This is a genomic window from Proteus myxofaciens ATCC 19692 (assembly GCF_001654855.1).
Taxonomy (GTDB): Bacteria; Pseudomonadota; Gammaproteobacteria; order Enterobacterales; family Enterobacteriaceae; genus Proteus; species Proteus myxofaciens.
Window position 1 is genome coordinate 57,672 of record NZ_LXEN01000102.1, and the last position, 57,671, is coordinate 115,342.

General features: G+C 36.1%; 46 protein-coding genes, 1 other RNA gene and 1 other annotated feature (2 of these 48 cut by a window edge). Of the genes, 25 read left to right on the top strand and 22 right to left on the bottom strand.

Annotation, left to right across the window (positions count from 1 at the left end; all coding sequences use genetic code 11):
• The 3 genes from arcB to mtgA form a co-directional block, all read left to right on the top strand.
• On the top strand, positions 1-1,314 hold the 3' portion of the coding sequence (arcB, locus tag M983_RS11080; RefSeq protein ID WP_066750383.1) for an aerobic respiration two-component sensor histidine kinase ArcB. It extends 1,023 nt beyond the left edge of the window; the window shows 1,314 of its 2,337 coding nt (coding positions 1,024-2,337); its start codon lies beyond the left edge, outside the window; the stop codon is at positions 1,312-1,314.
• Between the two features lie 237 nt (positions 1,315-1,551).
• Complete coding sequence (elbB, locus tag M983_RS11085) at positions 1,552-2,202, top strand: isoprenoid biosynthesis glyoxalase ElbB (protein ID WP_066750386.1); 651 nt, start codon at positions 1,552-1,554, stop codon at positions 2,200-2,202.
• 19 nt (positions 2,203-2,221) lie between these two features.
• Positions 2,222-2,923, top strand: coding sequence for a monofunctional biosynthetic peptidoglycan transglycosylase (gene mtgA, locus M983_RS11090; RefSeq protein ID WP_066750398.1), 702 nt, complete (start codon positions 2,222-2,224; stop codon positions 2,921-2,923).
• A gap of 32 nt (positions 2,924-2,955) precedes the next feature.
• Here the strand turns inward: mtgA and M983_RS11095 are convergent, their stop codons facing one another.
• On the bottom strand, positions 2,956-3,816 hold the full coding sequence (locus M983_RS11095; protein ID WP_066750400.1) for a helix-turn-helix transcriptional regulator: 861 nt from the start codon (positions 3,814-3,816) through the stop codon (positions 2,956-2,958).
• 501 nt (positions 3,817-4,317) lie between these two features.
• On the opposite strand from M983_RS11095, the gene M983_RS11100 reads away from it, so the two are divergent.
• Genes M983_RS11100 through ureG form a run of 7 tightly spaced genes read left to right on the top strand, consistent with a single transcriptional unit; the run spans position 4,318 to position 9,332 of the window.
• Positions 4,318-5,163 carry an urease accessory protein UreD gene (locus tag M983_RS11100; RefSeq protein ID WP_066750401.1) on the top strand — a complete coding sequence of 282 codons (846 nt, stop codon included), beginning with the start codon at positions 4,318-4,320 and terminating at the stop codon, positions 5,161-5,163.
• A gap of 21 nt (positions 5,164-5,184) precedes the next feature.
• Positions 5,185-5,487 carry an urease subunit gamma gene (locus M983_RS11105; protein WP_066750403.1) on the top strand — a complete coding sequence of 101 codons (303 nt, stop codon included), beginning with the start codon at positions 5,185-5,187 and terminating at the stop codon, positions 5,485-5,487.
• Positions 5,488-5,495: 8 nt separating this feature from the next.
• Positions 5,496-5,822, top strand: a complete 327-nt coding sequence (locus tag M983_RS11110; RefSeq protein WP_066750405.1) for an urease subunit beta — start codon at positions 5,496-5,498, stop codon at positions 5,820-5,822.
• Positions 5,819-7,522, top strand: coding sequence for an urease subunit alpha (gene ureC, locus M983_RS11115; protein WP_066750412.1), 1,704 nt, complete (start codon positions 5,819-5,821; stop codon positions 7,520-7,522). The genes M983_RS11110 and ureC overlap by 4 nt, the downstream gene beginning before the upstream one ends.
• A 24-nt stretch (positions 7,523-7,546) precedes the next feature.
• Positions 7,547-8,017, top strand: a complete 471-nt coding sequence (ureE, locus tag M983_RS11120; protein ID WP_066750414.1) for an urease accessory protein UreE — start codon at positions 7,547-7,549, stop codon at positions 8,015-8,017.
• Between the two features lie 22 nt (positions 8,018-8,039).
• Positions 8,040-8,705 (top strand): urease accessory protein UreF, encoded by a 666-nt coding sequence (locus M983_RS11125; protein WP_066750416.1) that lies wholly within the window; start codon positions 8,040-8,042, stop codon positions 8,703-8,705.
• A 9-nt stretch (positions 8,706-8,714) separates the two neighbouring features.
• Positions 8,715-9,332: an urease accessory protein UreG gene (gene ureG / locus M983_RS11130; RefSeq protein ID WP_066750418.1), complete on the top strand. Its 618-nt coding sequence runs from the start codon at positions 8,715-8,717 to the stop codon at positions 9,330-9,332.
• Positions 9,333-9,397: 65 nt separating this feature from the next.
• Here the strand turns inward: ureG and dolP are convergent, their stop codons facing one another.
• The 4 genes from dolP to M983_RS11150 form a co-directional block, all read right to left on the bottom strand.
• On the bottom strand, positions 9,398-9,976 hold the full coding sequence (gene dolP, locus M983_RS11135) for a division/outer membrane stress-associated lipid-binding lipoprotein (protein WP_066750428.1): 579 nt from the start codon (positions 9,974-9,976) through the stop codon (positions 9,398-9,400).
• 9 nt (positions 9,977-9,985) lie between these two features.
• On the bottom strand, positions 9,986-10,576 hold the full coding sequence (gene diaA, locus M983_RS11140; RefSeq protein WP_066750431.1) for a DnaA initiator-associating protein DiaA: 591 nt from the start codon (positions 10,574-10,576) through the stop codon (positions 9,986-9,988).
• A gap of 22 nt (positions 10,577-10,598) precedes the next feature.
• Entirely contained in the window at positions 10,599-10,976 is a 378-nt protein-coding gene (locus M983_RS11145) for a YraN family protein (protein ID WP_066750434.1), read from the bottom strand.
• 90 nt (positions 10,977-11,066) lie between these two features.
• The gene (locus M983_RS11150) at positions 11,067-12,842 is read right to left on the bottom strand and encodes a penicillin-binding protein activator (RefSeq protein ID WP_066750436.1); all 1,776 of its coding nucleotides are present in this window, start codon (positions 12,840-12,842) and stop codon (positions 11,067-11,069) included.
• A gap of 61 nt (positions 12,843-12,903) precedes the next feature.
• On the opposite strand from M983_RS11150, the gene rsmI reads away from it, so the two are divergent.
• On the top strand, positions 12,904-13,782 hold the full coding sequence (rsmI, locus tag M983_RS11155; RefSeq protein WP_066750438.1) for a 16S rRNA (cytidine(1402)-2'-O)-methyltransferase: 879 nt from the start codon (positions 12,904-12,906) through the stop codon (positions 13,780-13,782).
• Between the two features lie 60 nt (positions 13,783-13,842).
• Positions 13,843-14,217, top strand: an RNA gene (gene rnpB / locus M983_RS11160) — RNase P RNA component class A.
• Between the two features lie 74 nt (positions 14,218-14,291).
• Here rnpB and M983_RS11165 read toward each other — a convergent pair.
• Positions 14,292-14,996 carry a pirin family protein gene (locus M983_RS11165; RefSeq protein WP_066750441.1) on the bottom strand — a complete coding sequence of 235 codons (705 nt, stop codon included), beginning with the start codon at positions 14,994-14,996 and terminating at the stop codon, positions 14,292-14,294.
• A gap of 113 nt (positions 14,997-15,109) precedes the next feature.
• Between M983_RS11165 and M983_RS11170 the strand changes: the two genes are divergently transcribed.
• Positions 15,110-16,012 carry a LysR family transcriptional regulator gene (locus tag M983_RS11170; protein WP_066750450.1) on the top strand — a complete coding sequence of 301 codons (903 nt, stop codon included), beginning with the start codon at positions 15,110-15,112 and terminating at the stop codon, positions 16,010-16,012.
• Between the two features lie 76 nt (positions 16,013-16,088).
• Here M983_RS11170 and M983_RS11175 read toward each other — a convergent pair whose 3' ends face one another.
• From M983_RS11175 to M983_RS11195, 5 genes are all read right to left on the bottom strand, one after another.
• A complete protein-coding gene (locus M983_RS11175; protein ID WP_066750453.1) occupies positions 16,089-16,481 on the bottom strand; it encodes a DoxX family protein in 393 nt (130 codons plus the stop codon).
• Between the two features lie 173 nt (positions 16,482-16,654).
• Entirely contained in the window at positions 16,655-16,960 is a 306-nt protein-coding gene (locus tag M983_RS11180) for a YqjK-like family protein (protein WP_066750456.1), read from the bottom strand.
• Entirely contained in the window at positions 16,941-17,351 is a 411-nt protein-coding gene (locus M983_RS11185) for a phage holin family protein (protein ID WP_066750458.1), read from the bottom strand. Before M983_RS11185 ends, M983_RS11180 begins: the two co-directional genes overlap by 20 nt.
• 6 nt (positions 17,352-17,357) lie before the next feature.
• Positions 17,358-17,663 (bottom strand): ElaB/YgaM/YqjD family protein, encoded by a 306-nt coding sequence (locus M983_RS11190; RefSeq protein ID WP_066750461.1) that lies wholly within the window; start codon positions 17,661-17,663, stop codon positions 17,358-17,360.
• Between the two features lie 241 nt (positions 17,664-17,904).
• Entirely contained in the window at positions 17,905-18,564 is a 660-nt protein-coding gene (locus M983_RS11195) for a DedA family protein (RefSeq protein ID WP_066750464.1), read from the bottom strand.
• Between the two features lie 724 nt (positions 18,565-19,288).
• On the opposite strand from M983_RS11195, the gene sstT reads away from it, so the two are divergent.
• Entirely contained in the window at positions 19,289-20,542 is a 1,254-nt protein-coding gene (sstT, locus tag M983_RS11200) for a serine/threonine transporter SstT (protein WP_066750466.1), read from the top strand.
• 96 nt (positions 20,543-20,638) lie between these two features.
• Here the strand turns inward: sstT and M983_RS11205 are convergent, their stop codons facing one another.
• Positions 20,639-22,660: an oxidoreductase gene (locus tag M983_RS11205; RefSeq protein WP_066750469.1), complete on the bottom strand. Its 2,022-nt coding sequence runs from the start codon at positions 22,658-22,660 to the stop codon at positions 20,639-20,641.
• 469 nt (positions 22,661-23,129) lie between these two features.
• Between M983_RS11205 and M983_RS11210 the strand changes: the two genes are divergently transcribed.
• The gene (locus M983_RS11210; RefSeq protein WP_066750471.1) at positions 23,130-23,546 is read left to right on the top strand and encodes a DoxX family protein; all 417 of its coding nucleotides are present in this window, start codon (positions 23,130-23,132) and stop codon (positions 23,544-23,546) included.
• A gap of 98 nt (positions 23,547-23,644) precedes the next feature.
• Here the strand turns inward: M983_RS11210 and M983_RS11215 are convergent, their stop codons facing one another.
• The 5 genes from M983_RS11215 to M983_RS11235 all read right to left on the bottom strand — a co-directional run bounded on the left by M983_RS11215 (position 23,645) and on the right by M983_RS11235 (position 32,611).
• The gene (locus M983_RS11215) at positions 23,645-26,443 is read right to left on the bottom strand and encodes a M16 family metallopeptidase (RefSeq protein WP_066750473.1); all 2,799 of its coding nucleotides are present in this window, start codon (positions 26,441-26,443) and stop codon (positions 23,645-23,647) included.
• A complete protein-coding gene (locus M983_RS11220) occupies positions 26,433-28,142 on the bottom strand; it encodes an ABC transporter ATP-binding protein/permease (protein WP_066750475.1) in 1,710 nt (569 codons plus the stop codon). Before M983_RS11220 ends, M983_RS11215 begins: the two co-directional genes overlap by 11 nt.
• Positions 28,143-28,205: 63 nt before the next feature.
• On the bottom strand, positions 28,206-30,956 hold the full coding sequence (locus M983_RS11225) for a TonB-dependent receptor (RefSeq protein ID WP_066750557.1): 2,751 nt from the start codon (positions 30,954-30,956) through the stop codon (positions 28,206-28,208).
• A gap of 103 nt (positions 30,957-31,059) precedes the next feature.
• The gene (locus M983_RS11230) at positions 31,060-32,073 is read right to left on the bottom strand and encodes a FecR family protein (RefSeq protein WP_066750478.1); all 1,014 of its coding nucleotides are present in this window, start codon (positions 32,071-32,073) and stop codon (positions 31,060-31,062) included.
• Positions 32,063-32,611: an RNA polymerase sigma factor gene (locus M983_RS11235; RefSeq protein WP_066750481.1), complete on the bottom strand. Its 549-nt coding sequence runs from the start codon at positions 32,609-32,611 to the stop codon at positions 32,063-32,065. The genes M983_RS11230 and M983_RS11235 overlap by 11 nt, the downstream gene beginning before the upstream one ends.
• A 171-nt stretch (positions 32,612-32,782) precedes the next feature.
• On the opposite strand from M983_RS11235, the gene M983_RS11240 reads away from it, so the two are divergent.
• Positions 32,783-33,580: a cell envelope integrity TolA family protein gene (locus M983_RS11240; RefSeq protein ID WP_066750484.1), complete on the top strand. Its 798-nt coding sequence runs from the start codon at positions 32,783-32,785 to the stop codon at positions 33,578-33,580.
• A gap of 854 nt (positions 33,581-34,434) precedes the next feature.
• Here the strand turns inward: M983_RS11240 and ettA are convergent.
• Complete coding sequence (gene ettA / locus M983_RS11250) at positions 34,435-36,102, bottom strand: energy-dependent translational throttle protein EttA (protein WP_066750494.1); 1,668 nt, start codon at positions 36,100-36,102, stop codon at positions 34,435-34,437.
• A gap of 339 nt (positions 36,103-36,441) precedes the next feature.
• Here ettA and sltY point away from each other — a divergent pair, with 339 nt between their 5' ends.
• The 3 genes from sltY to M983_RS11265 all read left to right on the top strand — a co-directional run bounded on the left by sltY (position 36,442) and on the right by M983_RS11265 (position 39,584).
• Positions 36,442-38,361, top strand: a complete 1,920-nt coding sequence (gene sltY, locus M983_RS11255; RefSeq protein ID WP_066750496.1) for a murein transglycosylase — start codon at positions 36,442-36,444, stop codon at positions 38,359-38,361.
• A 97-nt stretch (positions 38,362-38,458) separates the two neighbouring features.
• Positions 38,459-38,770, top strand: coding sequence for a trp operon repressor (gene trpR, locus M983_RS11260; RefSeq protein WP_066750499.1), 312 nt, complete (start codon positions 38,459-38,461; stop codon positions 38,768-38,770).
• A 196-nt stretch (positions 38,771-38,966) separates the two neighbouring features.
• Positions 38,967-39,584: a YagU family protein gene (locus M983_RS11265; RefSeq protein ID WP_066750502.1), complete on the top strand. Its 618-nt coding sequence runs from the start codon at positions 38,967-38,969 to the stop codon at positions 39,582-39,584.
• A 130-nt stretch (positions 39,585-39,714) separates the two neighbouring features.
• On the opposite strand, the gene yjjX is transcribed toward M983_RS11265, so the two are convergent.
• Positions 39,715-40,251 carry an inosine/xanthosine triphosphatase gene (yjjX, locus tag M983_RS11270; RefSeq protein ID WP_066750504.1) on the bottom strand — a complete coding sequence of 179 codons (537 nt, stop codon included), beginning with the start codon at positions 40,249-40,251 and terminating at the stop codon, positions 39,715-39,717.
• 51 nt (positions 40,252-40,302) lie between these two features.
• On the opposite strand from yjjX, the gene gpmB reads away from it, so the two are divergent.
• The gene (gpmB, locus tag M983_RS11275; protein ID WP_066750507.1) at positions 40,303-40,950 is read left to right on the top strand and encodes a 2,3-diphosphoglycerate-dependent phosphoglycerate mutase GpmB; all 648 of its coding nucleotides are present in this window, start codon (positions 40,303-40,305) and stop codon (positions 40,948-40,950) included.
• Positions 40,951-41,000: 50 nt separating this feature from the next.
• On the opposite strand, the gene robA is transcribed toward gpmB, so the two are convergent.
• Positions 41,001-41,912 carry an MDR efflux pump AcrAB transcriptional activator RobA gene (gene robA, locus M983_RS11280; protein WP_066750517.1) on the bottom strand — a complete coding sequence of 304 codons (912 nt, stop codon included), beginning with the start codon at positions 41,910-41,912 and terminating at the stop codon, positions 41,001-41,003.
• Positions 41,913-42,114: 202 nt separating this feature from the next.
• On the opposite strand from robA, the gene creA reads away from it, so the two are divergent.
• Positions 42,115-42,591, top strand: coding sequence for a protein CreA (creA, locus tag M983_RS11285; RefSeq protein WP_066750520.1), 477 nt, complete (start codon positions 42,115-42,117; stop codon positions 42,589-42,591).
• A gap of 84 nt (positions 42,592-42,675) precedes the next feature.
• Here creA and arcA read toward each other — a convergent pair whose 3' ends face one another.
• On the bottom strand, positions 42,676-43,392 hold the full coding sequence (arcA, locus tag M983_RS11290) for a two-component system response regulator ArcA (protein WP_066750522.1): 717 nt from the start codon (positions 43,390-43,392) through the stop codon (positions 42,676-42,678).
• A 670-nt stretch (positions 43,393-44,062) separates the two neighbouring features.
• Positions 44,063-44,189, top strand: a sequence feature (Thr leader region).
• Positions 44,190-44,209: 20 nt separating this feature from the next.
• On the opposite strand from arcA, the gene thrA reads away from it, so the two are divergent.
• From thrA to M983_RS11310, 4 genes are all read left to right on the top strand, one after another.
• A complete protein-coding gene (thrA, locus tag M983_RS11295) occupies positions 44,210-46,669 on the top strand; it encodes a bifunctional aspartate kinase/homoserine dehydrogenase I (RefSeq protein ID WP_066750525.1) in 2,460 nt (819 codons plus the stop codon).
• A complete protein-coding gene (thrB, locus tag M983_RS11300) occupies positions 46,651-47,601 on the top strand; it encodes a homoserine kinase (RefSeq protein WP_210433243.1) in 951 nt (316 codons plus the stop codon). Before thrA ends, thrB begins: the two co-directional genes overlap by 19 nt.
• A 3-nt stretch (positions 47,602-47,604) precedes the next feature.
• The gene (gene thrC, locus M983_RS11305) at positions 47,605-48,897 is read left to right on the top strand and encodes a threonine synthase (protein WP_066750531.1); all 1,293 of its coding nucleotides are present in this window, start codon (positions 47,605-47,607) and stop codon (positions 48,895-48,897) included.
• A 168-nt stretch (positions 48,898-49,065) separates the two neighbouring features.
• Positions 49,066-57,267, top strand: a complete 8,202-nt coding sequence (locus tag M983_RS11310; RefSeq protein ID WP_066750534.1) for a calcium-binding protein — start codon at positions 49,066-49,068, stop codon at positions 57,265-57,267.
• A gap of 65 nt (positions 57,268-57,332) precedes the next feature.
• On the opposite strand, the gene yaaA is transcribed toward M983_RS11310, so the two are convergent.
• Positions 57,333-57,671: the 3' end of a peroxide stress protein YaaA gene (gene yaaA, locus M983_RS11315; protein ID WP_066750545.1), read on the bottom strand. The gene runs 444 nt beyond the window's last position; the window shows 339 of its 783 coding nt (coding positions 445-783); its start codon lies beyond the right edge, outside the window; it ends in the stop codon at positions 57,333-57,335.

Consider the following 57,671-nt stretch of genomic DNA (forward strand, 5'->3'; position numbering starts at 1 on the left):
GATAAAATTGAGCGTAGAAAAATACAACTAGATAATCAGCCTATTGATTTTACAGAATTTGTTTCCGATCTCGAAAATCTTTCAGGATTATTAGTACAGCCTAAAGGATTAAAATTTACCTTAGAGGCTGAAAGAACCTTACCTCATAAAATAATGACTGATGGCACCCGCCTACGCCAAATTTTATGGAATTTAATCGGTAATGCAGTCAAATTCACACAACAAGGTGAAATCACCGTTCATATTTGGCAAGAAGAAACAGATAAGCTGTTATTTGAAGTGAAAGATAGTGGTATTGGTATTCCTAAAGAAGAGCTTGAGAAGATTTTTGCGATGTACTATCAAGTTACCGATAGTCAAGGTGGTCGCCCTGCAACAGGAACGGGTATTGGTCTTGCCGTTTCAAAACGCCTAGCACAGAATATGGGCGGTGATATCCATGTTGATAGTGAGTTAGGTAAGGGGTCTACCTTTACGCTGTCTGTCGTCGCTCCTGCGATTGAAGAGCAACAAGATATTGAAAATGATGATGAGCTTTTATTACCTGCGTTAAATATTCTTTTAGTCGAAGATATTGAGCTTAATGTTATCGTGGCATGCTCTGTTTTAGAAAAGTTGGGGAATACCGTTGATGTGGCAATGACAGGGCAAGAAGCATTAGCGATGTTTAAACCTGATGAATATGATCTAGTGCTATTAGATATTCAGCTACCTGATATGACGGGATTCGATATTTCAAGAAAATTACGTCAAGAATTTGATAGTAATGAACTCCCACCTCTAATCGCATTAACAGCAAATGTTTTGAAAGACAAAAAAGAATATTTAGATGCGGGAATGAATGATGTGCTTAGTAAGCCGCTTTCTGTTGATGCTCTAACCGCAATTATTAACAAGTTCTGGGGTGATGGTGCTGTTTATGTCCCATCTGATTCTCCATCGGAATTGTTGAATAAAAATGAAGAGTTACTAGATATTGATATGCTTAATCAATACATCGAACTTGTCGGACCTCAATTAATCACCGATGGACTAGATGTTTTTGAAAAGATGATGCCAAGTTATATGTCGGTGCTTATCTCTAACCTGACAGCTCGTGATCAGAAAGGAATTACTGAAGAAGGACATAAAATTAAAGGAGCTGCAGGTTCAATAGGTTTAAAACATTTACAGCAATTAGCGAAACAAATTCAATCATCAGAATTACCTGCTTGGTGGGACAATGTTCAAGAGTGGGTTGACGAGTTAGAAAGAGATTGGAGAAAAGAGGTAGAAAGTTTAAGAAACTGGTTATCAGACGCTAGAAAAAAATAACCCCAACCGAAGGTTGGGGTGCGCGAATTACTGCGCCAACACCAGGGAAACTTTTCTACTCGCTTTTTTGATTATCATTACATAGGCGAATAGGATGAAACTATTCCATACATCATACAAGCAACAAAATAGCAAATATAAGTTTTTTTGTTACAAGAAACATTTAAATATGTGATGGCGATTGGTGTTTACACCTATAAATGGGTAACTAGTAATCTACTACAAATGGAGAAAGATATGAAATCAATTGCAATAATTTTAAGTGGCTGTGGTGTATTTGATGGAAGCGAAATCCATGAGTCAGTACTTACAATGCTCGCTTTGAGTCAAAATAACGCTGAAGTTCATTATTTTTCACCTGATGATTTACAACCTTCTGTAATTAATCATATTACTGGAGAAGAAAAATCAGAAAAAAGGAATATGATGGAGGAGTCTTCACGTATTTCACGTGGAAAAATATCCCCTTTATCAGATGCAAAGGCCGAAATGTTCGATGCCGTCATTATTCCTGGTGGTTTTGGTGCGGCTAAGAATTTATGTACCTTTGCAACTGAAGGCGTTAACTGTGAAATAAATAAAGAATTATTAAATTTTGTTCAAGAAATGAATAAGCAGAAAAAGCCGTTGGGATTAATGTGTATTGCGCCTGTTATGTTACCTAAAATGCTTAATTCATCAGTTAAGTTAACCATTGGTAATGATCCACAGACTGCTAAAATGATTGAAGAGATGGGGGGAATACATATTAATTGCGCTGTTGATGATATTGTAGTTGATGAAGAGCAACGCGTTGTTACGACTCCAGCTTATATGCTTGCTGAATCAATAGCTCAAGCACAAGTAGGTATTAATAAACTCGTTAAAAAAGTTCTTGAAATGGCATAATAGAAAGGTGAAATAGTAGATGGCACTCGTAAAAAAACTAAAAAAAATATTAATTATATTAATTGCTTTTTGGCTATTAATGGTTATTTTCTTTTCTTTTTTACCGGTGCCTTTTTCGACTGTAATGATACAAAGGCAAGTTTCTGCATGGAGTGAGTTTGATTTTTCTTATGTATCTCACTCTATCTGGGTGAGTGAAAAAGAGATTGCTCCGAATATGTTTTTAGCAGTGATTGCTTCTGAAGATCAAAATTTTCCAAAACATTGGGGTTTTGATCTTGATGCCATAGAAAAAGTGTTCAAAAAAAGCCAAGATAGTAATAAATCAATGAGAGGCGCTTCGACTATTTCCCAACAAACGGTAAAAAATCTCTTTCTATGGGATGGTCGCAGTTGGTTAAGAAAAGGATTAGAAGCAGGAATGACCCCGGTTATTGAGCTGATTTGGTCAAAAAAACGTATTCTTACGGTGTATTTGAATATTGTTGAATTTGGTGATGGTATTTTTGGTGTAGAACAGGCCGCTCAACACTATTTTAAAAAATCAGCAAAGCAACTTACGGCAAATGAAGCTGCACTACTAGCGGCTGTTTTACCAAATCCGCATATTTATCTCGTCAATAAACCATCATCTTATTTGCTAAAGAGACAGCAATGGATTTTAAACCAGATGAGATTGATGGGAGGCACAACATTTCTAAAGACAAATAATTTGCAATAAAATAATACCTTTTGAAATGTGATATTTTCAAATCAATCTTTTTTTAAAGACATATTGGGTATCGTTGATAGATGATTTAACTGGCGAGATTGCGTTCTAAATTGTGACGGTGTCATTGAATATTTACGTTTAAATGCGTCACAGAAATAAGCATTACTGCCAAATCCACAGCGATGGCTTATTTGAAAAACAGAATAATTTGAAAAAGTAAGATAGTTCAATGCAATCCCCATTCTGACATCGAGTAATAATTGGCAGAATGAAACTCCTTCTTTATTTAAATGCCTACGCAATGTTGATGGTGTAGTAAATAGCGTTTTAGCGACATCATCTAGATGCCATTTACGTTGTGGATCTTGTGTTATTAGGTGAGTAATCGCCTGATTTTTAGGCTCATCATAGTTAAAGCGAAAGATATTTAGAATATCAACACCTTCATGATATACAGCCATTAAAATAAAAAAGAGACATTGTTGCATAAACATAGTTTCTTGCGATGGTGTGCCATGCGCTAAAGGTAAACACTGTTTTAGTAAACTAAAATTGGTTTTAACTATCTCTGGTGTTAATAAATGATAATCAGGTAGATGACGAGTAATAGGTGCTCCTGATTTTATTAATGGCTTTAATAATGAAAAAACAGATTGTAATTCTGTTTCACCTAATATCAAGGTATGTAATTCAATAGATTGATGTGTAAATTGGCTGACGAGATCACATGAAACTTGGCTATATTTAGGCACGATTAAAGTGAGATTAGTCGTTACATCAATAGATTTTCCATTAATATAAATTTCACCTTTTGCATTATTTATCATCGCTATCATTGGATTTTCAATGTAAAACGTTTTTAAAGAAATCTGATTAGAGGAAAGAATGTTTTTGTATTCCATAATCTTAAATATACCGCGAATAAACAGGCTATATGCGCTATTTAAGAAAAATAACGAAGCGAGCCAATGATGAATGATGTGGTTTATGCTATTTAGAAGAAATTAATAGTTATATTATTTCATAGTAAAGAGCCGTTACTATGCATGAAAAGCATAAGTGCGGTTCAGAATATATGCCTATGATGGCAAGATAACAATATAGATATTTGCTTATTTTTCTGTCTTTAAATAGGTTGTTATATTTTCTAAATAAATTGCTCTTTATTTAAAACGCACTTTTTTTAATAAGGTGTAAAATCGCGCGATAAAGAAAGTGAATAAGGTTTTCCTATCGCTTTTTATGCCAATATCACGCACTTTTAATCCCTTCTACTCTGCATTTATATACTTTTTTTATTTGATTTAAAGTGACATATTCTTATGGGGTAGTGCTGGATTTATTTTTGTGTTTTTCTAAAAACGGGTTTTTTGTTAAATAATATTAAGCAAGCAGGAGTAAGTATGTCTGACTTTTCAGAAAAAGGCTGGCTTGCTGAAATCTCGTTACGTTATGAAATAAAACGCGGGATAACACGCCTTACTGAGAAACGTCATATCGGCCCTTTAATGGTGCAACGCCCTTTCTATCCAGAGCAAAATGTCGCACATACGTATTTACTTCATCCACCAGGAGGTGTTGTGGGTGGAGATAAGCTATCTATTAATATTCATGTCGCACCTTATGCTCATGCACTATTAACTACGCCTGGTGCGACTAAGTTTTATCGTAGTGCTGGTGGTGTTGCTTATCAAATTCAAACATTAAAGGTGGATGCTGAAGGGTTTTTAGAGTGGTTACCACAAGAGAATATCTTTTTTCCCCAAGCTCAAGTCCGTTTAAAAACAGATGTTTATGTGGCAACGGGGGCAAAATTTATTGGTTGGGAAATTCAATGTTTTGGTCGTCCTGTTTTAGATGAATGGTTTGAAGATGGCAAGGTAAGAGGGCGCTTTAATTTTTATCTTGATGAGAAATTGCTATTAACAGAGTCAATTTTTGTTGAAGGATTACAAAAAAAAGCCGCCACAATGCGCGAATTTCCTATGCTAGGTTCTCTTTATATTTATCCTGCAGATGAAGAGTTAAAAACGTTTATTCAGCATCATCTAGAAGAATTGATATCAGCAAATACAAATAATCATCATGTCATTGAATATGGTTTAACTAATATTGATGGCATTTTAGTGTTGCGACTACTGGGTACGCAAACAGAACCTATGATGGCGTGTTTTGCACAAGTTTGGCAAATCACACGAGAATATTGGCTTGGTTATTGCCCCGAGCCACCTCGTATATGGGCGACATAATCGTTATTTTTAGGAGCGAAAATGGAATTAACACCAAGAGAGAAAGACAAACTACTGCTTTTTACTGCGGGGCTTGTTGCTGAAAGACGTCTTAATAAAGGGCTTAAGCTGAATTATCCAGAAGCTGTTGCATTAATCAGTTGTGCCATTATGGAAGGTGCTCGTGAAGGCAAAACCGTTGCTCAACTTATGAGTGAAGGTCGTACTATTCTCACCGCAGAACAAGTAATGGAGGGAATACCTGAAATGATAAAAGATATTCAGGTTGAGTGCACATTCCCTGATGGCACAAAATTGGTTTCTATCCATGATCCTATTGTATAGGTGAATTTATGATCCCTGGCGAAATTAAAGTAAATCAAGCATTAGGTGATATTGAACTTAATGCAGGCCGTGAGACAAAAACAATACAAGTTGCTAATCATGGCGATAGACCTGTCCAAGTTGGCTCTCACTATCACTTTTATGAAGTTAATGATGCTTTAAAATTTGAACGAGAAGGTACCTTGGGCTTTCGTTTAAATATCCCAGCGGGTATGGCTGTTCGCTTTGAACCAGGCCAAAGCCGTACTGTAGAGTTAGTCACTTTTGCAGGAAAACGTGAGATTTACGGCTTTCATGGCAAAGTTATGGGCAAATTACAGGAAGGGAAAAAATGAAAACAATATCACGTCAAGCATATGCAGATATGTTTGGTCCAACAACAGGTGATAGGCTACGTTTAGCGGATACCGAGCTTTTTCTTGAAATTGAAAAAGACTTTACAACTTATGGCGAAGAAGTGAAATTTGGTGGTGGTAAAGTTATTCGTGATGGAATGGGGCAAAGCCAAGTCGTTAGCGCAGAGTGTGTTGATGTCCTTATTACGAACGCTATCATTTTAGATAGCTGGGGTATTGTAAAAGCAGATGTTGGTATTAAAGACGGTCGCATTGTTGGTATTGGTAAAGCAGGTAATCCAGATGTGCAACCTAATATCGATATTGTTATTGGTCCTGGTACAGAAGTTGTTGCTGGCGAAGGCAAAATTGTCACCGCAGGTGGTATTGATTCACACATTCACTTTATCTGTCCCCAACAAGCTGAAGAAGGCTTAGTCTCAGGTATTACCACCTTTATTGGTGGTGGTACTGGCCCTGTTGCAGGAACGAATGCAACAACCGTCACCCCTGGTATTTGGAATATGTACCGCATGTTAGAAGCGGCAGACGAGCTACCTATCAATATCGGCTTATTTGGTAAAGGCTGTGTTAGCAAACCAGAAGCCATTCGCGAACAAGTTAAAGCGGGTGCCGTTGGCTTGAAAATTCACGAAGACTGGGGTGCAACACCTCAAGCCATTGATAACTGTTTAACTGTTGCTGATGAAATGGATGTACAAGTGGCTATCCATTCTGACACCTTAAATGAAGGTGGATTTTATGAAGAAACCGTAAAGGCAATAGCGGGTCGAGTCATTCACGTATTTCATACTGAAGGTGCTGGCGGTGGACATGCACCCGACGTTATCAAATCTGTAGGTGAACCTAACATTCTGCCTGCTTCAACTAATCCAACAATGCCTTATACGATTAATACAGTTGATGAACATCTCGATATGCTGATGGTGTGTCATCATCTTGATCCCTCAATTCCTGAAGATGTCGCCTTTGCTGAATCTCGTATTCGTCGTGAAACCATTGCAGCTGAAGATATTTTGCATGATATGGGTGCTATTTCGGTGATGTCATCTGACTCTCAAGCGATGGGGCGTGTGGGTGAAGTTATCCTACGCACTTGGCAATGCGCTCATAAAATGAAATTACAGCGCGGCATTTTAGAGGGTGACACACCTGATAATGATAATAACCGAATTAAGCGCTATGTAGCGAAATACACCATCAATCCAGCATTAGCACACGGTATTGCCCATGAAGTAGGTTCAATAGAAAAAGGTAAATTTGCTGATCTTGTATTATGGGATCCTGCTTTCTTTGGTATTAAACCGGCACTGATTATGAAAGGTGGAATGGTCGCTTATGCTCCAATGGGCGATATCAATGCCGCTATTCCAACACCACAACCTGTTCATTATCGTCCGATGTATGGTTGTTTAGGAAAAGCAAAATATAGCACTTCGATGATATTTATGTCGAAAGCAGGTATTGATGCAGGAGTACCTGAAAAACTCGGTTTAAAAAGTGTGATTGGGCGTGTTGAAGGATGTAGAAACGTGACTAAAGCCTCGATGATCCACAATAATTACGTGCCTAAAATAGAGCTTGATCCTCAAACATACATTGTAAAAGCCGATGGTATTCCGTTGGTTTGTGAGCCAGCAACTGAACTGCCAATGGCACAACGCTATTTCTTATTTTAATTAGCGAATTACTGAGAATAGAGCATGAAAAAATTTACCCAAATCCTTAATTATGAAAATGTCATTGATATACCTTCAGTCACACTGTGCTTAACGATGGATGAAAGAACAAAAAGCCGCTTAAAAGTGACGTTAAGTGATGGTGAAGAAGCCGGTCTCTTTCTTCCTCGTGGAACCATATTAAAAGAAGGTGATATTTTACAATCAGAAGAAGGCGATACGGTGGTTATTGAGGCCGCTAAAGAGCAAGTTTCCACAGTTTATAGTGATGATACGTTGCTATTAGCAAGAGTGTGCTATCACTTAGGTAATCGCCATGTCCCTTTACAGATTGAAGCTGGCTGGTGCCGTTATTTTCATGACCACGTTCTTGACGATATGGTGCTAGGTTTAGGTGCAAAGGTTGTCGTTGGATTAGAAAAATATCAACCAGAGCCTGGTGCTTATGGTGGAAAATCCGGTGGACATCACCACGATCACCATCACCATCATTAATAAACTGTAAGGAAGTCTTTCGATGCTAGCGACTTTACGCTTATATCAATTAGTCAGTCCTTCTCTTCCTGTTGGTGCGTTTACGTATTCACAAGGGCTAGAGTGGGCTATTGAAAAAGGTTGGGTATGTTCACCTGAAACCTTAGCCGATTGGCTGAGTGCTCAAATGGATGGAACATTAGCAACGCTCGAACTTCCTATCTTAAGACAATTGCAAAAAAGCCTTTCACTTAACGATAGAATTCAAGTGAAATATTGGTGTGATTTTATTGTCGCTAGTCGTGAAACAAAAGAATTAAGACAAGAAGAGCGCCAGCGTGGTATTGCATTTGCTCGTTTATTACCTCAACTCGAGATTGAGTTAGATGATGAGTTACTTGCTTGTGTAAAACAAACACAGCTAATGGCTTTCGCCCTTGCAGCACAGCGCTGGAATATCGATATTGAACAGCTTTGTGCTGCTTATGCATGGGGTTGGCTTGAAAATACCGTAATGTCTGGCGTAAAGCTAGTGCCATTAGGGCAAAGTGCAGGTCAAAAAATACTGTTTTCATTATCTGAACACATTCCTGCGATTGTTGAGCTGTCAGCACATTGGCCTGTCGATGATATCGGTAGTTTTACGCCAGCGCAGATAATCGCAAGTAGCCGTCATGAAACACAATACACTCGACTTTTTCGCTCATGAGAACTCAAAATGCAAGAATATAATCAACCACTCCGCATTGGTGTTGGCGGTCCTGTTGGATCAGGAAAAACAGCGCTGTTAGAAGTCCTTTGCAAAGCAATGCGCGATACCTATGAAATTGCGGTTGTGACTAATGATATCTACACACAAGAAGATGCCAAGATCTTAACTCGTGCACAAGCACTAGATACTGATCGTATTATCGGTGTGGAAACAGGAGGCTGCCCTCATACCGCTATTCGTGAAGATGCTTCGATGAATTTAGCCGCAGTAGAAGAGTTGGCCATTCGCCATAAAAATCTTGATATTGTATTTGTTGAAAGTGGTGGCGATAACTTAAGTGCGACGTTTAGTCCTGAATTGGCTGATTTAACTATCTATGTTATTGATGTTGCAGAAGGTGAGAAAATTCCTCGTAAAGGTGGGCCTGGTATTACTCATTCCGATCTACTCATCATCAATAAAATTGACCTTGCACCTTATGTTGGCGCTTCATTAGAGGTTATGGAAGCTGATACCGCGAGAATGCGCCCTGTAAAACCTTATGTGTTTACTAACTTAAAAGAAAAAATTGGGCTAGAAACAATCATTGATTTTATTGTTGATAAAGGTATGTTAAGACGTTGATAGTGTGCTAAAAGAGGTTATTAGTATCGGCCATCATAGACGATGACCGATACTGGAATAAGGGTTTAATTAAGATAAGTAAATGCAGTTGTTACTTTCACTACACCTTTGGTTTCACTTGCAATTTTTGCTACCGCATCACCTTCTTGATGTGTTAATACACCAAATAAAAAGACTTCACTATTTTCAGTAATGACTTTTACTGATGATGATTTAACTGAATCACTGCCTAAAATTTGTGAACGTACTTTTGTTGTTAACCAAGTATCAGACGACGCTGTACCTAGTGTGACAGGTTCTCCCTGACGAATTTCATTATAAACGTTGTTCACACCTTCTACTTTACTTGTCACTTGTTTTGCTAGCTCTGCAATGCTCATATCAGGTGATTGCCCTGTTAACAATATATTACCTTGATAAGCGGTTGCAACAATACGAGAATTACTATTTTTAATTTGCGTATTTTTATTTAAAGCACCTGAAACACGCGCTTCCAATGTGCCGTCATCAACTTGTTGCCCTAATGAACGAGGGTCTGTTGCTGTTTTTCCTGCAACAGCTGCGGTACCAACAACAGCAGCGCCAATACAGCCTTGTAATAATAGCGAAAAACAAATTATTGCTGTAATAGGAAGCAATTTCATAGTAACTCCTTAGTCATCCTGATGTGGGAATAATGTATTATCAATTAAATCGCATAGGCAATTGACAGTTAACATCTGAACTTCCTGTATTCTGACAGTACGTTGAGATGGAATTCTAATTTCAACATCTTGAGGTCCTAGTAATCCGGCAAGTTCACCGCCATCATAACCTGTTAGTGCAACTATGGTCATATCACGAGTGACGGCGGCTTCAACGGCTTTAATGATACTGCGAGTATTCCCATGGGTCGAAATCGCAAGGAGGACATCACCAGCTTGTCCTAATGCCCTTAATTGCTTGGCATAGATTTCATCGTGTTGCTGATTTCCCATAATTGCTGTCATAACAACACTATCTGTATTTAATGACAACGCAGGCAAGCTTGGGCGTTCTGTTTCGAAACGATCTATCATACTCGCTGCAAATCGTTGAGCCGTCGCTGCTGAACTACCGTTTCCACAGCTTAATATTTTATGTCCGTTTAGCAAAGATTGAACCATCATCATGGCTGCTCTTGAAATAGCATCAGGTAACGCTTCTGCAGCGGCAATTTGAGTTTGAATACTTTCTGTAAAGCAGACTTTTATTCTATCAAGCACATTAAGACCTATATAATCTAATTTAACGAATAAATTCCGTATAATCGAGAACGTTTTTCAACCATATTAACTGGCGTTGATTAAATGCACAAATATCAAATCGGCAGTCTGAAGTCTCGATGCTTTCTTGGCGCTGAGCTAACCAGTAATTTGCTGTTCGCCATAAACGACGCCGTTTAGGATATGTCACTGAGCTTATTGCATCACCAAATAACGCATTGCGTCTAAAACGAACCTCCACAAACACCCATGTCTTTTTTTCTTGCATGATAAGATCAATTTCACCACAAGAATATCGGACATTGGTATCAATCAATACTAATCCTTGCTTACGCAGATATTTTAACGCTTTTTTTTCATAGTACAGCCCTAAAAAATAGGGATTTTTAGGAAATATCATCCATGATTTCCTTATGTTGTTTTTATGCAATAAACCGCCGTAAAAGGCGGTCTATCTCATACATTATTCAGTATTCCTGACTTTATACTATTACTGCATAACAGGCTCTATTTTGCCTTGCTTAAATTGCATCCAAGGAAGTTGGCGATAAATAGTACAATTATCCTCAACACGTAATGAACCTGAAATACCATTGAAATGTAATGACCCATTAGTGAGATCATTGTAATTGTTTGCTAATGACCATGCATCAATTCCCATTGCATAAAGACGCATTAATGAGTAATCGTTCGCAAATTGTTGAGAGGCTTTTTGCATTAACGGCAAATTAGCACCTGTCATTAATGGAATATCACTAAATTGAATACCTTCCATTTCCATACGAAAATCAGGACCTATACCACCTTGGTTACTTCGTGAGCTTACATAAATAGGTGGACGTTTTTGAGTACTGATAGCCATATCAATCATTGGCTTAATTAAGGTTAGTTCATCACTTGTTGCAATAATATAGACAGAATCAACGGTGCTTGATGAGATTGGTTCTACAGGCATAGATTGAGCATCAATAGCTACTGGTGAATTATCGGTCGGTATAATTGGTGTGCCTGTCATACGGATACCAACACCACGATTGATGTCTGTTTTTAAACTATCAAGAGAACCGAAGCTTTGTTTTAAAACAGTACCACCGCCAGTACGTTGCCATTCATCAGCAAAAGTTTGCGCCATTCTCTGACCAAATTTATTATCAGGAACAATAAGTAAAGGTGTGGTTTTTTGTTGTTGGCGTAAATGTTGCGCTGCATTACGTGTTTCATCTTCTGGTGACAGTGAGAAAAAACAAATAGACGTTGCAGTTGGCAAATTATCTAATTCGTTTAAAGCAAGCACAGGTAAAGTACTTTGTAGCTCAATCGTTTTTAGTACTTCTGGTTTTAATAAAGGACCCACAATTAAGTTAGCACCATCTTGCTGTGCTTTTTTTAACAGTACATCAATTGGTTGATTATTTGTATCGTACACAATGACTTGGCGACTATTTTGAGCAATAGGATCAAGGTTTAGTGTTGTATTACGAGACATGACGGCTTGAGTATCTTGAGCTGTCACACTATTTTGTTCAGTATTATCCGTATTTCCAGCGCTGTTTTCTGTTGTAGATGAATTTGTTATTCCTAATTCTTCTAAAATAGAGCTTAGGCTATCATCTTGATTTGAAGACGGTGGTTGAATTGCTGAGGTTTCTTCTGTTGCTTGAGGCTGAGGTAATCCACTTTGTGCATCTAAAAAGCCTTGTCTAATTGCTTCACCAAAAACTTTAGCTTGACCTGATAAAGGTAATAATAAAGCGATTTGGCTATTTGCACCAACGGCAGGCTGAGATTGGCGTAATAAAGTTGATGGCAACGTTAAAGCAGCAGGATTGCGAGGATAACGGGTTTGCCATTCTCTTACAGCTTGCGATAATTTTGTGGCGTCATCTTTGTTATATTCATAGGTATTAAGTAAGTCTAACCAACCTTGTAGAATATTTTCATCTGACTTAATAACAATACCATTGCGTTGCTCCGGCGTCAGTTTAGTGAGTGTTAGCCAGGTATCATCAATATTTTTTTGATGTAATGCGGGATCTTTTATTAGTTTCTCTAAGCCAATATAAGCTCTAATCACATCTAAAGAAGCGTGTCCCTGAGCATCGTCGATCACTTTCTGAAATTGTTTCATCTCTATTTCTGCTTTAGCCGCAGGAGTGAGAGGTTGTTCTTGTTGCCCCGTAAGGGTACAACCTGACATAATCAAGGCAGAAAGTATCGCAGTATAGGATAAACCTGTTTTAAAACGCACAAAAATTGAGGAAAGCATACTGTACCCAGTGATGTTTTATGATAATGCTCAATTTTAAATCGGTCATTCGGAATAAACAATGAATCAACCTAATCGAGCAGCGGTAACGACACCCACACTGTACATAGTACCCACACCTATTGGTAATTTGGGTGATATTACCCAACGGGCACTTGATGTGCTGTCTCATGTCGATTTAATTGCTGCAGAAGATACCCGTCATACAGGACTTCTGTTACAGCACTTTGCCATTAACGCACGTCTGTTTGCGTTACATGATCATAATGAACAACAAAAAGCAGATCAATTAATTAGCAAATTACAGCAGGGGCTTAGTATCGCATTAGTCTCTGATGCAGGTACACCATTAATTAATGATCCTGGCTATCATTTAGTCAATCAATGCCGAAAACAAGATATAAAAGTTGTGCCATTACCCGGTGCTTGTGCAGCTATTACTGCATTATCCGCTTCTGGCCTTCCTTCTGATCGTTTTTGTTATGAGGGGTTTCTGCCTGCAAAAACAAAAAGCCGTCAAGATTGTTTACGCGCATTAGAAGAAGAATCTCGCACATTAATTTTTTATGAATCTACTCATCGATTATTAGACAGTTTAGCGGATATGGTAACAGTATGGGGTGAAAATCGTCATGTTGTATTAGCGAGAGAACTCACAAAAACGTGGGAAACTATTCAAGGTATGCCTGTTGGTGAATTATTAAAATGGGTACTTGAAGATGAAAATCGCCGTAAAGGGGAAATGGTTCTCATCGTTGAAGGTTATCAAAAAAAGCAAGATGACCAATTTGCGCCTGATGTGTTACGCACACTCGCTATTTTGCAAAAAGAGCTCCCTTTGAAAAAGGCAGCCGTAATCACTGCAGAAATTTATGATGTAAAGAAAAATGCACTGTATAAATATGTCATTGAACAAAATGATAAACCGCTAGATAAGTAATACGATTTTTTAGCTTCTTTTGCTATACATTATCGAGGAAAGTCCTTATAATCCGCCCCCTGAGTTGACTAGACAACCGCTGCTTTATCGTTGTCCTTTAGAGGAGAACGATAGAGGGGAGGAAAGTCCGGGCTCCACAGGGCAGGGTGCCAGATAACGTCTGGGAGGCGCGAGCCTACGACAAGTGCAGCAGAGAGTAAACCGCCGATGGCCTGTTTACAGGATCAGGTAAGGGTGAAAGGGTGCGGTAAGAGCGCACCGCACAGCTGGTAACAGTTTGTGGCAAGGTAAACTCCACCCGGAGCAAGACCAAATAGGGGTTCTTATGGTGCGGCCCGCATTGAACCCGGGTAGGTTGCTGGAGCCAGCGCGCAAGTTCTGGCCTAGATGAATGGTTGTCCACGACAGAACCCGGCTTAACGGTCAACTCACCTCATAAAAAACCCTCGTTGCACATTGTGTATCGAGGGTTTTCTCTTTTTAGCGGATGAGAAATTAACAGATAGATATTAAGAAATAATATCAATAAATAAGCCACGAAAAGGCTGTTGGCAACGAAGTGTTATGGTGTCGATATCTTGAATAAATGCACCATCACCACATTGTATTTTTCCCATTTCTTTCGCTGATGTTTGTAGCTGAGTGCCACCTTTTATAGACTGCAAATAGCCTTTTTGCCCTTTAACAGGCAACGCAATCTCATCATCTGATGATAAATTTATATGATAAAGCAGAATATTTTGCCTTAACATTAATGAGCCGTTTTGTCCTGTAGGTGATGCTAATAACTGGCATTTTGCTGTTTCATCTAACGTTAATTTTTGTGAAGCCAAGCTTTCTTGTTGAGGACAAGCATTCAACCAAAGCTGAATACGTGTCAGTGGCATATCAGGATGGCTATTCTTCTCAATGTATGTTTCGGTGTTATGGGGCGAAATAAGTAAGCACTCATTTTCTTTTACAGTCTCGCTTCTTCCCATATTATCTAGATAAGTTGCTTCTCCTCTAAGAATAAGATTAACCACATCAACATGAGGATAGGTTTTTGCTTTAAACTCAGAGTTGGGTGCAAGCACTTCTTGGTTAAGGACTCGTAGCGTGCCATAGTCTAAAAAGTGAGGATCAAAGTAGTGACCAAAGGAAAATGTGTAGCGAGCTTGTAGCCAGCCATAGTCCGCTTTGCCACACTGTTGTGCTGTTCTGTATTTTATCATAGCGGTACTTTTCTGTTATAGAATGAATATTATCATCATAGAGATATGGACTGTATATTGTTAGCAAGTTAATCTGGTGTCCATAATCAAATTATTTGATAGAGATGAGTGTAATGAGTAAAGACAAAGCAATTACGTTGGAATCTCTACGTGTAATGGATGCCATTGATCGTAGAGGGAGTTTTGCAGCAGCTGCCGATGAGCTAAACAGAGTTCCATCAGCACTCAGTTATACCATGCAAAAATTAGAAGAAGATTTAGACGTTGTACTTTTTGACAGATCAGGTCACCGTACTAAATTTACTAATGTCGGTAGAATGCTACTTGAAAGAGGGCGCATTCTTCTTGAAGCCGCTGATAAACTCACTACAGATGCTGAGGCATTAGCCAGAGGTTGGGAGCCACATATAACCATTGTATGTGAAGCATTAACTCCAGCTTCTCGATTATTTCCTCTGATTGAGAAGCTTGCTGAAAAGTCAAATACTCAGCTTTCATTAATTACAGAAGTCCTTGCAGGAGCTTGGGAAAGTTTAGAAAGCGGTAAATGCGATATTGTGATTGCACCTGATATGCACTTTCGCACATCATCAGAAATTAATTCGCGAGCTTTGTATAGTACAACAAGTGTTTATGTTGCAAGTCCAAATCATCCTATTCACAGCGAACCTGAGCCACTAGCAGAAGAAACTCGTTTAAAATACCGAGGTATTGCCATTGCCGATACAGCAAGAGAACGCCCTGTTTTAACCGTCCTTTTATTAGATAAGCAACGACGTTTAACGGTGAGTTCGATAGAAGATAAACGTCGTGCCTTAATTGCAGGTTTAGGTGTGGCAACCATGCCTATCGATTTAATCAAAGATGATTTAAAAGAAGGTCGTTTACGTGTTGTTGGACCGGAATATCATCATGAAAATAATATTATTATGGCATGGCGTAGAGACAGTATGGGGGAAGCTAAATCCTGGTGTTTGCGCGAAATTCCTAAATTATTTGCTTCAGATAAAAAGTGATGAAACTTTTATCAGATAATCTTTATATTATTATTTATTACAAAAAGATCCCCGAAGGGATCTTTTTAAATATCTGTTACCATTTTTTATTTAATAAACGATCTAAGCTGAATTTACCAGGACCTGTGATGACAAGTAATAAATAACCGCCAGCAATAGTCATATTTTTCATAAACATTAATTGGTTCATGCCTTCAGCAAAGTTACTGTGAAACAGTAATGCAGTTAAAAGAGTAAACACGCTAGTAAAGATTGCCGTTGTACGAGTTAAGAAACCAAATAATATCGCTAAACCACCGCCAAGCTCTAATAAGATGGTTAAAGGTAATAAGAACCCAGGAACTCCCATTGCTTGCATATATTGTTGAGTATCAGCATAAGAGGTCACTTTCCCATAACCTGCACTAATAAATAAAATTGGCATTAAAATACGCGCGATCAACAAAGCTATATTTTCAAAATTCTTCATGTTCATTTATTCCTAATAAAGTCTTAAATATTTTTAAATTCATTATATTTTATTTGGTTATTTACTTTTTTTTAGGGTAAATAACCATCGCTTGGCATGAGATATACAATAAAGAAAAAATCGAACAGGAGATATTAAGAAGAATTAACATTCTTAAACAAAAAAATTGATGATTAAGGCGTGGTTTTTTTGAATGATTTTTGTAATGTACGCACTAAACCAAAGGTTCCAATGGCGCGTTTCGCCCAACGCATCAATTTTTTAGGATGTTTAATGCTATAAAGAGAGGCAAGACTTGCACCTACAAGTATCAATGGTTTTAAAGAAACAAAGATACGCCAAGCTTTATCATAAGGCTCAGTGACATCTAGCCACTCTTGGGTACAGTACCCTAAATCGATACGCTGTTGTTGAATTTCACTCAACAACAGCCTTTTTCGTCTTGCTATAACTTCTTTTCTACTTGGTTTTTTCATCATGATGTTGCTCCAAAAAACGTTTATCTAATTCAAGTTGCCGGCGTGTATCACCTAACAAGGTCGAATTTTTGGCTTTTTTCAATGTCATGATGGCACCAATGAGTGCACAAAGAAGTAGTACCGCCGTGGTTATTCCTAAAGCGTAAATACGATATTCAGGAGAAATTACCCAAAAGACAAGAATCAACAAGCTCATTAAACCAAAAGCGGTTAATAAAAGCGTGATCCCAGTCATTAGTATCAACTGAACTAGTGTTGTTTTCTCTTCTTCTAGCTCGATAGCAATCAAACGTAAACGTGTTTCTACCATGTTGACAATGATAGTACCGATGCGAGTAAAAGAGTTCAGAACCCCGGATGCGGGGCCCTGTGGTCTTTGTGATTCATTCATTGTGAATTAACGTTTGGCAAGAAGAACACCAAGAATAACGCCGACAGTTGCACCAATACCGATACCAGTCCACGGATTTTCACGAACATAGTTATCCGCTTTACCAGCCATTTCTTTGGTATTGTCAACAATTTCACGACCTGCATCACTGAGTTTTGCACGAGAGCCTTTTAGTGCAGACTCTGCTTTGCTACGCAGGCTTTGCAGTTCTTCTTTAGACTTATCAGCAGAGGAGTTTAGTAATTCTTCTAGCGTATCAGCAAGAGATTCTAATTCAGTACGCAGTTCTTGGTTTGAACGTTGGTTTGACATGTATAACTCCTTTATAGAGAAGAGATATGAAGTGATACCTATAACAATAGACTAAAATTTACCTTAAATAAAAGAAAATAATATCTTATTTTGCAAAAAAAGAGAAAAGTCTTAATTAGATAGGTGTATGAATGGTATCTTGATAAAAGATTTACTGCAAATAGAAGTAAAAAAAGCCTGCTCAACATATTGAACAGGCTTTTTAAATAATTTTATAACCTTTATTCATCAAAAAAGAATATTAACTCTGTTTTTTCTTTTTCTTAAAAACGACGACAAGGCTACCAATAAGACCAATAACTAATAAGAAAACGGGAAGTAGTAAGAGAATATTCATCAAATGGTGTTCATATTGACGAAACAGGGGGCTATTACCTAATAAATAACCTAATCCTGTTAATATTCCTACCCATAATAAGCCACTTAGCCAATTAAATAGCTGAAAGCGTGAATTTTTTAACCCAGCAAGCCCTGCTATTGTTGGTAATAAAGTCCGTACAAAAGCTAAAAAACGACCAATAAGAAGTGCTGCTAAACCATGACGATGAAAAAGGCCATGAGCACGTTGATGATAATGATCTGGTAAATGTGATAGCCAACTACGTACGAGTTTTGTATTTCCAAGCCATCGTCCTTGTAAATAGCCTAGCCAACAACCTAGGCTTGCTCCTGCTGTGAGTATAAGTAAGGTCAATGGAAAATCCATTGTGCCTTTAGCAATCAACACACCCACTAAAATTAATAAGCTATCTCCTGGTAAGAAAGCCGCGGGTAATACTCCGTTTTCTAGGAATAGTATGGTGAATAATAAAATGTAGATAATCCAGAGTAGTGAAGGATTAGCTAGGGTTTCGTAATCTTGATGCCAAAGCGCCAAGAACAGCTCTCTTACGATTTCCATATAAAAGGCTTCCTAAAACTGAGTCATTAGGGGGTAAATATAAAATCAATTGGTGTTGTCATCGATTTACCCGTTTTTAACATTGTAGGGTTTATTTTTCATTGTTTAAAACAGCAACACTCTAACAAAATCAGTAAAAACAGGATAGAAAATTTTTACTTATCATCATGGTAGTGCTATGTATTGATGTGTTTTAATTTCTTAAAAGCAAATATGTCATCTTTTTTCAAATTGAGAATACGGATATTTAAATAAAAAACATTAAGAAAATATAATTTAGTGATATTGAAATAATATTATTGTTTATATAAAAAGGGAATTTTTGTATTCAATAATAATAAACTATTCATCTTTATCTTTAAGATTAAATCTTTTTTTTGCATCAAAAATAGACAATTTTCTCTGTCGGATTGTTAGTGAATATGTTAATGAAAAGAGGGGTTGGCGACGAGGTATTGATAAATCAAGTTGACTAAAAGAGAAAAGGAAGTAAAAAGTTAATTTGGTAACTTACTGATAATAATAATTTCTTTCATCAAGTGTTGGTATCTTAAAAAGAACAAAATTCTATTATGAATGTCTTTTTGTTATTTAATTGTTAAGTTTGGCAGTGAATGCTGTATATTTTGCATAATAAGCTTTTCAGCGAGATTCATTTCTTTATACTGATGGTAGCAAACATACAAATTGCCTTTTTTAAATATTATTAAGTAACGGAATAACTATGGATAAACAACAATCCAGAGTCTTCAGTCTGTTTTTTCAGGGAAGTCTCGTTAAACAAATTATTATTGGTTTAGTTGCAGGGATCTTACTGGCTTGGCTAGCACCTGATATTGCCAAAATGATGGGAGTACTTGGTAGCTTATTTATAAGTGCATTAAAAGCCGTAGCACCTATTTTAGTTTGGGTACTGGTGATGGCTTCTATCGCCAATCACCGTAAAGGACAAAAAACCAGTATTCGCCCGATATTAATCCTTTACTTATTAGCAACCTTTTTTGCAGCCCTGACTGCGGTTGTCGCCAGTTTCCTATTTCCTTCTGTATTAACACTGGCAGTTAATGAATCTAAATTAGTACCACCAGAAAATATTGTGCAAGTTATCAATGGACTACTTGTTAATGTTGTTGTGAATCCGGTTGATGCGCTGATTAATAGTAACTATATTGGAATATTAGCGTGGTCTATTGGATTAGGCCTTGTACTTCGTCATGCTAAAGAGACAACTAAATCTGTTATTCAAGATTTTGCTGATGGAGTCACTAATTTAGTACGTGGTGTTATTCGACTAGCCCCTTTTGGTATTTTTGGCTTAGTTTCATCCACTATCGCAACAACGGGTTTTGAAGTTTTAGCCGGATATGTACACGTTTTATTTGTTTTAATTGGTTGTATGCTTTTCGTTGCATTAGTCGTAAATCCAATTATTGTTTTTTGGAAAATGCGTTCTAATCCTTATCCTTTGGTATTTGCCTGTTTACGTGAAAGTGGTGTAACGGCTTTCTTTACTCGTAGCTCTGCCGCTAATATTCCTGTGAATATGGCAATGTGCCGTCGCATGAACTTAGATGAAGATACATACACTTTATCTATTCCATTAGGTGCAAATATTAATATGGGTGGGGCTGCAATCACGATAACCATCCTGACTCTTGCAACGGTAAATACGCTTGGGATGCCTGTTGATATTCCTACTGCATTATTGCTTAGTCTTGTTGCTGCTGTGTGTGCTTGTGGTGCATCAGGGGTTGCTGGTGGCTCACTGCTATTAATTCCACTTGCTTGTAATATGTTTGGTATTAGTAATGATATCGCGATGCAAGTTGTGGCTGTTGGCGTCATGATTGGCGTTTTACAAGATTCTGCTGAAACCGCGTTAAACTCTTCAACAGATGTTCTCTTTACTGCGGCAACCTGTATTGCTGAGGATAATCGTTTAACAAATAACCCATTAACTGAAAAAAATAATGGATAAAATCTAACGTTATTATCTCGTTTTTATAAGGTCGGTACAAAATAATGTACCGACCTTATTATTTTGTTATTACGCTAAAAACACGTAGTTAATTGATTAAATCGCGATAGCTAATTCAGTACCTTGGCGAATAGCTCGTTTTGCATCTAAAGCTGTGGCATTTTTTGCACCACCAATCAAATGTACTTTTTTATTCAAATTTTCTAATGGTGCTAATAGTGGGAAATAAGCGCGTTGTCCTGTACATAGAATAATAGTATTAGCAGGGATCAGTTTTTGTTTGCCTTCATGCTCAATTAAAAGTCCTTTAGGTGTAATGGATTGATATTGGCAATCAGTGATAAATTGAACGCCTTTTTTCTGCAATGTAAGACGATGTATCCAACCTGTTGTTTTTCCTAGGTTTGATCCGATTTTTCCAGCTTTACGTTGTGTCATTACAATATGTTTATCCGCATTTTTTGTAGCGCTATCTTCTTTTGGTGCCAAACCACCACGGTGAGTCAGTGTTGGGTCTATTCCCCATTCTTTATTAAACGCGCAAGGGCTTAAACTACTACATTGACCATGTTGTGTAAGGTATAAGCTGGTGTCAAAACCAATGCCACCACTACCAATAATGACAACATTGTCACCTGTTGGTTGGTGATATTTAAGAATATCAAGATAGGTTTTAACTAACGAACTCTCTCTACCATCAATATCAGGAAGATGAGGAACAACGCCACTTGCTAAGATTATTTCATCAAAATCTATAAGATGTTCTTCATTCACTTGCGTATTATTTTTTACGATAACACCTGTTATTTGAAGCTGTCGTTTAAAATAGCGTAAAGTTTCTTTAAACTCTTCCTTACCAGGAATTTGGCTCGCAATATTTAATTGCCCACCAATGACATCTTCTTTTTCAAAAAGTGTGATGTGATGGCCTCGCTTAGCTGCGGTAATCGCGAAAGAAAGTCCAGCAGGGCCAGCTCCAACAACGGCTAATTTTTTAGGTTGCGTCGTTGGAGTGAGATGTAATTGTGTTTCTCGACAGGCAAAAGGATTGACTAAACAAGAGGCAATATTGCCTGAAAAAATTTCATCAAGACAGGCTTGATTACAGGCAATACAGGTATTGATTTCATCTTCACGTCCTTCTTGTGCTTTGATAATAAATTCAGGATCTGCTAAAAAAGGGCGTGCCATAGAAACCATATCAGCACAGCCTTCTGCTAAAATAGTTTCGGCGACTTGTGGTGTATTGATGCGATTTGACGTGATAAGTGGGATATTCACTTTACCCATTAATTCACGAGTAATCGAAGAAAATTGTCCTCTAGGTACCATTGTTGCAATAGTTGGAATACGGGCTTCATGCCAGCCAATTCCAGTATTAATCATGTTCGCTCCGGCTTGTTCTACAGCTTTAGCAAGATAAAATACCTCAGAAGCATCAGCCCCTTTTTTAATTAAATCCAGCATTGAGAGACGATAGATAATAATAAATTGTGAACCTACTGCTTTTCTAATTTCTTGTAAAATACGTAATGCAAAACGACAGCGATTTTCAATATTACCACCCCATTCATCATTACGCTGATTAGTATGGCTAACAAGAAATTGATTAATAAGATAGCCTTCAGACCCCATAATTTCTACACCATCATAACCTGCTTTCTGGGCTAATACTGCGCAACGAATATAATCGCTAATAGTTTGTTCTATTTGCTGATGACTCATCGCTTGAGGCATAAAGGGGGTAATAGGGGATTGAATAGCCGAAGGTGCAACTAAATGAGGTTGATAGCTATAACGCCCTGTATGCAAAATTTGTAGCGCAATTTTGCCACCTTGTTGATGAACGGCCCTAGTGACTATTTTATGAGGTGCTAATTGATTTTCTGTCATTAACGTTGAGGCATGAGGCAACAATACCCCTTCTTTGTTAGGCGAGATCCCACCTGTAACAATGAGTGAGACACCAGCAGCTGCCCTTGTTGCATAAAATTGTGCAAGTTTGTGAGCATCAGGATCTTCTTCTAGGCCTGTATGCATAGAGCCCATAAGAATACGGTTTTTAAGTACAGTAAATCCTAAATCAAGGGGTGCAAAAAGATGTGGATAGTGTGCCATCAGATACCCTTCTTCAAACTGGTCAGATGAGATATCTATAAGCATAACGATAACTAAGTAATTAAGATGTTATTATGTTAATAAATTGTGATCTTAATCAAAAAGATAAAATTAGACTTTTATTATGAATAGTGAAGAAAAGCAGGGGTATTTAATTTCTAATATTAATTTATGGTTATTGTCTTGTGTGTATTAATTTATTTAGTTTAATAAATTTATCTAAAAATTTAACACTCATTTAGTTATGTGATTTTTATTTATTAAATAACTATAGCTTTTTAGTTAAATTTAACATTTAAGTTATTTTAAATGAAAATATAATAAGTAAATATTATATAGCTTTGATTAGAAAAGAGATCTAAACGCTATACAGATACGTATCTCTACTATAAATTATCTATGCATATCGCAACAATATAATGACTTTATGTGTTATAGAAATAGTCACCTTTTATCTTTTGGAGACATTATGATTAATAAGTTTAATCAGCTCGTTAACCATCCTGATCTAGGTAAGCTAATATTACGTGTTACGATTGGTGTTTTAATGCTTTTACATGGTCTCCATAAAATGGAACCCGGTGGATTAGCTGGTATTCAAGGAATGTTAGCTAATATTAATTTACCAAGTTTTATTGCTTACGGTACGTTAATTGGCGAAGTGCTTTGCCCTATTTTATTGATCATTGGTTTATTTACGCGTGCATCTGCTTTTATTGTTGCCATCACGATGTTAGTGGCTATTTTGATGGTGCATTCAAGTAGTTTTTGGGCTCTTGATCCTAAAACAGGGGGTTGGGCTGCTGAAAGTGCGGGTATTTATCTCCTGGCAGGATTAGCGCTGATGTTTTTAGGTAGTGGTCGTTTTGCAATAAGAAAAGATTAATGACTTAATTTCTAACTATTACTAACTAGACTTACTCGATAAATAAACGCCCAGCATTGTATGAACTGGGCGTTTTTTGTTTTTAACCAAGAAAATTTTTATTTTTGTGTTGGTGGTGTCAGTTTAAAGACTTTTTCATTATTACCTAACCACTGATGAGCGACTTGATTAATATCATTGACGCTTAATGCGTTAATTATCGTAGGCTCATTTAATAAACGCTGATACTGTTTATCGTCTGTTGCAACTTGCGCGAGTGCATCAGTCCAATAACTTGCGCTATCACGTACTTGTCCATTTTCTGTAAACCAAATATTTTTAGCTTCTTTGAGCTCTTTTTCTGTAATACCTGATTGTTTTATTTCAGTGATTACATTACGTGCTAGCGTAATAAGTTCATCAGCACGTTGTGGTGATGCAGTGAAATTTAAACGCGCAGTATAAAAACTGGTTGGTACTTTGGTTAACATTTCAGAAAAACCGAGTGAATAAATACCACCAGCTCGCTCACGAAGATTTAATCTTAAGCGTTGGCTCACAATTGTGTCGAGAATATTCAGTGCTAAGACATTTTGTTGAGACCATTGTGCTGGTGCTGCATATTGAATACTGACCATGCTCTTATCGCTACTTGCAATAGGATAGGTTTTGCTAAATGACGATAATTTCGGATTAATAGCAGGATCAGCCCAATATAATCGTTGTGTAGAACGTTCTGGAATAGAAGCAATCCAGCGTTCAACCATTGGTTTTACTTGGTTAAGTGTAATTGGTCCACTGATAACTAGCGTCATATCTGCGGGTTGACCTAAAATAAGTTGGTTTGTTTGCTGTAGTTGTTGTGCACTAAACTGACGCCATGCTCCTTGTGGATCAATGACTAAGCGTTCACCATTTTGATAGCTCTCTTTATTGATATTATCTAAGAAAATGCGCTCAACTGGAGTTTTGGCTATGCCCAATGCCATTGATTGTTTTTGTTGCTCTAATTTTTCGCCATTAAATTGAGGTGATGTTATTTTGAGATGCATTAATGTTAGTAAGGTATCAAGTTCTTCAATGGGGGCTTCACCACGAAAACCGTGAAATAATAGCTCACTATAAGGGCGTAAACTGATTTGGTGCTGTTTGGTAAATAAAGCTAATTCTCGTGCATTATAATGACCATATCCGCTGATTTCTGGTAAATTCAGCGCCCATTGCACCATACCTAAGTTTTCATTAGTTTCCAGTGAGGAACCACCAGGAATGCGTAATGAAACTTGTATATTATCCTTGAGATTATTATCGTTTTTAATAATCACATTAATGTTGTTACTTAACGTCCATTCTTGCGTTTTTTCAATCGGTAATGATTGCGTTGATACAATAGAACCTGTTTTTTCAGGTTGAATATCTAAGGTGACAGCCTGTGTTTTTAAGGCGAATGCACCTGGATTTGATTGTCGAATGTCTAGCCAACGCTGTGTCGCTTTCGCACTATCAAATACGCTAGCATCACTATCAGGGCCTATTATTGCAACACGAGGTGAAGCGTCTTTTAAATAGTTTGAGAAATAGTGAGTTAGTGTTTCTGGTGTGACTTTATTAATTAATTGATAGCTTAAATTCAGCGCCTGTTTTTTGGTCTGAATTGGCATATTCAATTCAATCGCCGTTGTGATTTGATTCGCTAAATAATCATGTTCATAGCGATCTTCACCTGCGGCTTGTTGGCTTAAACGTTTTAACAGCGCATTGCGTGCATTATCTAACTCTTCTTGTGTCACTTGCTGCGTTGCTAAACGTTGAACCTCAGTAAACAGAATATCCAAAGTACCTTGATAATCATTACCTTTAGGGTGAGCAATCATGAGTTGTTGAGAGCGACGAGCATCAAGTAATGCACCTTGTGTATTAGCACTGATAGAAGGTACTAGCCCATTATCAACAATCGTTGAGAAGCGCTGATTTAAAATAGATAACCATAAGGAATCCATTAAATCTTCATATTGGCCTTGGTGACTATTTAGTGGCGCTGGCAACGTGCGTTGCAGTGTAAATTGTAAAATTCGAGAGCCTTGCTCTTTGTCAAAAATGGTTTTTATCAGTAAGTCTTTATGATTAGCAAACTGATGCCAAGAAGGGTCATCAATACCTTTATTCGCACTATTTGGCGTGTTAAATAGTGTTTTAATATCAGCAACAGCATCACCTTGATTAAAATTACCCACAAGAATTAATGCCATTCTCTCAGGCTGATACCATGTATCGTAATAGCGTTTTGCTTCTTTTACATCACCATGTTTAACAATATTCAAATCACCAATAGGATCACGTGCAAGATAGCGGCTACCGTAGTAACGTAATTCTTCTAGCTGATGATTAATGCGAAAACCAATTCCTTGACGTAATCGCCACTCTTCAACAATAACAGGACGCTCTTTATCAAATTCAACAGGATCGTATGTCATATGAAATGCCCAATCTGATAGGATGGTTAAACCTGTTTTAATTTGTACTGGGTTTGCATTAGGTAGTGAGAGTTTATATGTCGTTGAATTTAAGCTTGTTGCCGCATTAACATGACTTCCTAACTTCATACCAAGGCTTTCTAATTTTTTGAAACCCGTTGTACCGGGAAAGTTTGTTGTCCCTTTAAATGCCATATGCTCAGTAAAATGAGCAAGTCCTAGCTGTTTTTCGTCTTCTTGTACTGAGCCACTTTTTACTAATAAACGCATTTCAACACCCGTTTGTGGGCGATGAAGCAAATACACATCTAAACCATTATCTAATGTGAAATGGCGAATATCAGGACGCTGTGAAAGCGGTTTTTTATCTTGTGGTGATGGCGTACCAACGGCACAGCCAACAAGGGAAAGACTCACTGAAAGGATCAGTAATTTACGATACATATTCGGTAACTCCAGCAGATTGAGAGGAGGGCGCTGTAGGGGCTTTTAAAGAAATGACATTATCGGCAATAACATGCGTGAATCGTTGATGAGTCACTAATGCAATCCCTGTATGTGGCAGATGATATTTAAGTAGCTGTAACATATTAACGGCATTTTGTTCATCTAGCGCCGAGGTTGTCTCATCTAATAAGATAAGTTCTGGTTTATTAAGTAATAAGCGAGCAAAGATAAGACGTTGTTGTTCACCACCAGAAAGACGCGTTGTCCAGTCTGTTTCTAGTGATAGCTGATTTTTGATTTTATCTAACCCCACCAAATGTAGTGCGTTTGTATACTCTTGTTGAGTAAATTGTTTAGGTTCACAAGGGTAAGACAGTAAGCTATCTAAACGTGCATAAGGGAGATACATACGTTGAGGTATCCAGCTAAGATTCGGTGAACGTTGGATATTGCCTTTAAAATAAGGCCAGTGACCACTAAGCGCTCTTAATAGCGTTGATTTACCTAAACCCGATTCTCCTTCAATAACCGTTAATTCACCGGTTTTTATTGTCAGATGAATATCTTGAATAAGCAGGCTCTCATCTTGCATAAAGAGCGATAAATTGGCCTTAAGCCTTGAGTGTGAGTCGTTTAAATCACGGATTTGGGGTTCGTGATCGTGCTCTAAAAGTACAACAAAATTATAAAGACGAGTTACAGTCGCTTGCCATGCAGCTATCTCTTTATAAGAGAAAATAAACCAGCTTAATGCACCAGCAACACTGGAAAAGGCTTGTCGTAATTGCATTAATCCGCCTAGCATTAATTCACCAGCAAGAAATTTAGGTAATGCAAAAATAATTGGCGCCATTGCTGTTGCTTGTTGATAGCCTACCGTGAAAAAAGCAAGATTTCTTTCATAGCGAATAAGACTATTCCAGTTGCGAATAACACCAAGAAAGCGACCCATTAATTCATGACGATCGTTTGTTTCACCGCGTTGTCCTGCAATTGCATCGCCATGTTGTTTACGCGTAATAAGCGCAGTACGGTAATCTGCCTCTTTACGTTGTTTCTCCATGTTAATTTTACGTAGCGGTGAACCAATGAGTTGCGTAATGGTAATACCAATAATGGTATAAATAATACATGCCCAAAACATATAACCGGGTACAGTCCATTCACTACCACCAAGAGTGAATGAGAGTGCACCTGAAAGCGACCATAAAATGGTGGCAAAAGAGATAAGTGTCAGTAAAGAGTGTAAAAACGTGACAGTAAGGCGCATTGTGGATTCAATCAGCAAACGAATATCTTCAGCAATACGTTGATCAGGATTATCAGGTTCTTGAGATGTTAACCTCAGCATGTAGTGCTTGCTGTTTTTTGATAACCAACGCTCAAGAACTTGTTCTGTCATGCCTTGTCGCCAGCGAATAATCATTTTTTGGCGTAAATAATCACCCATAACAACGACAGTAATTAAGCCTGCAATAATAATGACAAATTGCTGGAGGAGCTTATATAGCGCTTGTCCATCGAGTTGCTGTAAAGCGTTATAAAACGCCCCATTCCACTCATTCATTTTGACGTTAAACCAAACGGATGAAAGGGTTAGCGTCAAAGAGACAATTAAGAGAAACCAGCAGTAAAGGGCGGCACGCCGCCCCCAAAAAGGTGAAACTAAATAGAAAAATTGTTTTATTGTTTTCATTGCTTATTGGTCATATTTTTATTGTGTATTGACTATGTTGCTCACATTTACTTCGTCAATTTATTAATAGTCGTAGCTAACTTGTAACCAGAATTGACGCCCGGCTTCATACGACTTGTAATCTTTGTCTTGATAAGTGAAATAATCAGAGACATTTTTTGTATTCAATACGTTATTTACTTCAACAGAAATACCAACACCATAGGCAAATTCAGGCTTCCAACCTAATTTGGTATCCCACGTAAAGCGACTGCTGTAGCTACGTTTTTTATATTCAAACAGTGGACCGTACTCACTTGGTTTTGGTGAACCATTATTTGCTTTTTCAGCTTGTGTACGTGAACCATTCCATTGCAGACGGTTATACCAAGTCACATCCCAATCATCCCATACACTGGTGAGTTCAGCGGTGATTTTTAATGGTGAGTTAAAGTTGCCTGAAGGTAAGTCTTTAGCATTAATAATTTTTCCGTCATACCATACTTTGTCGTAATTCATTCCTTGTGCACTAGGATCATAGTTAGCGTAGCCAGAGTCTTTAGGCGTATTTGTTTTGCTTTTTTGCCAACTGATAGAGGCATCAAAAACATGTTCTGCTTTGGCTAATTCCCATGGTTGGCTGTTTTTAACAGAAAGTGTCAAGGTATCGTGTTTACTACGACCATTGTTATTAAAGTGACGAATAGCACGTTCTTCTGGTGTGAGTGCATTTGGATATTTGGTGTCACTACGCACTTCATCACGGCCTTCTCGATGAACGTATTGCAAACGCCACGTCGTAGAAGCAATCTCTTGTTGTAGCCCTAAAGTAATTTCGTCGTTGTAAGGTGTTTTGAGTGAGTCAACACCATCAAAGTCAGTACGATTAGTCCACATCGCATCAGGATCATCACAATCAAAGTAACAATGCTGTAATCCTGCATTTTGAGCACCATAAAGCGCATAAGTGAGCATTGAACGACCGTAATAACGGTTTACACCACCGATTAAGAGTGTGTTACCAGAACCCCAAACATCGTAAGTGGCACTTAAACGTGGAGAGATATTATTTGTTTGTACAAAATCATCTCTATCTAAACGCACACCAGGACGTAGAGTTAAGCGTTTATATTGAATATTATCATCAAGATAGACGGCATAATTTGTGTAAGAGGCATCATGAGTGCCTTTTAAAAAACGGGTTGCTTGTTGTAATGAACCCATCCACTGATCATCCCATGTCGATCCGGCATAGGTGTAGTTATAATAGGTATCGTCACGAATATAAGAGCCTTTAGTTCGACTGATTTCAAAACCAGCAGTAGGTTGATGCGATGTTAAACCCCATTCAACAGGATTAAAACGCATAACGGTTTTGGTAGAATACGTCTCTTGTTTACTCTTAAGATCACCTTGTCCACCACTGCTAATTTGTTGTGGATTTTGCCAATCGCTATAGTCTTTAATCGTAACAAAGTAATCTTGATCGTTAGTCCGCTTATCTTCTAAATTTTGATAGCCAGCAGTAAATTCAAGTGTTCCTAAATCGAGTTTATGTTTATAAAGCGCAGTAAAGCTTAGGCCATTATGTTCATTATCATAGCCAGAGTTATAAACAGAACCTGAAAATAGGTAACTTTTATATCGTGCAATATTACTTGAAAAATCAAGGGATTGTTTATCTGAGATATCCCAAGAATATTTAATAAAATAGTTATCTGAGGTGCGTGTTTGGTCACGATAATGTGGTGTTTGTTCGATTTGTTCTAATTCTCCATCAGGATGACGAATAATGCCGCCTTCTGAACTTATCATCATCGGAATAGTTGATTCACGACGAGATGCTGAGAAAATAAGACCAGAATTGTCAGTTAAGCCGGTTTCAAACCAACCACCAAAGTTTTGTTTATCATATTTCTTTTGGAAACGAGCAGGATTACTGAAATCGTTATTAGCGGTATCAAAATTTAATTTAGGATCGGTAAAAATATTATTCCAGCTTGAGCGTGTTGTACGGTAATAGGCATTAGCATGTGTTTCACCTGACCAACGACGGCTTTGCACTTCAACAGTACCCCCTGTAAACCCACCAAATTCAACAGGAATGTTGTTATCATAGACGGCGACACTGTCAATTAAGCGACTATCAAGGTACATTCCTTGTTCATCACTTGAGATTCGTGTATTGGTTTCACCTAAACCTGAGTTAGCTGGGTCAAAGTCATTATTAAAACTGACGCCATCAAGTTTATAAGCATTTTGGTAGCTACTTGAGCCATGAATGGAAATACGAGAAGGCTTAATTTCACCTTGGTTCATTGACGTACTGTCGTTATTTGAGAATTGAACCGCAGGATTGCTTTTTAATAAGTCAGTGACATTACCATCACCTGTATTTCGTTGTTTGATTTCTTCTGCAGTAATGTATTGTGGTGCAGAAACAACATCAGTTGCAGGATGATAACGAGTACCAACTCCCGTGACTTTTACCTCAGGAATAACAATCGCATTAGTTGTTGCAAGAGGGCGTATAACAAAGCCATTACCTTGTGGAATAATCTCCATTCCACTCCCAATTAACACCTTTTGTAAGGCTGTTTGCGTTTCAAATTGACCTGATAATGCTGGAGCACGTAGGTTTTTAACCGCGTTGGCATCAAATAAAATGTGTACTTGGCCTTGTTGTGCAATCGCGCTAAGTGAATCTGCTAAAGATTGCTCTGGCAGTGTGACAGAAACGGTTGAAGCATAAGCGCAAGGCGCAATGATGGTAGTGCTAACTAGTAATGCTAATAGAGATCTCTTAAGGATCCTTTTTTTGTTACTCATACGTATTTCACCAATCCCATTCACAAACTCAATTATTGTTGTTACTACGGAAGAGGGTGAAATGAGAATTATCCTCACCTGTAAAAAAGAATATTTTTCATATTTATTTTTACTTGTTGATAATTAATACATTATTTTTATCAGTAAAGATAACATTGACGGGTAAAATAAGTGGAATTGCGGTAATAAAGCTTTTTGCATCATCGATATTTGCTACACCAGAGACTTTCATTTTAGCAAGATCTGGTGAGGCTAATTGAATATTAATATTGAGATAAGGTTTAAGTTTAGCAATCACCTCCGTTAGCGGTTGCTCAAAAAAATGCAATTGCCCAAAACGCCAACTTCCTACAAAATCTGGATTAATCGCTGAGACAACAAACTGCTCACGAGTTGGTAGGCTTGTGGCTTGTGTTCCTGCATAAAGATATGTTGGTTTAGCATTTTTTGAGGCTCTCACTTCAACAATGCCTTCATGCACTGCAACACTAGTTTGATTATTTTGATAATGGCTGACTTCAAATTCAGTCCCCACAACTTTGACTAAGCTATTATCAGTATGAACATAAAAAGGACGATAAGGGTTTGATTTTACTTTAAAATAAGCTTGTCCTTTATCTAACCAAAGCTGGCGCTCTGTTTGTATATACGCCACCCTGACTTGGCTATTTCTATCTAAAAAAACTTTTGAGCCATCAGCTAAAGTCATTTCTTTTGGTAAGTCGCTGGTTGCTAACGTCATGTTATCCATTAATAAAGCCGGTAAATGGCTATATGGCAGATATAAAATAGCGACCAAACAGAATGTAGCCATAGTATGAGTAATAGGACGCCAGAAAGAGCGCTTTGGTTTCTCAATGGTAGGTGTCGCCGGTCTAGGTAAGTCATCACAATTACGCCAAAGCTCAGCAATAGCTTGATAAGCATGCTGATGAGCATCGTGAAGCATCCAATCTTTAAATTCGGCTCTTTGTGTCGGCGTCATTCTTTGACTATGCTGTCGCGTAAACCAAAGCGCGGCTTGTTCATCAATAGAATCGTTAAGTCGCTCATCTTCTGATCCTACTAAATGTGTCGCTGAAGCCTTATCTGCGTAAGGTTTATTATCCAGCTTATTCATCATGCGAGCGGTTCTCCTGTCCTGCATCGACATATCTTTTACAGTGTAATAGGGCCGCTGCGATATGTTTTTCAACCATACTGATTGATATTTCCATTCGTTCTGCAATTTCGCTTTGAGATAATCCATCAAAACGATAAAGCACAAACGCTTCACGACGACGAGGGGGTAATAAAGTCAGCGCTTCATTTAGTAACACTAAACGTTGTTGATGCTCAAGCACACAGCCAGGATCAAGTTCTGTTATATAGTGTTGAGTTGCCTCTTCAACTTCATAATCGTCTTGGTAAATGTTTTTTTGTTTTTGGTTTTTTCTCCAATGGTCAATCAAAACATGGTTAGCAATTTTAAACAAAAAAGCACGTTGCTCTTGAACTGGCGTCTGTTCTTTTCGGTTTAACCATAGCGTAAACACATCTTGAGACAAATCATCTGCATCATGGCAGTTTCCTGTGCGTTTTTGGAAAAAACGCACAAGCTGACCATAGGTTGATTGATAGGCACAACTGATTTTTTGTGCCATTGATTTATCGCTAGCCATAATCTCTGGTGTCTAAAAAAGAGTGAAATAATAAGCTCTTACTGCTTCTAATGTGTATAAATTATGATAGTTATCAAGCTAATTTTTTGTTTACTTATTAATAATAAGCAATATCATTTGTATTTATATTATGCCTATAATTCACCAGAAAGAAAATGAGAGGCAACAATTATGAGTAGTTTATCGGCGACTTTTCCACGCCGTTGGTCGTTTTCTATTGGTGGAATTGCCGCCAGTATTTTATTCCATGTAACTTTAGTTGTTATTGCAATAGGCTGGGTAACATCTAAAGAAAAAGACAATGGAATTTTACCACCAGCAATGACAATGAATATCGGTATTTATCAATTAGAGCAAGCAGAGACAAAAGATGTCCCAGTAGGGCCAGAGAAGGTGTTATCAGTGCCAGAGCCTGCTGAAACTGAGCCTGAACCGATGAAAGAAGAGTTAGATTTACCTAAAATGCCCGTTATTGAACAGGGCACTTATGAGCGAAAACCTGAAAAACCAAAGGTTAAGCCACTTGTTAAACCTAAACCTGTAGCGGTAAAAGTGCCAGATGACCTTCCTATTTCTGAAGCACCATCTGATGTAACAAGTGCACCTATTTCAGGAAGTAATTCAACAAGTAGCGCACAATTTAATAGTATGTCTTCTGCTTCTGTTAGTGGACAAATGGGATGGGAAAGCTTAGTGCATAATCATTTAAATATGTATAAACGCTACCCTGTTGCAGCTCTACGTTTTAAAGCAACGGGAGTTGCACAAGTATCTATTATGTTGAATGAAAAAGGGGAGTTACTTGATGCGAAAATAGAGACTTCATCAGGTAATCGATTATTGGATAAAGAAGCCTTAAAGACAGTAAAACGTGCATCACCATTTCCAACACCAGAAAGTTCACGTTTGGAGAATGGTACGATTTCGTTTACTGCGCCAATTAGTTTTGACTATACGCAAAATAGTTAAATACCACTAAGAAATATTAGTGTATTAGATATATTAAATATAAAAAATTAAACAAAAGAAATGTGAATAGAATAAAGTTTAAATTTATTTAATCAATAAACTAAAAAACCACCTAATGGTGGTTTTTTAGTTTTACATATATTGTGTTCGTCGGCATCGCAGTCTTTCAGCGTCGCGGAGAAGGTTGCCGCCCCTTTTATCCCCACCAAGGCTTTACAATATCAGTGTGATATTGTGCTATCAATCTTATTTGAGATTTGTTTTTTTATATAGTGATATTTCGTTATCGACATCGTTAACATTTAAAGAAGTGCTTTCATTTGTATAAATATACATTTCTTTTAATATTAATAATTTCTTTTTTAATTCATCTATTTCTATTTCCATATTATTGGTTTTAATTTTTTAATTGTTCAACATCTATATATAATTTGTTTTTGATATAGATGAAAGTAAGCCTCTATCTAATAATTTAATCTCGTTTCGACATAGTGTCGCTCGGTAGTCTTCATTTTTAAAATGTTTCTTTCTACTATCCAATTTAAATAAAAGAGTGATTGTTTCTGTTATTCCTTCTAGAAGGATATGACCCAGAATTATATCTGTAAAATAATGTGTGTATTCAAAATAATTTATCTTTATCATAAAATAGCCTATTCGATTAAATTAAATTATTATTTCAATGCTATTTTTATAAAAATAGAAACGTATTTATTCTAAGATAAAATGAAGTGAAATTTATTATTTTAAAATTTAAATATACTAATATAATTCAAGGCTTATTATTCTATTTATAAAAAAAGCAGAGAAGTTAATTCTCTGCCTTATATATTATATTAAGAAGTATAAATAAACTATTTACTCATACGCTTATATTTCATGCGACGAGGTTGTATTGCTTCATTACCAAGAGTCCGTTTTTTATATTCTTCATATTCCGTAAAGTTACCTTCAAAGAATTCAACTTTACCTTCATCTTGATAATCGATGATATGTGTTGCAATACGGTCAAGGAACCAACGGTCATGGGAAATAACCATGGCGCAACCAGGAAACTCAAGTAGGGCATTTTCTAATGCACGCAGTGTTTCCACATCAAGGTCATTGGTTGGTTCATCAAGTAGCAACATATTACCACCAACTTGCAAAAGCTTAGCAAGATGTAAACGACCACGCTCACCACCAGAAAGCTCACCAACACGTTTACCTTGGTCAACACCTTTAAAGTTAAATCGTCCAACATAAGCGCGACTTGGGATCTCAAAGTTACCAATACGCATAATGTCTTGGCCACCTGAGACTTCTTCCCATACTGTTTTACTGTCATCCATGCTGTCACGGAATTGCTCAACAGAAGCGAGTTTCACGGTATCACCTAACGTTAATGTACCGGAATCAGGTTGCTCTTGACCTGAGATCATACGGAATAACGTTGATTTACCAGCACCATTAGGACCGATAATCCCTACAATAGCCCCTTTAGGAATAGAGAAGCTTAAGTCATCAATTAGAACGCGATCGCCATAAGACTTAGTCAGATTACTGATTTCAAGGACTTTATCGCCTAAACGTGGTCCAGGTGGAATAAATAGCTCACTTGTCTCATTACGTTTTTGGTAATCAACGCTATTAAGCTCTTCAAAACGCGCTAAACGGGCTTTACCTTTCGCTTGACGACCTTTTGGATTTTGGCGTATCCACTCTAATTCTTTTTGAATAGATTTATGACGTGCCGCTTCTGTTGCTGCTTCTTGCTCTAAACGAGCATCTTTTTGCTCTAACCAAGAAGAATAGTTACCTTCCCATGGAATACCCTCACCACGGTCAAGTTCTAAGATCCATCCTGCAACATTATCAAGGAAGTAACGGTCATGGGTAATTGCCACAACAGTACCTTCATAATCATGTAAGAAACGTTCTAACCATGCAACAGATTCGGCATCTAAATGGTTAGTCGGTTCATCAAGAAGAAGCATGTCTGGTTTTTCTAACAACAGACGACAAATCGCCACACGACGGCGTTCACCACCTGATAATTTTTCAATTTTTGCATCCCATTCAGGCAAACGCAATGCCTCTGCTGCTCGCTCTAATTGATTATCAAGATTATGGCCATCATGAGATTGAATAATAGCTTCAAGCTGACCTTGCTCTTTCGCTAATTGATCGAAATCAGCGTCAGGATCAGCATAGGCCGCATAAACTTCATCAAGGCGAGTTAATGCATTTTTTACTTCGCTGACGGCTTCTTCAACGGCTTCACGTACAGTGTGTTCAGGATTTAATTTTGGTTCTTGTGGAAGATAACCAATCTTGATACCAGGTTGTGGACGTGCTTCGCCTTCAATATCTGTATCAATACCGGCCATGATACGCAGTAATGTTGATTTACCAGCACCATTAAGACCAAGCACACCAATTTTAGCGCCAGGGAAGAAGCTGAGTGAGATATTTTTAAGGATATGTCGCTTAGGTGGGACAATTTTTCCAACGCGCAACATACTATAAACGTATTGAGCCACTATGATTACCCTTCAATTATAAAAGAGAATTTGTTTGAGGTGCCTTGCTTTCGATAAAAACGAAGTTTGTTTTTAGCCCGATTAAAAAATGACACCAAAATGAACAATAGCAAAGTCGATGTCAATATTTTGCCAAAGACTTGAAAATGATGAAAGTCGCCAGTATACCTGATTTGTAAAAGAAAACCTTAGTGAAAAGAGAGGTTTTTATCTCTCTTAAGTAGTTCCTCTAAAAGTCATAAGAATTTATCTTAATTAGGGAAACTTACGTTGTGAATAACTATCATATTAGCTAATGTATTCATAATTAGTAGTTATATTTAAAGTGGGATAAATAACGTGGCAAAGCAAAATTGGGCATTAGTGTTGACAATCGGGGCATTATGTTTTTCTTCATGGGTACAAGCTAATCCACTTGATGAACAACGGACACGTTATCAACAAATAAAAACAGCATGGGATCAAAATAATACACAGGAAGTAGAAAGATTACTTCCTACGCTTAAAGATTATCCTCTTTATCCTTATCTTGAATATCGCCAAATTACGGATAACTTAGATATTATTTCACCCGTTGTTGTCACTGAGTTTGTCTCCAAATATCCAACATTGCCTCCTGCTAAAGCGCTTCCTTCTTTATTTGTTAATGAGTTAGCCAAGCGCGAAGAATGGCAAAATTTACTGACATTCAGTCCAAATCCACCTAACCCAAAAGCGGCAAGGTGTAATTATTATTATGCTAAATGGGCAACAGGTGACACTCAAACCGCATGGATAGGTGCTAAAGAAGCGTGGTTAAATGGCACGTCAATGCCATCAAGCTGTGATCCTCTTTTTGATGAATGGCAAAAAACAGGACAACTCACTCCTGAACTAGTATTAGAACGTATCGACCTTGCGATTAAAAAAGGAAATACAGGGTTAGCGGCTTATTTAGCAAGACGTTTACCTGCCAATTATCAAACAATCAGTGATGCTTTGGTTGAATTACAAGATAATCCAGAGCTCGTCTCTCGATATGCTAAATCGCTATCACCCACTGATTTTACTCGTTCAATTGTACAATCTGCATTTTCGCGCTGGGCTAGAAAAGATGCCGATGGCGCAAGAGCACAACTTGATAGCATTGCACATGCTCAAAAGATGACTGAAAGTGAGCGCCAGCTCATGAAAGATACGGTTGCATGGCAATATATGCCTTATGCGACACCAGAGCAGGTGAAATGGCGTGATAGTGTTATCCAAGACACCGCATCAGATACACTACGTGAGCGTCGTGTACGTTTAGCATTAAGCCAAAACCAACCTGCTGAATTAGCATTGTGGATAGAAAGACTTTCACCTGAAAGTAAAAATAAAGAAGAGTGGCGTTATTGGCGAGCAATGGTTCTGCAATCTCAAGGTAAAAAGAGTGAGGCTCAATCTATTTTAGAAGCGCTGACGCAAAATCGTGGTTTCTATCCTATGGTAGCAGCATATAAGCTAAATAAGCCTTATGTCATGGTGATTGATAAAGCGCCTAGTGTTGATTCACGTATTCATTCTCAAGCAGAAGTACAACGTGTTCGTGAGCTAATGTATTGGCAAATGGATAATTTAGCGCGTTCTGAATGGGCTAATTTTGTGGCATCACAACCTGCTCAAATGCAATCTCAACTTGCACGATATGCATTTGAACAAAACTGGGCTGATTTAGCAGTGCAGGCGACTATCACAGGGAAAATGTGGGATCACTTAGAAGAACGTTTTCCACTAGCATGGAAAGAAGAATTTGAACAATACACAAAAGACAAAGGGATTGATCGCAACTATGCAATGGCGATTGCTAGACAAGAAAGCGCATGGAATCCACAAGCACGCTCTTCAGCAGGCGCAACAGGATTAATGCAAGTCATGCCTAAAACGGCAGAACATACTGTAAAACAAGCGGGTATTACTGGATATTCAAGTAGTGCACAATTAACTAATCCTGTAAAAAACATTGAAATTGGTACTGCCTATCTTGATTCAGTGTATCAACGTTTTAATCAAAATCGTATTTTAGCGAGTGCAGCTTATAATGCAGGGCCTGCTCGTGTTGACCGCTGGTTATCAGATGCAAATGGACAACTAGATGCGATTGCTTTTGTTGAAAGTATTCCTTTTGCTGAAACGCGTGGCTATGTCAAAAATGTATTATCTTTTGCTGTTTTCTACAGTTATTTTGCAGGTGATCAACAGCCAGTATTAACTGAAACAGAATGGCGCTATCGCTACTAGTATCAGTACGAATTTATCTAGGAAGCCTCTTTTGGGTTTTGCAAAATATGTTATACTTTGTACTAGTTTAATAGTGTGACTAAAAGAGGTTCCTACAATGCAAGATCCCGCATTATCACCAGAAGAGAATACTCACTGGCTAAGATTTGTTGAGTTATTACAGCATGCATTTGAACAGGATGTACAATTTCCTGTTTTACAACTTTTAATGACACCGGATGAACGAAGTGCTTTAGCAACACGAGTACGAATAGTGCAAGAGTTGATGCGAGGTGAAATGAGTCAACGTGAGTTAAAAGAAGAATTAGGTGTAGGGATTGCAACAATAACAAGAGGCTCTAATAGCTTAAAAACAGCGCCTCATGACGTAAAATTATGGCTTGAAAAAGAGTTAATGGCAAAGAAATAGCACGACACTTGTTACTGAAAAGATAGTGTACTCCACAATAAAATAAGAAAAAACATGACTGAAGTGTTCCACATTGTGGGCACTTCACGCTGGCTTGTGAACATAACGCGATTATTTAGCAATACCAACAAGAGTGTTATGTCATGATAAATGTAGAATATTTTTTATTCTTTTATATATACAAGGACAGACAGAAATGAACTTTTTCGAACAAACTCCAAAAGCAAGAAGACGGTATGGGTTGGCGGCTTTTATTGGTTTAATTGCAGGTATAGTCTCTGCATTTGTTAAGTGGGGGGCTGAGGTACCTTTACCTCCAAGAAGTCCAACGGATATGTTTAGTGCAGCCTGTGAACCTGAATTTCTTTTAAGAGCGGCAGAGCAAGTTGATTGCTCTCGTAATTTTTTAAACCCTCCTTATGTATTCTTACGTGATTGGCTAGGGATCGCAGATCCTAATGCGACCGTTTATACTTTTGCTCAACATGCATTTAACTGGGTTGGTGTCACTCACATTATCTTCTCAATCGTTTTTGCTGTTGGTTATTGTATTGTTGCTGAGCGATTCCCTAAAATTAAATTATGGCAAGGGCTTTTTGCGGGTGCATTAGCACAATTATGTGTGCATATGATCTCATTCCCATTAATGGGGTTAACGCCACCATTATTCGATCTTCCTTGGTATGAAAATGTCTCTGAGATCTTTGGTCACTTAGTGTGGTTTTGGTCTATTGAAATTATTCGTCGTGACCTGCGTAACCGTATTACTCATGAGCCAGATCCAGAAGTACCACTAAATCAACCTTATAGATAAACATAAACCTTTATTTAATCTAAAGGTAAAAATAAAAAACACCCCAAGGTTAAGTTCCAACGTTGGGGTGTTTTCTTATTAGGATATTACATAAGTTTGTGCACATTAAAGAGGTACACAGAAATGAGCATTAATCTTCTTTTTGATTGAGTTCTTTATAAATGTCATGAGTGACTGGGACTAATGCTAAAACAAGCGCTTGTTGATAAACAGAAGTACGGCTGAGTAAACCATCAGTAAAATAACCAATAGCACCACCACGTTGTTTGATGTTATCAATTTTGGTTAGAAATGCCATTTCATCACCAAGCTCTCTACCTTCACGAATACCTTTAAGAATTTGCTCTGGTAACATTAAGCTTGCTGAACGTGACTCACCTCTAATTTCACCATGTTCGACAACAATCCACGCGAAGGTCATATCGCCTTCAATTCCTGCTTCAACACCCACCCAAAAATCGGCTTCAGGACGAACTTGACGAGCAGCCATTACACGTTGACGTGCGCCAGTTCTCGTTTCTGTATTCCCGATAGGCTGTTGTGGAACACGGCTATCGACATTAATATCTTCAATATCAAAGGTATCTTTACCGAACACTTGCTCAAAGGCGAGTTTTATTGCGTTGATTTTTGCTGGATTCGTAGTGGCTGCAATGACATGATACATAATGAATTAATCATCCTTTGAAAAATTAGAGCAGTATAACGGAAAAAATGTATGTTACAGGTCTATCTTGTTCGTCACGGTGAAACTGAGTGGAACGTGGCAAGACGTATTCAAGGGCAATCTGATAGCCCATTGACAGCAAAAGGTGTGTTTCAAGCACAACAAGTTGCTGAAAAAGTCAAATCAGAAGGTATTACCCACATTATTTCAAGTGATCTTGGCCGCACTTGTCAAACCGCAGAAATTATCGCACAAGCTTGTGGTTGTGAAGTAATAACTGACGCACGTTTACGTGAACTCAATATGGGCATTCTTGAACAACGAGAAATCGCAACATTAAATACACAAGAGGAAGCTTGGCGCAAGAGTTTGATTGATGGTACACCCGATGGCCGAATTCCCCAAGGAGAATCAATGACAGAATTAGCAAGCCGTATGCAGGCGGCTTTAAATCGTTGTCTTGAATTACCCGAGAATAGCCGTCCACTATTAGTCAGTCACGGTATTGCACTAGGCTGCTTATTAAGCACGCTACTAGGTTTACCTGCTTATGCTGAGCGTCGCTTACGACTACGTAATTGCTCAATCTCACGAGTTGATTATCAGCATAGTCCATGGCTTGCTAATGGCTGGATTATAGAAACGGCGGGTGATGTTAGTCATCTGACTGAATTAGCACTAGATGAAGTACAGCGGTAAATAAAAGGCTCTCTTTTGCCATTGTGGTATAAGAGAGCTTTTATTTTCGTCTAAATAGTTACATTTTCCTCGCGTTTAATAGGAATGTAATATTCAAAACGATCGATATGATCTTGTGGCTCAGTTACCATTTCATTGCTATGAAGTACGTTCTTTAGATAATATTTTTCGATATCATAGCCTTTACGGCGAGTCAGCCCCATAGTGGGTAAACATACACCATAAAGGAGAAATAAAAATTCCTGCATTGCGCCTCGTCTTGCTTCACCCTCAAAATCGAAGCGAATATAATCTCCAGCTGCCAATGTGACTTCATGAGCTGTATCATCTTTAATGAAAGAAGCATATTCTGGCTCAACGGCTGTGGTATATAGTACATGTTGCTCATCTTCATGGTCATGACTATGCTGGGTATGATGAAGGCCATAAACTTGATGAGGAACAGCATTAATTTTTGACATATAATAGCGCCAAAATATTTGTCGCATATCAGAGCAAGCATTCGCCCACTGCTCAAGAGTATGGCTACATGTCTGTTCAATACCAATTAGCTTTGTATCTTCTAATTGCACAAATTCCCATTTAGGAAACTTACGTGGCTCTAAACTAATTGGTGGATGAATACCCACAGCGCACCATTCATCAGTACGACGATAAAGAGCGGGTGTTCTATCAAATTGCTTTTTAAACGCACGAGTAAAAGTTTGTTGGGAGTCGAAACGATATTGTAAAGCAATGTCTAAAATAGGGCGACTTGTTAGGCGTAATGCAACAGCTGCTCGAGATAAACGCCTTGAACGAATATAAGAACCAATCGCCTCTCCTGTCACTTCTTTAAACATACGTTGTAAATGCCACTTAGAGTAACCAGCTTTAGTTGCGACGTTATCGAGGGATAAAGGCTTGTCTAAATTATTATCAAGCCAAGCGAGCAAATCCCGTATGATGTTGGTTTGATCCATACATCTCCCTTAGTCATATTCGTTTAATTATTGCTGTAGATGGTAATTAGCCTGAGCGTCTATAACAAGTTATATTGTTAGGTAATCATAAAATATAGTCTTTTTCACTCATTGATGTACACAAATTATTCTATCTATTAGTAAAATATTCATTTACTCTCAACAAAATGTCTTTAAATTTTTTCAGTGGAACCTGTTAAGCATGTTAAATATCAAGAAGATACTCATTGTGGCTGTATTACTGCCTTTTTCTTTTCTCGCAAAAGCGGAAGAAATTGGTTATGTAGATACCGTATTTAAATTCTTTGGGGCTAATCATAAAATTGTCGTTGAAGCTTTTGACGATCCTGAGGTTAAAAACGTGACATGTTACTTAAGTCGCGCTAAAACCGGCGGAATTTCTGGTAGCTTAGGACTTGCTGAGGATACTGCTGATGCCGCGATTTCATGCCAACAAGTGGGTCCTATCGAACTCAGTGAAAAAGTTATCAAAGGTAAAAATAGAGGGGATGTTGTTTTTCAAAAGAGAACCTCTTTAGTCTTTAAAAAGCTTCAAGTCGTTCGTTTTTATGATAAAAACCGCCATGCACTTATCTATTTAACATATTCAGATAGAGTGATTGAAGGCTCGCCTCAAAATGCGATTAGCGCGGTACCTATCATGCCTTGGAAAGAATAATATCATGCGTTAGCCGAAATTGAGCAAAAATAAACCCCAGATTTTAATGTCCGGGGTTTTCTTTATATCCATTGATGGGATAGATTATTCGTCTAAATCACCACAAAAGCGGTAACCTTCACCATGGATTGTTGCAATTATCTCAGGTGTATCCGCTGTTGATTCAAAATGTTTACGAATACGACGGATGGTGACGTCAACGGTACGATCATGAGGTTTAAGTTCACGACCTGTCATTTTTTTCAGCAACTCAGCGCGAGTTTGAATTTTGCCTGGATTTTCACAGAAATGAAGCATGGCACGAAATTCACTACGAGGTAATTTATACTGTTCACCTGTAGGACTAATTAATGAACGGCTATTAATATCTAGTTCCCAACCATTAAATTTATAGCTTTCAACTAAACGGCGTTCTTCGGTGCCATTAGCTAAATTCATGGTACGAGATAAAAGATTACGTGCACGAATTGTTAATTCACGAGGGTTAAATGGTTTGGTGATGTAATCATCGGCACCAATTTCTAGGCCTAAGATTTTATCAACTTCGTTATCACGCCCAGTCAGGAACATTAATGCAACATTTGCCTGTTCACGTAATTCGCGGGCTAATAATAGACCGTTTTTACCAGGAAGATTGATATCCATAATGACCAGATTAATATCATGATCAGATAGGACATTGTGCATTTCATTACCATCAGTGGCTTCGTGTACTACATACCCTTCAGCTTCGAATATGCTTTTAAGGGTATTGCGAGTAACTACTTCGTCTTCAACAATCAAAATTTGCGGGGTTTGCATATTTGCTACCTAAAATTACCAAAAATAGAAAAAAGAAAATCTGCGTTTAACTTCTGTGTAAGTATGCTGTGTGGTTATTCATTTTTGTTATTACCACGCAAAAATTAGACCCAGATTCAAATTCGATAAATAACCATCACGTTATTACAAATATTACATATTTTAGCTTACTACGAACGTTTAAAATAAGAGTGCAATTCGCCCATAGTCTATTAACAGCAATATAACACCAGTTGTATTAAATACCATCTAAAAAGCTAACTTTTGTTGACACATATCAAAATCAAGATAACAGCTTATTCATGATTTCAATAGTTAACTATATAATTTGATTTATGTAATGTAAAAGAAAAATATATGTTAAATATAGTGAGGTTTATTTTTTTTACCAGTTTTGTTATAAAAAAAACAGTGGAATAAAATACCTTATTCTGTACAAAAGTACAAACAGCCAAGCATGTCTAAAACTGCAGTTTTATTTACTGCATTTATATCTTTTAAATAGTAAAATCGATACACTGAAAACAGTAATTATCGAATAAATTTTATGTAAGTTCGGTACTATTCTTGATAAAAATAAGAAAAAAATTTGACATTTATCGCAGTTTGCTTTAACCAATATAGGGTCAAGCAAATTTTAGAGACAGATAGGATAATTATGTGCGCTTACAGCTTAGCTAAAATGGCTACGATTACAATTACCACCACCACCGGAATTTTATATTGCGGGGCGGGCTGTCGCATATAAAAAACGAAAATCGAAAAAGCCCGCATTGAGAAATGCGGGTTTTTTTTTGGGAAAAATCAGGAGAGTCGTATGCGAGTGTTAAAATTTGGAGGAACTTCAGTTGCCAACGCAGAGCGGGTACTGAATGTTGCTGATATCGCTGAAAAAAAATGTGAGCAAGGACAAGTTGCACTCGTTTTATCAGCACCAGCCAAGATAACAAATTACTTGGTTGAAATGATTGAAAAAACGGCACAAGGAGAAGAACCTCTGACTCAAGTACGAGAAGCGGAGCTTATCTTTACTGATTTACTACAGGGATTAAAAGAGAAACAGCCAGGTTTTGATTACGATCGCTTAAAAGATAAAATTGAGCGTGAGTTTTCAGAGATAAAGCATATTCTTCATGGTGTCTCTTTATTAGGTCAATGCCCTGACAGCATCAATGCAGCGATGATTTGTCGTGGTGAAAAGCTTTCTATTGCCATTATGGAATCTGTTTTACAGGCGCGTGGCTATAATGTTTGTGTGATTGATCCGATTAAAAACCTACTCGCACAAGGTCATTACCTTGAATCTACAGTTGATATTCCTGAATCAACTCATCGAATTGCTACATTAAATATTCCCAAAGATAATATTATTTTAATGGCTGGTTTTACTGCGGGTAATGAAAAAGGTGAATTAGTTGTTCTTGGTCGTAATGGTTCAGATTATTCAGCAGCAGTATTAGCAGCATGTTTACGCGCAGAATGTTGTGAAATATGGACTGATGTTGATGGTGTTTACACTTGTGATCCTCGCCTTGTCCCTGATGCGCATTTATTAAAAGGAATGTCATATCAAGAAGCCATGGAGCTTTCTTATTTTGGTGCTAAGGTACTTCATCCTCGTACTATTGCACCGATTGCTCAATTTCAAATTCCTTGCTTGATTAAAAATACAGGTAATCCTGATGCGCCTGGTACTTTGATTGGTGATGGGCAAAAAGATGACAGCACACCAGTAAAAGGCATCACTAATCTAAATAATATGGCAATGATAAACGTATCAGGGCCTGGAATGAAAGGCATGGTAGGGATGGCTGCTCGCGTTTTCTCCGTTATGTCCAGAGCCGGTATTTCTGTTGTACTGATTACGCAATCTTCTTCTGAATACAGCATTAGTTTCTGTGTGCCTCAAAAAGAGCTTATCAGAGCGCAAAAAGCACTATCAGATGAATTTTACCTTGAATTAAAAGACAGTGTACTTGATCCGTTAGATATTATGGAAAACGTTGCTATCATCTCTGTTGTTGGTGATGGTATGCGTACATTAAAAGGTATCTCTGCGCGTTTCTTCTCTGCATTGACTCGCGGTAACATCAACATTGTTGCAATCGCTCAGGGTTCTTCTGAGCGTTCTATTTCAGCGGTAATTGCAAATGATGTTGCAACAAATGCAGTACGCTTGTGCCACCAAATGCTATTTAACACGAATCAAATTGTTGAGGTTTTTGTTATTGGTGTTGGTGGTGTAGGTAATGCGTTGATTGAACAAATTCATCGTCAACAAAACTGGTTGAAAAATAAACATATCGATTTACGAGTTTGTGGTATCGCCAATTCACGAGCAATGCTAACAAATATGCAAGGAATTGATTTAGATAACTGGCAACAAGAATTAAAAAATGCAAAAGAACCATTTAGCTTTAGCAAGCTTATTCGTTTAGAAAAAGAGTACCACTTCTTAAATCCTGTGATTGTTGATTGTACATCTAACGAAGAAATTGCGAAACAATACGCAAACTTCTTACAAAATGGTTTTAATGTCGTTACACCAAACAAAAAAGCGAATACGCTCTCTATGGATTTCTACTATGAAATTCGCCAAGCAGCAGAATCGTCTCGTCGTAAATTTTTATACGATACTAACGTTGGTGCAGGATTACCGGTTATTGAGAACTTACAAAACTTACTGAATGCTGGCGATGAGTTAGTACAGTTTAATGGGATACTATCGGGCTCCCTATCTTATATCTTTGGCCAATTAGATGAAGGTAAAAGCTTATCTGAAGCAACCTTATCTGCAAAAGAAAAAGGCTTTACAGAGCCTGATCCACGTGATGATCTTTCTGGTATGGATGTGGCGAGAAAATTACTTATTCTTGCACGTGAAGCAGGTTATAAATTAGAGCTAAATGATATTGAGGTTGAGCCAGTATTACCGACATCTTTTGATTCTACTGGTGAAATTGAATCGTTTTTAAATCGTTTACCAGAGGTAGATGTTGAATTTGATGCAAAAGTAGAACAAGCGCAAAAATCAGGCAAAGTATTACGTTATGTGGGTATTATCAATGAAGGTAAGTGCCAAGTAAAAATAATTGCGGTAGATGCTAATGATCCGCTGTTTAAAGTGAAAAATGGTGAAAATGCATTAGCCTTCTATACCCGTTATTATCAGCCAATTCCATTAGTATTAAGAGGATATGGCGCGGGCAATGATGTGACAGCAGCGGGAGTTTTTGCTGATGTATTACGTACACTATCATGGAAACTGGGAGTCTAAGCGTGGTTAAAGTTTATGCACCGGCATCAATCGGTAATGTGAGTGTCGGATTTGATGTACTTGGTGGTGCGGTTTCTCCTATTAATGGGGAATTATTAGGCGATTGTGTCAGTGTTGATGCTGCACCTGCTTTTACCCTTGAATGTAAAGGCCACTTTGTTAGTAAATTACCCTCAGATCCTAAACAAAATATTGTTTATCAATGCTGGCAACTTTTTTGTGAGAAGCTAGGTAAAACACTACCTGTTGCCATGACATTAGAAAAAAATATGCCAATAGGCTCAGGATTAGGCTCAAGTGCGTGTTCTGTTGTGGCAGCGCTGGTGGCTTTAAATGAATACGCTCAAAAACCTTTTAATGAAAATCAAATGTTACTCATGATGGGGGAGTTAGAAGGACGTATTTCAGGAAGTATCCATTACGATAATGTTGCGCCTTGCTACCTTGGTGGCCTACAGCTCATTTTGGAACAAGACGACATCATCTGTCAGCCCGTTCCTTCATTTGAACAATGGTATTGGGTAATGGCTTATCCCGGAATTAAAGTCTCTACAGCACAGGCAAGGGCGATACTCCCTAAGAAATACGATAAAGCAGATATTATTAATCATGGTCGCTATTTATCTGGCTTTATTCATGCCTGCCATACTCAACAACCTAAATTAGCAGCAAGCTTAATGAAAGATGTGATAGCAGAGCCTTATCGCACTCAATTACTTCCTGGTTTTGCTAAGGCCAGAGAAGCGGCGAAAGCAAAAGGTGCTTTGGCTTGTGGCATTTCTGGTTCAGGGCCAACATTGTTTACTATTACTGATTCATTAGCTATTGCTGAAGATATGGCGCAATGGTTACAACAACACTATGTACAAAATAATGAAGGCTTTGTGCATATCTGCCGTTTAGATACTCGTGGCGCAAGAGAGATAGGGTAAATCATGAAATTATATAATCTAAAAGATAATCAAGAAAAAGTGAGCTTTGCTCAAGCTGTTAAACAAGGATTAGGAAGACAGCAAGGGCTTTTTTTTCCACAAGATTTACCGTCTTTTTCTAAAGCTGAAATTGATGAGTTGTTAAAGCTTGATTTTGTAACGCGCAGTAGCCGTATTTTAAGCGCATTTATTGGAGATGAAATTCCTGCTGATGTGCTAGCTGAGCGCGTTAACACTGCTTTTGTATTTCCAGCACCAGTCACAAAGGTTGAAGATGATGTAAGTTGCCTAGAGCTTTTTCATGGCCCAACGCTTGCTTTTAAAGATTTTGGTGGTCGTTTCATGGCACAAATGTTGTCAGAAGTAGCTGGTAATGAGCCTGTTACTATTTTAACAGCAACATCAGGTGATACAGGGGCAGCGGTTGCTCACGCTTTTTATGAAATTGAAAATGTACAGGTTATTATTCTCTACCCTGAAGGTAAAATTAGTCCATTACAAGAAAAGCTCTTTTGCACCTTAGGTAAAAACATTCATACCGTTGCGATTAAAGACGATTTTGATGCATGCCAATCATTAGTAAAACAGGCTTTTGATGATGAAGATTTAAAGAAAACGATGTGTTTGAATTCTGCCAACTCCATCAATATTAGCCGATTATTAGCACAAATTTGTTATTATTTTGAAGCGGTAGCGCAAATTCCTGCAGAAAAACGCGAACAACTGGTGATTTCAGTGCCAAGTGGTAACTTTGGTGATTTAACGGCAGGTTTATTAGCGAAATCATTAGGGCTACCTGTTAAACGTTTTATTGCAGCAACGAATGTGAATGATACCGTTCCGCGTTATCTAGATAATGGGAAATGGGAGCCACATCGCACTATTGCAACGCTTTCAAATGCAATGGATGTTAGCCAACCTAATAACTGGCCTCGTATTGAAGAGTTATATCGACGTCAAGGCTGGGATTTAGCTGATCTTGCTCATGGTGCTGTGAATGATGAAACAACAGAAGAAACTGTGCGTGAATTAGCGAGAAAAGGCTATATTTCAGAGCCTCATGCCGCTGTTGCATATCGTTTATTACGCGATGAATTAAAAGAGGGTGAATATGGTTTGTTCTTAGGAACAGCACATCCCGCAAAATTTAAAGAAAGCGTTGAACATATTTTAGGTCAGACGTTACCTTTACCAAAAGAGTTAGCGGAACGTGCAGATAAAACCTTATTATCACATTATTTATCTGCTGATTTTGCTCAATTACGTGAGTTTTTACTTGAACGCGCACCTAAATAAGAATTAATAATTTTAAAATAATTAATATTAAATTTAATAAGTCCAATATTATATTGGGCTTTTTTTATAAAATAGACAAAATAAGGAGGCCATTATTTAAAAAAGAGTGATTTAATACTATATTTTCTTTTTAAATAAGCCTTATTGTAATTAAAAAGGAAATGAATTATGAATGGATTCAAAAAAATAATATTTAAAGATGATATAGATAGAATTACATTACAGATAGAAAATCACATAAAGAAAAATAAAACGGAATTATTTTGTAAACCGTCATCGACGAAAAGAGTTTTAATTGAAAACTATCTTGCTATTCTCTTAGCAGAAAATGAATACGCTGCAAATGAATTCTTAAGAAAAATAGAAGACAGCTTCTCACTTTATAATAAAAATGACTTTACGATAGGTATTGAATCTATTAGAAAAAAAATTAATAAAAGTATTGAGGATTTATTTTTTAATAGTGCGAAGGCATCAGGAAGAGAACCAATAAAAATAAATAAAAATCGTATAAAACCTTTGATTTCAAATTATTTGTCTGGTAATTATTATATAGAATGGGATGATAAGGGTATATTAATACATATAGATAAAGAAAATAATATATTTAAATTTGTGGATTTTTATGGAGAGGTGGAGTTCTTTTATAGTAAAGATGATTTAATAAGTAAAGTTAATGAAGTATTAGAAAATAAAGTAATTAATGATTCAGTATATTATAGGTTTTATAATAAGAATGAGTATCAATCTTTCTTTAGTATAAATGAATGTTGGAATATCAATAAAAACGATGTTTTTGATGAAATCATCCATGATATTAAATCAAAAAAGAAAATTTTTATTAATGAAAACGTATCAGTTGAATTAATTGAGAGTTATTCGTATAAAAGTATTTTTGTTGTCACGGATAAAATAGAAAAGACAGAAAAGGTATTACATATTTATGTTGATAATATTGAAGAGGCATTTACGATTGCTAAATCAAAATATGAACAAATAATAGGGCATGGAGAGCATTTAATTTATAAAATGGGGACTGGATGGTTTATTTCGAAAATAAAAAAGGAGGTTATAAAAGAATTTTCTCAATATACGGATCTCTTAAAACCATTAGAAAGTATATTAAGCCGAGTCAATTTAATATCTTCGTCAGAAACTAATTATGATTTTACTAATATTCATTCCCTTGCTGGGCTATGCTATGGTTTAAGCTTAAATTATTTGTTAGAAGTTAGAAGTAATGGGTTAGAAGGAGGAAATAAATATTTATTTTGGTTAAAAGAAAATATTTCCTCTTATCAAAGTGAGAAAGAAGCTATTTCAAATAAATTCGATTCTATACTATTTCATAGCATACAGGAGTATGAAATACTAAATCTTATTAAAGAACTTAAAAATATTATTTTTTCTCAACATTTTCAAATGGAAAGAATATTTAAAAAATCAGAATACCTTATTTTCAATTCATTAAAATCGATAGAATATAGCAAAATAATTAATAACCAAGGATTAGAAAAATCAGAAATTAAAAATATAGAATATAATCAGGAACAAATAAATGCCCATTTAGATAGTATCATGCGTCATTATAATGAATATTATTCTATAATTCTTTTTAAAGATCATGCTATTGCCATTTCATATAAAAAATACTCTGAGAATATCTATAAATTTACGTTGTTTAATTCTAGTAGTGAATTATTTGAGTCATCAGATATTAATGCAATAAAAGGTATGTTATCAACATACATAGATTGTTATGGTACTTATGAGATAAATGGGAAACAGTATATTTTATTTGATGAATATAAGAAGAGTAAAATCATTAACTATCAGAGTGTATGGAATAAGAACGATATTGAAAATAATAAAGGTGTTGCAGAAAATTTAAAAAAAATAGGATTTGCATTACCCTTCAAAGAAGAAATTCTGGGACGAGTTATCCATTATAGTGAACAACGAGAGCTTATCCTGGAGATTAATAGAAATAATAAATTGATCGAAGTTATTGTAAAAAACGTCGATGTTGATGAGGGACTCTATTTAGTAAAAGAAGTTATTGATAAAATTATTAATAATGATGAAATAGGTAAAGTTGTTATATACAAAAATGAGCATGATGACATTATTGTTAAAGAAGTTGAGTTTGGTACTTATAAAGAAGTTAAAAAAAGAAAAGGATATATTGATTTCAACGATATTTATTATCGAGAACTCATTAACATTAATTGTTATTTATTAAAAGGTAATAAATCAACCGAGTTAAATGAAATAGTCTCTCTAATAGATAAATTACAAGGAAATATCTATTTTGAAAAACTGATATCTGGTTTATCTCTTATTAATAAAATAAATAAATTTAATGAAAGTAATGAAAATACTTCATTAGCTAATATTTTGAATAAAGTCAAAGATAAATTAGAAGATAAGCTATTTTATGAAAAATTACTTTTCGGAAAGGAAACATTATTATCATTATCTGAAAAAAATAGCTTTGTTGCAGCGCGATTGTATCAGTTAATGATTAGTGAAATTAATGAAGGTGTAAAGGGTATTAGTAATTTTATTTATAATCAAATCATCGAAAGTCCTTATCTATCATCAGATAAAAAAAGGCCTAATGATATTGAAGGTTATGATTATACGATTGAATTTAAACAAAATTATAAATATTTAAGCGAGTTAGTTAAACATATTTCTATTGAAGTACCTGAATTAAAAAATACTTTTTTGATTACTGATGAAAATAATCTTCATTTAAAAGAAGCTTATCAAAAATTATCAGATTATAGGAGTAATCAATATGTAGATGAATTACTCAACTTTATAGAAAATGAAATAAATTTAATAAAAACACATGAGACAAAAATTTATCGAGATTTATATTTTGAGTATTTTACAAATGATCAATTTTATAAAAGAATGATAGTTCATGAAATTAATCAATTAGAATATTATTTTATTAATAGCTATCGAGAACATAATTATGGATATCATCCAAATAATTTTGATATTGATGAAAAAAATCCTCGTATTCTTATAAAAAAATCATTGGAACAAAATAGAAATTTAATAGATTGTAGCTATTTATTATTTGATGATAATAAAGAAAATTTTACATTTTTATTTGAGAAAAATCAATTATTTTCAGGGGGACTTATTGACAATATTATTGTTGATAGCATTGATGCTTCTTATCAAGATGATATTATTATTTATTTTTATAATGGTATTAAAAGTGAAAATTTAACTAGATACTTAGATAATAATCCGGAAATAAATTATTTAATCGATTATTGTTTAAAAAATAGAATAAGATTGATTGCTACAGGAGATGAAAATGATTCAATTTTTCATCAAGAATTTATTAGACATAAACAGGATGTCGATAAACTATATAATATTATTTTAGAAAATCAATTTTTTAATGAAAGAACACTTGTTTTTGCAAAAAAAGAAAAATTATTAAGCTCCCAATTTGATGTTTTTTTTATAGAAGGGATAGCACAACGTTTAAATATGCCGATTTATGAAATAGTTGATAATGCACTAGTACTTACAGAAAAGTCTGTTATTATTAATCCCCCTATTGAAAGGCAACATATGAATAACCCTTTACTATTGGGAAGTGTAAATAATAATGTGATCATTGCTGAAATTGAAGATGATAATATTTCATTTTTTTCAAAAAAGGGACATAACAATATAAAAAATAATAGTATTGCAAAGGAAATAGATAAAATAATTTCCCACCACTATCCTAATTATCGAGATAATATTCAATTTAAATTAGAGTATAATGATATAACTTCAGCTTTTTCTTCTTATCTTAAAATAATGACGATAGATGATGTTTTAGATTATATTGAAATAAATCGTTATAACCTTGATTATAGTAAAATAGGAAAAATTATTTATAGAGTTGATGAAGTTAATCAAGAACAACAAACAAAAATATTAAAAAAAATCAGTAATAATATTATTCATAGTGATGATTCAATTTCTAACCTTTGCCATCAATATTTTTATACACTCTCTTCTTTTTTTAAAACATCAGATAAAAACACGATAAAAAATAAGTTAATACAAGCTATTTATGATCCATCAGTTAATAAGAGATTCAATCAATATCTAATGGGTAAAATAACATATGAACAATGGAATTCATTTGAAAAAACTACCAATAAAAAATTAACATTAACTGAAAAAACACAGAATGTCATTGAAATAATTCATTCGATATATGATAGGCCAAAACTAATAAATAATTTAAGTGATTTGTCAAAAAATTTATTATCTTCTTTTTTTGATGAAAATAAAAAAGGTATCCTCTATAAGGTGGTGTTAGATTATATTTCTTTTTTTGAAAATTATAAAAATATAATAAATAAGCTAGAAAATATATTATCTATGAGTAAAAATAAAGAAATACCAGAAACATTACCACCTGCTAAAGCTCTAGAGAAAGTCAGTGAGTTAAAAAAATTAATTGCTTTTGATAGTCAAAACGCATTTTATTTTGAAAAAAGAGGAAATAAGATAGAAATAAATGGACTCTCTTTTGAAAAAAAATGGCTAAGTAATTTAGGTGCAAAAATTAATGGAAAAAGTATAGAGAATATAGATCTTAGTAATATAGATAACTGGAGTGCAAAATTAACATTTGATCCACATCATCTTAATGATTATTTTTTATCTATTTCAGGTAGTGAAAAAGACAAAATGATAATCTCTTTATTTTCTTATTTATTAAATAATAAAAAAGATAAAATTAGACATCTTCTTTCTTGTGATACAAACAGGATTGATTATTTAGAAGCAACAGAAAGATTAATTAAAATTATTGAGCTTGGCAATAAAAACTATGATAGCCATGATTGGAATAATTTGAGAACGTCTTCATTAGAAAATCCGCGACATATGCGTATTATTAGTAAAATTGGTTATGCCAATATTGCGTATGGTATATGGCAATCCGTTAATGCGACATTTATGCTTGCAGAGCAACTCAATAATCCATTATTAACAGCAGAAGAACGTAAAGAGATTATTAATAATCTCGCCATTATGTGGTCTGAAATGGCTTATAATGGGTTATCTGAAATTATCGAAATTACATTAGCGAAAGGTTTTTTAAAATATCGTCATAATCCATTAGAGTATGTGAGCAAAGTAAGTACAAAAATTGGAATTGGGCTTAATGTTCTTTCTATTGGCTTTGATATTTATAATGCCTATGATAATTTTAGTCGTCTTTCTGATGAAAATAATGAAAAACGACGTATTGATTATATTGTGAATGGCTCTATGGCGATAGTGTCTGGATTGATGACTATTGGGGTCTCAATCGCGATGCTAGCGGGATCTACTGTTGCGGGACCTATTAGTATTGTTGCTGGTGCTGTGATTGCTTTAGCAACCTCAATTTATAATGCGGCAAGATTAATTGAAGAAGCAAAAATAAAAGTAAACTTTACCGCCTGGGAAGAATTTAATAACGGATTTTATGCGTTTTTAATAGGGGATGTTACACCAGATAAAAAAAATGAAATTACCTATTTAGAAACAGAAAAACAGCTAGAAGAGATAATTGATAAAAAAGCATCAGATTATTTCGATGAAATAAAGAAATTAAATAATTTTAGCTATCATTTTTATACCAATGAGAAACAAATATACGAAGAACATTATTACTATAAAGTGATACCAAATTTAATGGGTAAAACATTAGATGCTATTTTAAATCCATTAGGTGAGTATGTTGCTCATCGACTATCAATAAATTTGAGCCAAAATGAAGCAGAGAAATTAGCCGCACTTTCTTACCATTTTCGTGCAGAAAAAACAGGATATAAGTATTTCCATCCTAAAGAAGCGATTGCGACAAATGAAATACTCATTTTCGATATCGATTTTTATGTTAATGAATTAAAGCGTTATACGATAGATATTATTCCTGAAAAAGATTTTCCTATATTTCATCAAGAAATTGATAAAGATTTTCTTAAAGGCGTAAAAACAACACAAGCCAATGTTATCGATATATTGGATACGCAAAACGAACTAGAAAATGGATTAGTAAAAGCTAATGAATATAAAAAATATTATAATCGTCAATGGAGTGGGAATGAAACACTTCATTTTAGTACTTATAATGGCGATGATATTATTGCAGCACCTTGCGAAACTCAAAATACCTTTGATATTTATAATGGGACAAAGCGATTAAGTGGGGGAAATAAAGAGGATATGTTTATTTTATTAGCCTCTGAATCTCCGCGTTATGCTAGTCGTTTTTATGGTAGAGAGGGAAATGATACGCTTCGTGTTATAAAAACAACGAATCATCATAGAGGATATGAAGTCGATTTATCGAAAAATTACGTTAAATTTAGAAATTCACCAATCCAAACCAATAGCCAAAATTTTCACTCAACACTTTTTCTCTATGAAGATAATGGTCATATTCATTCAACACAATTTACTGATTCAATGCCTAATATTAAATTACAAGATGATGCGGTGATTGCTTATTTAGACAGTATTGAGAATGTTATAGCTAGCGAAATAGGGGATGATATTATTAATGGCAATCAAGATGATAATTATTTAGATGGTAGTGGCGGCGTTGATTTATTATATGGGTTAGGTGGCAATGATACCTTAGTTTTACAAGAAGGATATGCTGAAGGTGGAGAAGGGAAAGATAATTATATTGTTCTAAGATCATCTTTAGAGAAAAACTATAATATTCAATTTGAAACTATTATTAATGAAGAATCTCAAGATGAAACGAGTATGGTGAGATTAAATTATCATTTTGATGAAATACACGCGATTAGACGACAAGGAAAAGATATTATTTTTTCTATAAAAGTAAATGATGGAAATAAAAATGATGAACCAATTTATCATTTTATTACATTAAAAAATAGTTATCATGATAATGAAGGTAATGTATTGTCTCATCGATATTCCTTAATTACAAAGGATGGTTTCATGCTAACTATTGATAATAATGGAATTGATGAAAATAGCAGTTTATATGATTTTAGTTATTTGGAACAATATAATAGTAATAACGATCCTCTGCAATATCTTTATATTGATGAAAATAATAAACTAATGACGCTTTCGTATTCGCACCATTCAAAAATAATCAATATTTTACCCCAGCTTCACTATAGTGGATTCTCGTTAGGTGAACATTTACCATTTGCTATTAGTGGTAATGCACAAAATAATCACTATTTTGGTATTACAGCAAATTCATCAATTAAATTAACTGAAGGCCATGATAATTATTATGTTGCTACTTTTTTGACCGATAATAAAAATGACAAAATTACTATTTCTTTATCTAGCAATATAAAGACATTAACGAGCGGTTGTATCAGTAATTTATTTTTATCTGATATTAGTGGTTTTGATCTGATATTTAGTGAGGGCATATTATCACATCGCTATAATCCCGATGCACATCTCAAATTGGTCTTTAATCAATTAGATCTAATGCGTATTTGGGATTCAGGTATGAATATTCGTCTAATTGATAAAAATAATGTCATTTTTATACTCCCTAATAAACAAAGTAAACAACGTTTATTAATACCGGTTGCTGATTTAGGGTTAACACTAACGTCACAAGATGATGTGCTAATGATCCCTGAAGGATTAACGTTTAATAAGGAAACTCTATCCACATATTCTCTTTATTCATCTGATCAGCAATCAAGACCCATATCAACTGCGTTACAAGAACAACAGGATCCAGCAGTAGCGAATTTATCTATCATTGAATTAATGGAAGGAAATGACATTATTGTTAATCATAATAAAATGAGTGCTGTCATTGATGGCGGTAACGGAAACGATCATATTGTGGTAAATAATGGGCACCATATTTTAATTGCCGGTGAAGGAAATGATAATATCAATGGTGGAAAAGGTAATGACCTTTTGATTTCGGAATTTGGCCATGATTACTTAAATGGCGGTATGGGGAATAATGTTTACCTCGTGAAAAAGCGTCATGGTGAAGTCACTGTTTATGATGAAGGTGAATATAGCCATCTCTTTGTCTTAGGTTTAGCTGAGAATGAGCACTTAATTGCCTCTCAAATCGGTGATGATATACAGTACCGAACGCAAGATAACCAATTTGTGTTAACAGTAAAAACCAAAGATGGCGAAACAAAAAAGCCGGTAACGGTGATTGAAAAGCAAAACGCACTATCAATGCAATTTGTGACATCGATTATCCACGAAATGGCTCAATTTAATCAACAACAACTCACCGCGATGCAAGGAAGTGAATTTATTCCTTCACCTACATGGTCGCCACTGCCATTTGTGACAAAGTATTTGTGAGTTTAAATATACAACAGCCTTACCGTATAAGGCTGTTTATCTTTGATGATGTAAATTATCGTGTTTTATTTCAGCGTCGACTCTGCACGCTTAAACACAAATGTATTGCCTTGTGATTCGGCTGAATTAAATTGATAACCTTCAAGATCAAATGCTTTAAGCTGTTCTTTATTGGTTAATTTTTCTTGAATAATAAAACGACTCATTAATCCCCTTGCTTTTTTGGCATAGAAACTAATGACTTTATATTTGCCATTTTTCTCATCTAAAAATACAGGTTTAATGATTTCACCAGAAAGCTTTTTAGTATTAACAGATTTAAAATATTCATCTGAAGCAAGATCGACAAGAATATTATCGCCTTGTTCTTCTAACGCTTCATTGAGTTTTTCGGTGATGATATT

What these genes read in the sequence shown, in the direction of transcription:
- elbB (WP_066750386.1), top strand. Translation starts at nt 1,552, where the DNA reads ATGAAATCAATTGCAATAATTTTAAGTGGCTGTGGTGTATTTGATGGA.
- mtgA (WP_066750398.1), top strand. Translation starts at nt 2,222, where the DNA reads ATGGCACTCGTAAAAAAACTAAAAAAAATATTAATTATATTAATTGCT.
- M983_RS11095 (WP_066750400.1), bottom strand. Translation starts at nt 3,816, where the DNA reads ATGGAATACAAAAACATTCTTTCCTCTAATCAGATTTCTTTAAAAACG.
- M983_RS11100 (WP_066750401.1), top strand. Translation starts at nt 4,318, where the DNA reads ATGTCTGACTTTTCAGAAAAAGGCTGGCTTGCTGAAATCTCGTTACGT.
- M983_RS11105 (WP_066750403.1), top strand. Translation starts at nt 5,185, where the DNA reads ATGGAATTAACACCAAGAGAGAAAGACAAACTACTGCTTTTTACTGCG.
- M983_RS11110 (WP_066750405.1), top strand. Translation starts at nt 5,496, where the DNA reads ATGATCCCTGGCGAAATTAAAGTAAATCAAGCATTAGGTGATATTGAA.
- ureC (WP_066750412.1), top strand. Translation starts at nt 5,819, where the DNA reads ATGAAAACAATATCACGTCAAGCATATGCAGATATGTTTGGTCCAACA.
- ureE (WP_066750414.1), top strand. Translation starts at nt 7,547, where the DNA reads ATGAAAAAATTTACCCAAATCCTTAATTATGAAAATGTCATTGATATA.
- M983_RS11125 (WP_066750416.1), top strand. Translation starts at nt 8,040, where the DNA reads ATGCTAGCGACTTTACGCTTATATCAATTAGTCAGTCCTTCTCTTCCT.
- ureG (WP_066750418.1), top strand. Translation starts at nt 8,715, where the DNA reads ATGCAAGAATATAATCAACCACTCCGCATTGGTGTTGGCGGTCCTGTT.
- dolP (WP_066750428.1), bottom strand. Translation starts at nt 9,976, where the DNA reads ATGAAATTGCTTCCTATTACAGCAATAATTTGTTTTTCGCTATTATTA.
- M983_RS11145 (WP_066750434.1), bottom strand. Translation starts at nt 10,976, where the DNA reads ATGATATTTCCTAAAAATCCCTATTTTTTAGGGCTGTACTATGAAAAA.
- M983_RS11150 (WP_066750436.1), bottom strand. Translation starts at nt 12,842, where the DNA reads ATGCTTTCCTCAATTTTTGTGCGTTTTAAAACAGGTTTATCCTATACT.
- rsmI (WP_066750438.1), top strand. Translation starts at nt 12,904, where the DNA reads ATGAATCAACCTAATCGAGCAGCGGTAACGACACCCACACTGTACATA.
- M983_RS11165 (WP_066750441.1), bottom strand. Translation starts at nt 14,996, where the DNA reads ATGATAAAATACAGAACAGCACAACAGTGTGGCAAAGCGGACTATGGC.
- M983_RS11170 (WP_066750450.1), top strand. Translation starts at nt 15,110, where the DNA reads ATGAGTAAAGACAAAGCAATTACGTTGGAATCTCTACGTGTAATGGAT.
- M983_RS11175 (WP_066750453.1), bottom strand. Translation starts at nt 16,481, where the DNA reads ATGAAGAATTTTGAAAATATAGCTTTGTTGATCGCGCGTATTTTAATG.
- M983_RS11180 (WP_066750456.1), bottom strand. Translation starts at nt 16,960, where the DNA reads ATGATGAAAAAACCAAGTAGAAAAGAAGTTATAGCAAGACGAAAAAGG.
- M983_RS11185 (WP_066750458.1), bottom strand. Translation starts at nt 17,351, where the DNA reads ATGAATGAATCACAAAGACCACAGGGCCCCGCATCCGGGGTTCTGAAC.
- M983_RS11190 (WP_066750461.1), bottom strand. Translation starts at nt 17,663, where the DNA reads ATGTCAAACCAACGTTCAAACCAAGAACTGCGTACTGAATTAGAATCT.
- M983_RS11195 (WP_066750464.1), bottom strand. Translation starts at nt 18,564, where the DNA reads ATGGAAATCGTAAGAGAGCTGTTCTTGGCGCTTTGGCATCAAGATTAC.
- sstT (WP_066750466.1), top strand. Translation starts at nt 19,289, where the DNA reads ATGGATAAACAACAATCCAGAGTCTTCAGTCTGTTTTTTCAGGGAAGT.
- M983_RS11205 (WP_066750469.1), bottom strand. Translation starts at nt 22,660, where the DNA reads ATGGCACACTATCCACATCTTTTTGCACCCCTTGATTTAGGATTTACT.
- M983_RS11210 (WP_066750471.1), top strand. Translation starts at nt 23,130, where the DNA reads ATGATTAATAAGTTTAATCAGCTCGTTAACCATCCTGATCTAGGTAAG.
- M983_RS11215 (WP_066750473.1), bottom strand. Translation starts at nt 26,443, where the DNA reads ATGTATCGTAAATTACTGATCCTTTCAGTGAGTCTTTCCCTTGTTGGC.
- M983_RS11220 (WP_066750475.1), bottom strand. Translation starts at nt 28,142, where the DNA reads ATGAAAACAATAAAACAATTTTTCTATTTAGTTTCACCTTTTTGGGGG.
- M983_RS11230 (WP_066750478.1), bottom strand. Translation starts at nt 32,073, where the DNA reads ATGATGAATAAGCTGGATAATAAACCTTACGCAGATAAGGCTTCAGCG.
- M983_RS11235 (WP_066750481.1), bottom strand. Translation starts at nt 32,611, where the DNA reads ATGGCTAGCGATAAATCAATGGCACAAAAAATCAGTTGTGCCTATCAA.
- M983_RS11240 (WP_066750484.1), top strand. Translation starts at nt 32,783, where the DNA reads ATGAGTAGTTTATCGGCGACTTTTCCACGCCGTTGGTCGTTTTCTATT.
- trpR (WP_066750499.1), top strand. Translation starts at nt 38,459, where the DNA reads ATGCAAGATCCCGCATTATCACCAGAAGAGAATACTCACTGGCTAAGA.
- M983_RS11265 (WP_066750502.1), top strand. Translation starts at nt 38,967, where the DNA reads ATGAACTTTTTCGAACAAACTCCAAAAGCAAGAAGACGGTATGGGTTG.
- yjjX (WP_066750504.1), bottom strand. Translation starts at nt 40,251, where the DNA reads ATGTATCATGTCATTGCAGCCACTACGAATCCAGCAAAAATCAACGCA.
- gpmB (WP_066750507.1), top strand. Translation starts at nt 40,303, where the DNA reads ATGTTACAGGTCTATCTTGTTCGTCACGGTGAAACTGAGTGGAACGTG.
- robA (WP_066750517.1), bottom strand. Translation starts at nt 41,912, where the DNA reads ATGGATCAAACCAACATCATACGGGATTTGCTCGCTTGGCTTGATAAT.
- creA (WP_066750520.1), top strand. Translation starts at nt 42,115, where the DNA reads ATGTTAAATATCAAGAAGATACTCATTGTGGCTGTATTACTGCCTTTT.
- arcA (WP_066750522.1), bottom strand. Translation starts at nt 43,392, where the DNA reads ATGCAAACCCCGCAAATTTTGATTGTTGAAGACGAAGTAGTTACTCGC.
- thrA (WP_066750525.1), top strand. Translation starts at nt 44,210, where the DNA reads ATGCGAGTGTTAAAATTTGGAGGAACTTCAGTTGCCAACGCAGAGCGG.
- thrB (WP_210433243.1), top strand. Translation starts at nt 46,651, where the DNA reads ATGGAAACTGGGAGTCTAAGCGTGGTTAAAGTTTATGCACCGGCATCA.
- thrC (WP_066750531.1), top strand. Translation starts at nt 47,605, where the DNA reads ATGAAATTATATAATCTAAAAGATAATCAAGAAAAAGTGAGCTTTGCT.
- M983_RS11310 (WP_066750534.1), top strand. Translation starts at nt 49,066, where the DNA reads ATGAATGGATTCAAAAAAATAATATTTAAAGATGATATAGATAGAATT.